45 protein-coding genes and 5 pseudogenes are annotated in these 51,407 nt (G+C 71.6%); 27 read left to right on the top strand and 23 right to left on the bottom strand.

The genetic code is table 11. The features are described from left to right. The coding region (locus ACFVWU_RS26990; RefSeq protein ID WP_387625676.1) for a hypothetical protein at nucleotides 1–324 on the top strand (324 nt) is incomplete at its 5' end. A gap of 103 nt (nucleotides 325–427) precedes the next feature. Here the strand turns inward: ACFVWU_RS26990 and ACFVWU_RS26985 are convergent. After that, nucleotides 428–1,306, bottom strand: coding sequence for an ABC transporter substrate-binding protein (locus tag ACFVWU_RS26985; protein ID WP_387625674.1), 879 nt, complete (start codon nucleotides 1,304–1,306; stop codon nucleotides 428–430). Between the two features lie 149 nt (nucleotides 1,307–1,455). Beyond that, nucleotides 1,456–2,181 (bottom strand): SDR family NAD(P)-dependent oxidoreductase, encoded by a 726-nt coding sequence (locus ACFVWU_RS26980; protein WP_387625672.1) that lies wholly within the window; start codon nucleotides 2,179–2,181, stop codon nucleotides 1,456–1,458. 514 nt (nucleotides 2,182–2,695) lie between these two features. On the opposite strand from ACFVWU_RS26980, the gene ACFVWU_RS26975 reads away from it, so the two are divergent. The 8 genes from ACFVWU_RS26975 to ACFVWU_RS26940 all read left to right on the top strand — a co-directional run bounded on the left by ACFVWU_RS26975 (nucleotide 2,696) and on the right by ACFVWU_RS26940 (nucleotide 11,648). Continuing rightward, on the top strand, nucleotides 2,696–3,100 hold the full coding sequence (locus tag ACFVWU_RS26975; protein ID WP_387625670.1) for a nuclear transport factor 2 family protein: 405 nt from the start codon (nucleotides 2,696–2,698) through the stop codon (nucleotides 3,098–3,100). Between the two features lie 101 nt (nucleotides 3,101–3,201). Beyond that, complete coding sequence (locus ACFVWU_RS26970) at nucleotides 3,202–4,125, top strand: NADP-dependent oxidoreductase (protein ID WP_387625668.1); 924 nt, start codon at nucleotides 3,202–3,204, stop codon at nucleotides 4,123–4,125. A 53-nt stretch (nucleotides 4,126–4,178) separates the two neighbouring features. Beyond that, complete coding sequence (locus ACFVWU_RS26965) at nucleotides 4,179–4,763, top strand: TetR/AcrR family transcriptional regulator (protein ID WP_387625666.1); 585 nt, start codon at nucleotides 4,179–4,181, stop codon at nucleotides 4,761–4,763. A 76-nt stretch (nucleotides 4,764–4,839) separates the two neighbouring features. Next, entirely contained in the window at nucleotides 4,840–6,060 is a 1,221-nt protein-coding gene (locus ACFVWU_RS26960; protein WP_387625664.1) for an MFS transporter, read from the top strand. A 49-nt stretch (nucleotides 6,061–6,109) separates the two neighbouring features. Further along, on the top strand, nucleotides 6,110–7,042 hold the full coding sequence (locus tag ACFVWU_RS26955; protein WP_387625662.1) for an MBL fold metallo-hydrolase: 933 nt from the start codon (nucleotides 6,110–6,112) through the stop codon (nucleotides 7,040–7,042). Nucleotides 7,043–7,180: 138 nt separating this feature from the next. Beyond that, nucleotides 7,181–7,390 carry a hypothetical protein gene (locus ACFVWU_RS26950; protein WP_380615336.1) on the top strand — a complete coding sequence of 70 codons (210 nt, stop codon included), beginning with the start codon at nucleotides 7,181–7,183 and terminating at the stop codon, nucleotides 7,388–7,390. Beyond that, complete coding sequence (locus ACFVWU_RS26945) at nucleotides 7,377–8,768, top strand: amidase (protein ID WP_387625660.1); 1,392 nt, start codon at nucleotides 7,377–7,379, stop codon at nucleotides 8,766–8,768. The genes ACFVWU_RS26950 and ACFVWU_RS26945 overlap by 14 nt, the downstream gene beginning before the upstream one ends. A 609-nt stretch (nucleotides 8,769–9,377) precedes the next feature. Then, on the top strand, nucleotides 9,378–11,648 hold the full coding sequence (locus ACFVWU_RS26940) for a hypothetical protein (protein WP_387625658.1): 2,271 nt from the start codon (nucleotides 9,378–9,380) through the stop codon (nucleotides 11,646–11,648). A 421-nt stretch (nucleotides 11,649–12,069) separates the two neighbouring features. Here the strand turns inward: ACFVWU_RS26940 and ACFVWU_RS26935 are convergent, their stop codons facing one another. From ACFVWU_RS26935 to ACFVWU_RS26920, 4 genes are all read right to left on the bottom strand, one after another. Then, nucleotides 12,070–12,792, bottom strand: a complete 723-nt coding sequence (locus ACFVWU_RS26935) for a DJ-1/PfpI family protein (protein WP_387625656.1) — start codon at nucleotides 12,790–12,792, stop codon at nucleotides 12,070–12,072. A 272-nt stretch (nucleotides 12,793–13,064) separates the two neighbouring features. Beyond that, on the bottom strand, nucleotides 13,065–13,982 hold the full coding sequence (locus tag ACFVWU_RS26930) for an NADP-dependent oxidoreductase (RefSeq protein WP_387625654.1): 918 nt from the start codon (nucleotides 13,980–13,982) through the stop codon (nucleotides 13,065–13,067). 537 nt (nucleotides 13,983–14,519) lie between these two features. Next, entirely contained in the window at nucleotides 14,520–15,692 is a 1,173-nt protein-coding gene (locus ACFVWU_RS26925; RefSeq protein WP_387625652.1) for an LCP family protein, read from the bottom strand. Nucleotides 15,693–15,747: 55 nt separating this feature from the next. Continuing rightward, entirely contained in the window at nucleotides 15,748–16,260 is a 513-nt protein-coding gene (locus ACFVWU_RS26920; RefSeq protein ID WP_387625678.1) for a SigE family RNA polymerase sigma factor, read from the bottom strand. A 453-nt stretch (nucleotides 16,261–16,713) separates the two neighbouring features. Here ACFVWU_RS26920 and ACFVWU_RS26915 point away from each other — a divergent pair. After that, a pseudogene (locus ACFVWU_RS26915) lies at nucleotides 16,714–16,973 on the top strand (helix-turn-helix domain-containing protein); the annotation flags it as partial. Nucleotides 16,974–17,036: 63 nt separating this feature from the next. Here the strand turns inward: ACFVWU_RS26915 and ACFVWU_RS26910 are convergent. Together ACFVWU_RS26910 and ACFVWU_RS26905 are read right to left on the bottom strand one after the other, a co-directional pair. After that, on the bottom strand, nucleotides 17,037–17,972 hold the full coding sequence (locus ACFVWU_RS26910; RefSeq protein ID WP_387625650.1) for a hypothetical protein: 936 nt from the start codon (nucleotides 17,970–17,972) through the stop codon (nucleotides 17,037–17,039). A gap of 159 nt (nucleotides 17,973–18,131) precedes the next feature. Further along, complete coding sequence (locus ACFVWU_RS26905; RefSeq protein WP_387625648.1) at nucleotides 18,132–18,347, bottom strand: hypothetical protein; 216 nt, start codon at nucleotides 18,345–18,347, stop codon at nucleotides 18,132–18,134. A gap of 72 nt (nucleotides 18,348–18,419) precedes the next feature. Here ACFVWU_RS26905 and ACFVWU_RS26900 point away from each other — a divergent pair, with 72 nt between their 5' ends. Beyond that, nucleotides 18,420–19,283 (top strand): LLM class flavin-dependent oxidoreductase, encoded by an 864-nt coding sequence (locus tag ACFVWU_RS26900; protein ID WP_387625646.1) that lies wholly within the window; start codon nucleotides 18,420–18,422, stop codon nucleotides 19,281–19,283. A gap of 466 nt (nucleotides 19,284–19,749) precedes the next feature. After that, nucleotides 19,750–20,523: a replication-relaxation family protein gene (locus tag ACFVWU_RS26895; protein ID WP_387625644.1), complete on the top strand. Its 774-nt coding sequence runs from the start codon at nucleotides 19,750–19,752 to the stop codon at nucleotides 20,521–20,523. A gap of 185 nt (nucleotides 20,524–20,708) precedes the next feature. Here the strand turns inward: ACFVWU_RS26895 and ACFVWU_RS26890 are convergent, their stop codons facing one another. The 4 genes and pseudogenes from ACFVWU_RS26890 to ACFVWU_RS26875 form a co-directional block, all read right to left on the bottom strand. After that, complete coding sequence (locus ACFVWU_RS26890; protein ID WP_387625642.1) at nucleotides 20,709–22,769, bottom strand: multicopper oxidase family protein; 2,061 nt, start codon at nucleotides 22,767–22,769, stop codon at nucleotides 20,709–20,711. 343 nt (nucleotides 22,770–23,112) lie between these two features. Continuing rightward, nucleotides 23,113–23,296 (bottom strand): annotated as a pseudogene (locus ACFVWU_RS26885) (hypothetical protein); the annotation flags it as partial. Between the two features lie 270 nt (nucleotides 23,297–23,566). After that, a complete protein-coding gene (locus ACFVWU_RS26880) occupies nucleotides 23,567–23,926 on the bottom strand; it encodes a LysE family translocator (protein ID WP_387625640.1) in 360 nt (119 codons plus the stop codon). Nucleotides 23,927–23,932: 6 nt separating this feature from the next. Then, entirely contained in the window at nucleotides 23,933–24,676 is a 744-nt protein-coding gene (locus ACFVWU_RS26875) for a metallophosphoesterase (protein WP_387625638.1), read from the bottom strand. 181 nt (nucleotides 24,677–24,857) lie between these two features. On the opposite strand from ACFVWU_RS26875, the gene ACFVWU_RS26870 reads away from it, so the two are divergent. Next, nucleotides 24,858–25,514, top strand: coding sequence for a CGNR zinc finger domain-containing protein (locus tag ACFVWU_RS26870; protein ID WP_387625636.1), 657 nt, complete (start codon nucleotides 24,858–24,860; stop codon nucleotides 25,512–25,514). Nucleotides 25,515–26,349: 835 nt separating this feature from the next. Here the strand turns inward: ACFVWU_RS26870 and ACFVWU_RS26865 are convergent. Beyond that, on the bottom strand, nucleotides 26,350–26,565 hold the full coding sequence (locus ACFVWU_RS26865; RefSeq protein WP_387625634.1) for a hypothetical protein: 216 nt from the start codon (nucleotides 26,563–26,565) through the stop codon (nucleotides 26,350–26,352). Nucleotides 26,566–27,360: 795 nt separating this feature from the next. Here ACFVWU_RS26865 and ACFVWU_RS26860 point away from each other — a divergent pair. Continuing rightward, nucleotides 27,361–27,807 (top strand): hypothetical protein, encoded by a 447-nt coding sequence (locus tag ACFVWU_RS26860; protein ID WP_387625632.1) that lies wholly within the window; start codon nucleotides 27,361–27,363, stop codon nucleotides 27,805–27,807. 1,005 nt (nucleotides 27,808–28,812) lie between these two features. Further along, complete coding sequence (locus ACFVWU_RS26855; RefSeq protein WP_387625630.1) at nucleotides 28,813–29,271, top strand: CAP domain-containing protein; 459 nt, start codon at nucleotides 28,813–28,815, stop codon at nucleotides 29,269–29,271. Between the two features lie 440 nt (nucleotides 29,272–29,711). Here the strand turns inward: ACFVWU_RS26855 and ACFVWU_RS26850 are convergent, their stop codons facing one another. Then, nucleotides 29,712–30,122, bottom strand: a complete 411-nt coding sequence (locus ACFVWU_RS26850; RefSeq protein WP_387625628.1) for a hypothetical protein — start codon at nucleotides 30,120–30,122, stop codon at nucleotides 29,712–29,714. A 344-nt stretch (nucleotides 30,123–30,466) separates the two neighbouring features. On the opposite strand from ACFVWU_RS26850, the gene ACFVWU_RS26845 reads away from it, so the two are divergent. Further along, complete coding sequence (locus ACFVWU_RS26845) at nucleotides 30,467–30,589, top strand: hypothetical protein (RefSeq protein WP_387625626.1); 123 nt, start codon at nucleotides 30,467–30,469, stop codon at nucleotides 30,587–30,589. Between the two features lie 748 nt (nucleotides 30,590–31,337). Here the strand turns inward: ACFVWU_RS26845 and ACFVWU_RS26840 are convergent. Continuing rightward, entirely contained in the window at nucleotides 31,338–32,255 is a 918-nt protein-coding gene (locus ACFVWU_RS26840) for a PIN domain-containing protein (protein ID WP_387625624.1), read from the bottom strand. Between ACFVWU_RS26840 and ACFVWU_RS26835 the strand changes: the two are divergent. Together ACFVWU_RS26835 and ACFVWU_RS26830 are read left to right on the top strand one after the other, a co-directional pair. Next, a pseudogene (locus ACFVWU_RS26835) lies at nucleotides 32,223–32,606 on the top strand (fatty acid desaturase family protein); the annotation flags it as partial. The gene ACFVWU_RS26840 and the pseudogene ACFVWU_RS26835 overlap by 33 nt on opposite strands. Nucleotides 32,607–32,675: 69 nt before the next feature. Beyond that, nucleotides 32,676–33,146 (top strand): DUF308 domain-containing protein, encoded by a 471-nt coding sequence (locus ACFVWU_RS26830; RefSeq protein WP_387625622.1) that lies wholly within the window; start codon nucleotides 32,676–32,678, stop codon nucleotides 33,144–33,146. A gap of 47 nt (nucleotides 33,147–33,193) precedes the next feature. On the opposite strand, the gene ACFVWU_RS26825 is transcribed toward ACFVWU_RS26830, so the two are convergent. Further along, nucleotides 33,194–33,589, bottom strand: coding sequence for a class II aldolase/adducin family protein (locus ACFVWU_RS26825; RefSeq protein WP_387625620.1), 396 nt, complete (start codon nucleotides 33,587–33,589; stop codon nucleotides 33,194–33,196). A gap of 9 nt (nucleotides 33,590–33,598) precedes the next feature. Between ACFVWU_RS26825 and ACFVWU_RS26820 the strand changes: the two genes are divergently transcribed. Both ACFVWU_RS26820 and ACFVWU_RS26815 read left to right on the top strand, forming a co-directional pair. Further along, the gene (locus ACFVWU_RS26820; protein ID WP_387625618.1) at nucleotides 33,599–34,039 is read left to right on the top strand and encodes a hypothetical protein; all 441 of its coding nucleotides are present in this window, start codon (nucleotides 33,599–33,601) and stop codon (nucleotides 34,037–34,039) included. 503 nt (nucleotides 34,040–34,542) lie between these two features. Further along, nucleotides 34,543–35,110: pseudogene (locus ACFVWU_RS26815) on the top strand (integrase core domain-containing protein). A 119-nt stretch (nucleotides 35,111–35,229) separates the two neighbouring features. Here the strand turns inward: ACFVWU_RS26815 and ACFVWU_RS26810 are convergent. Further along, nucleotides 35,230–35,961: a hypothetical protein gene (locus tag ACFVWU_RS26810; protein WP_387625617.1), complete on the bottom strand. Its 732-nt coding sequence runs from the start codon at nucleotides 35,959–35,961 to the stop codon at nucleotides 35,230–35,232. Between ACFVWU_RS26810 and ACFVWU_RS26805 the strand changes: the two genes are divergently transcribed. The 6 genes from ACFVWU_RS26805 to ACFVWU_RS26780 all read left to right on the top strand — a co-directional run bounded on the left by ACFVWU_RS26805 (nucleotide 35,903) and on the right by ACFVWU_RS26780 (nucleotide 44,103). Then, entirely contained in the window at nucleotides 35,903–39,235 is a 3,333-nt protein-coding gene (locus ACFVWU_RS26805) for a polymorphic toxin-type HINT domain-containing protein (protein WP_387625615.1), read from the top strand. The genes ACFVWU_RS26810 and ACFVWU_RS26805 overlap by 59 nt on opposite strands. Next, nucleotides 39,199–39,669 (top strand): Imm1 family immunity protein, encoded by a 471-nt coding sequence (locus tag ACFVWU_RS26800; protein ID WP_387625613.1) that lies wholly within the window; start codon nucleotides 39,199–39,201, stop codon nucleotides 39,667–39,669. Before ACFVWU_RS26805 ends, ACFVWU_RS26800 begins: the two co-directional genes overlap by 37 nt. A 101-nt stretch (nucleotides 39,670–39,770) precedes the next feature. Further along, nucleotides 39,771–40,112: a hypothetical protein gene (locus ACFVWU_RS26795; protein ID WP_387625611.1), complete on the top strand. Its 342-nt coding sequence runs from the start codon at nucleotides 39,771–39,773 to the stop codon at nucleotides 40,110–40,112. Nucleotides 40,113–40,830: 718 nt separating this feature from the next. Then, entirely contained in the window at nucleotides 40,831–41,745 is a 915-nt protein-coding gene (locus ACFVWU_RS26790) for an AraC family transcriptional regulator (RefSeq protein ID WP_387625609.1), read from the top strand. Between the two features lie 512 nt (nucleotides 41,746–42,257). Next, complete coding sequence (locus tag ACFVWU_RS26785; RefSeq protein ID WP_387625607.1) at nucleotides 42,258–42,818, top strand: SigE family RNA polymerase sigma factor; 561 nt, start codon at nucleotides 42,258–42,260, stop codon at nucleotides 42,816–42,818. Beyond that, nucleotides 42,808–44,103 carry a hypothetical protein gene (locus ACFVWU_RS26780; protein WP_387625605.1) on the top strand — a complete coding sequence of 432 codons (1,296 nt, stop codon included), beginning with the start codon at nucleotides 42,808–42,810 and terminating at the stop codon, nucleotides 44,101–44,103. Before ACFVWU_RS26785 ends, ACFVWU_RS26780 begins: the two co-directional genes overlap by 11 nt. A gap of 861 nt (nucleotides 44,104–44,964) precedes the next feature. On the opposite strand, the gene ACFVWU_RS26775 is transcribed toward ACFVWU_RS26780, so the two are convergent. Both ACFVWU_RS26775 and ACFVWU_RS26770 read right to left on the bottom strand, forming a co-directional pair. Beyond that, nucleotides 44,965–45,438, bottom strand: a complete 474-nt coding sequence (locus tag ACFVWU_RS26775) for a DIP1984 family protein (RefSeq protein WP_387625603.1) — start codon at nucleotides 45,436–45,438, stop codon at nucleotides 44,965–44,967. A 367-nt stretch (nucleotides 45,439–45,805) separates the two neighbouring features. Next, a complete protein-coding gene (locus ACFVWU_RS26770) occupies nucleotides 45,806–46,759 on the bottom strand; it encodes a MerR family transcriptional regulator (RefSeq protein WP_387625601.1) in 954 nt (317 codons plus the stop codon). Between the two features lie 95 nt (nucleotides 46,760–46,854). Between ACFVWU_RS26770 and ACFVWU_RS26765 the strand changes: the two genes are divergently transcribed. Further along, on the top strand, nucleotides 46,855–48,369 hold the full coding sequence (locus ACFVWU_RS26765; protein WP_387625599.1) for an alpha/beta hydrolase: 1,515 nt from the start codon (nucleotides 46,855–46,857) through the stop codon (nucleotides 48,367–48,369). A 260-nt stretch (nucleotides 48,370–48,629) separates the two neighbouring features. Here ACFVWU_RS26765 and ACFVWU_RS26760 read toward each other — a convergent pair whose 3' ends face one another. From ACFVWU_RS26760 to ACFVWU_RS26745, 4 genes and pseudogenes are all read right to left on the bottom strand, one after another. Then, nucleotides 48,630–48,782: a hypothetical protein gene (locus ACFVWU_RS26760; RefSeq protein ID WP_387625597.1), complete on the bottom strand. Its 153-nt coding sequence runs from the start codon at nucleotides 48,780–48,782 to the stop codon at nucleotides 48,630–48,632. 79 nt (nucleotides 48,783–48,861) lie between these two features. Further along, nucleotides 48,862–49,141 (bottom strand): annotated as a pseudogene (locus tag ACFVWU_RS26755) (hypothetical protein). 451 nt (nucleotides 49,142–49,592) lie between these two features. Further along, nucleotides 49,593–49,793: an EF-hand domain-containing protein gene (locus ACFVWU_RS26750; RefSeq protein WP_387625596.1), complete on the bottom strand. Its 201-nt coding sequence runs from the start codon at nucleotides 49,791–49,793 to the stop codon at nucleotides 49,593–49,595. Nucleotides 49,794–50,951: 1,158 nt separating this feature from the next. Next, nucleotides 50,952–51,167, bottom strand: a complete 216-nt coding sequence (locus ACFVWU_RS26745) for a hypothetical protein (protein ID WP_387625594.1) — start codon at nucleotides 51,165–51,167, stop codon at nucleotides 50,952–50,954. Nucleotides 51,168–51,407: the final 240 nt, after the last annotated feature.

Genomic DNA, 51,407 nt, shown 5'->3' with positions numbered 1-51,407 from the left:
CCCTGGAGCTACGTCTACATGCCGGTGTCGTCGGGCCAGCCCGACATCACCGCGTTCGCGCTGAACGCGACGATGACCGACACCACGTCGGACGGTCACCTGAGCGTCGCCCCCGACCCGAACACCCTGGCCCAGTACGCGCAGAACACCTTCGCGCCGCTGTCGCCGCCGTCGGCGTCCTCGCTGAACTGGACGGCCGGCGAATCGGTTCCGAACCTGGTCCAGGCGCCGACGGGTGCCAACGGCATCATCGATTTCTGGAACGGGGCCGACGGCACCAGCGACTTGATCGTCGACATGTCCGGCTTCTACCAGAACGACTGACAGCCGACCGGCCGAGGCCCCGCCGGCGCAGGGCGGGGTCTCGGCCGGCCGGCGGGGCGTCGTGGCCGTCTTCGCCGCACCCGATGCCGGCGTCGCCGGGCTCCTAGGGTGCGGCGGTCGCGGTGCGGTAGAACTCGGCTGCGGTGACGGTGGCGGGGACGCCGAGTTCGGTGGCGACCGCGCTGATCGCGGTGGCGCCGACGGCGGGGTCGGCCCGGCCGTCGGTGGTGAAGTACGGTGCGATGAACGTCTCGTAGTGGGCTCGGGCCTCGTCTGCGGTGTGTCGGCCGAGGAACGTCCGGATGTGCCGCACCGTGGTGTCGGGTTCGTGGTGGATCACCTGCAGGGCGCGCCGGTGGGCTCGTACGACGGCCTGGACCGCGGGGTCGTCCGGGTGGATGTGGGTGGGGTCGACGGCCACGCCCACGGTGGGGATCTGGAAGTGGTCGCCGATCCAGGCCAGCACCTGCCAGCCGTGCTCGGCGGCCACCGCCTCCGGTGCCATGGTGCTGCCGACCAGGGCGGCGTCGATGCCGCCGTCGTGCAGCCGGCGCAGGTCCATGCCGTAGTCGCCGGGCGTGCGGACGATGGTGTGGATGTCGCGGTCCGGGTCGAGGCCGGCCTGGCGCAGCACGATCCGGGCGAAGCACCCGGGTGCGGTGTGGGGGGCGTGTACCGCCAGCCGTCGGCCGGCCAGGTCGGCCAGGGAGGTCAGGCCGGGGCGGGCGAGGAACCAGAACAGCGGGCGGTGGGTGTTGACGGTGAGTGCGACCCAGGGGATGCCGTCGGCCAGTCGGGACAGCAGTGCCCGGCCGAGCCCGATGGTGGCGCCGTGGCGCAGCCGTTCCTCGTCCCAGGAGCAGCCGTCGCGCAGCGCGACGTGGACGCCCTCGTCGGCGTAGTAGTCCTGCTGGTCGGCGATGTAGGCGACCAGTTCCTCGTGCAGGCCCCGTCCGACGTAGGCGAGATCGATCGTGTGCATGAACGTCTTCCTTGGTCGTGTCACTGCCGTGCGCCCGCGCGTGCCCGGCTGCCGCGGCCCACGGTGCCGAGGTGACGGTGTGCCGGATGCGGTCCGGCCGTCGACCGGACCGGCACGGTCGGGCCCCGTGCGCGCGGGACGGCGGGGCGTCAGTACATGGACATGCCGCCGTTGACCGCGGCCGTGGTGCCGGTCATGAAGGCGTTGTCCTCGCTGGCGTAGAAGGCCACCGCCTGGGCGACATCGCCCGGGCGTGCCAGGCGGCCCAAGGGGGTGGCGGCCACCTGCCGCTGCTTGTGCTCCTCGTCGAACACCTTCGCCATGCGGGTGTCCTCCACCGGGCCGGGTTCGACGACGTTGACCGTGATGCCCCGCGGGCCCAGTTCCTGCGCGAGGTACCGGGCGAACTGTGCCAGCGCGGCCTTGGCCGTGCCCAGCGCGATCATGCCCTCCCGGGGCCGGCGGCTGAGGCCCGTACCGAGATAGACGATGCGACCCCAGCCCTGTTCGGTCATGGCGGGCAGAACGGCCCTGGTGACCGCGAACGCCGCACGCATCTCGTCGTCGAGCTTGCCGCCCAGTTCCTCCCACGTGATGTCCTGGAACGGCTTGATCACATACGGGGTGAGCGCGTTGTGCACGAGCACGTCGATGCCGCCCCAGGCCGCCCGGACCTGCTCGACCATGCCCTCGACCGCCACTGCCTCGCGCACGTCGGCCTGCACGGCCATGGCCCGGCCGCCTGCGGCCTCGATGCCGGCCACGACCTCCCCGGCCGCCGTGCCGCTGCGGAGGTAGTTGACCACCACGCGCATCCCCCGCGCGGCCAGAAGACGCGCGGTGGCCGCACCGATTCCGCTGCTGGCCCCTGTCACCAACGCCACCCTGCCGGCTGCCCCGGTCACGGACCCACCTCCTGCTCATCGTCGCGGGCCGTCGGCATGACCGCCCGAAGTCGTTCACCGTCGAGCCGCAGGCGATCCCACCCGGCAGCCCAGGCGGAGCCGACAGCGGTGCCCGTCGGTGCCCGTCCTGGAACAGCCCGACGTAGCCGCCGGTGGACCACCGCGTCCACACGATGCTCCCCGTACCGGCGCAGCATCGCATCGCTCCGCCCCGTTGCGGGCCGAGCCGCGCCGATCCGCCCGGGCCCACGCCGCTGCGAACCGTGACCACCGACGATCCCGTCGCCGGCCCGGGCGCCAGGGATTTCCACGCATCACGGGTTGTCCGATCCTGATCCGCGGTGTCCTGAAGCCGAGTCGCTGCCTTGGCGATCTACGCTGTCACCGTTGCCCGATACGTTCAACGGTCCGGCGCCCTGGGGGAAACCTCGAAGTGTTCCCAGGCCCCCGGATCGATCCGGCTGCCTGCAGAGGGGACAGCGCGATGGATGCCGACATCCGGACCAGGGCCGCGGTCGAGGAACACTGGCGGGCATCGGAAGAGGGGGACACCGAAGCCGAGCACGCCATCTACGCGGCGGACGCGATCCTCGACTACCCCCAGTCAGGTGAACGATTCCGGGGCCGCGCGACGATTTCGGCGCAACGTGGCGGACACCCTGCCAGTCGGCACTTCACTGTCCACCGGATCGTTGGCAGCGGGGATCTGTGGGTGAGCGAGTGCGTCATCACGTACGACGGGGTGCCCACCTACTCGGTGAGCATCATGGAATTCGCCCACGGGCATGTGGTGCACGAGACGCAGTACTTCGCGGACGCCTTCGGTTCGCCTGAATGGCGGACCGCACTCGCGGAGCCGATGCCGGGCAGGAATATCGCCAAGGCCTGACCCAGGGCCGGCTTCGATCGGCAGCAGGCGGGCCGCGGGAGTTCGTGGCAGCCTGTTCCCGATCGCTCGAAGGGGGCTCACCGCTGGAGAGAGGACCTGGCATGCAGGCCGTCGCCGTTCGGGACCGCGCCGCCGGTGTCGAGGGAATGTCGCTGACGGAGGTGCCCTACCCCCACGTCGCCGAGAACGACGTCATCGTGCGCGTGCATGCCGCCGGGTTCACCCCGGGGGAACTCACCTGGCCGGGAACGTGGACGGATCGCGCCGGGCGCGACCGGACGCCGAGCGTGCCCGGACACGAGCTGTCGGGCGTCGTTGCCGAACTCGGGTACGGCACCACCGGTCTCTCGGTGGGCCAGCGGGTGTTCGGGCTGGCCGACTGGGCCCGGGACGGCTCGCTGGCCGAGTACACCGCGGTGGAGGCTCGCAATCTGGCTCCGCTTCCGGCGGACGTCGACCACACGACGGCCGCCGCACTGCCGATCTCGGGGCTGACCGCCTGGCAGGCCCTGTTCGACCACGGCCGGCTTACCGCGGGGCAGACCGTCCTGGTCCACGGGGTCGCGGGCGGTGTGGGGTCGATCGCGGCGCAGCTCGCGCGTGAGGCGGGGGCGCGGGTGATCGGCACGGGCCGGGCCGGCGACCGGGACACCGCTGTCGGGCTGGGCGTGGATGCCTTCGTGGATCTGCAGGCCGACCGGCTGGAGGGCGTCGGGGAGGTCGATCTGGTCCTCGACGTGATCGGCGGCGAGGTCCAGGAGCGCTCGGCCCCGCTGGTGCGGGCCGGGGGCACGCTGGTCACCATCGCCTCGCCGCCCGAGTTCCGTCCGCGGGACGGCCGGGCCGTCTTCTTCGTCGTCGAGCCCGACCGTGTCCGGCTCACGGACCTGGTCCGGAGGCTCAGGGACGGACGGCTCAAGCCGATCGTCGGCGAGGTCAGGGCGCTGGCCGAGGCACCCGCCGCGTTCGCCCCCGGCCGTCACGTCCGTGGCAGGACCATCATCCGGATCATGGATGGCGGATAGCCGGCGGCAGAGACGTCCAGTCAGACGCAACTTCTTCGCATTAAGCTGTGTGCATGAGTGCCCGACCGACCACACGCCCCGGCGGGCGCAGCGCCCGCGTCCAGCAGTCCGTGCACCAGGCCGTCCGAGATCTCGAGGCGGAACTGGGGCGGGACGAGCTCACCGTGCCCCTGATCGCCGCTCGCGCGGGAGTCACGCCGTCCACCGTCTACCGGCGCTGGGGGGACCTGCGGGAACTGCTGTCCGACGTGGCCGTCGAGCGGTTGCGCCCCGACTCCCCGCCGGTTGACCACGGCAGCCTGCGGGCGGACCTGGAGGCGTGGACGGTGCAGTTCGCCGAGGAGATGTCCTCGACGGCGGGCCGCACGTACATCCGCGACGCCCTGCTGGGCGACCCCGAGCAGGGCAACGCGGCCCGATGCTCCGACTACGCCGCCGAGCAGTTGAAGGCCATCGGCGTGCGCGCGGCCGGGCGCGGGGAGGCCGTGCCCGACGTGGAGACCCTGCTGGACGTCGTCGTCGCCCCCCTGATGTATCGGATCCTGTTCCGCCCCTCGGACCTGTCTGCGGCCTACGTCGGCCATCTGGTGGCGGCGGTGCTCGGTCGCGGCGCACCCCTCCCACCACCTAAAAGCTAAATATTTGCGTTCCAGGGTGGCGAGAGCCTAGAGTGCTTAATGCAAAGCATTCGCCTTAAGGCTCAGAGGTGCTTCCATGACCAGCGTCACAGCCCCGCCGCCCCACCCCCGCCGCCTGCCCCTGCTGAGCCACCACGGTGCCTTCCGGCTCCACGCCTCGGTCCTGGTCGGCCTGCTGGCTGCCTCCAGCGCACCGACCCCGCTCTACGCGCTCTACCAAGCCGCATGGCACTTCTCGGCCATGACGCTGACCGTCGTGTTCAGCGCCTACGCGCTCGCCCTGCTGGTGGCACTGCTGACCGCGGGCACGCTCTCGGACCACCTGGGCCGGCGCCCGGTCCTCGCCGGGGCGCTGCTGGCGGAAAGCGCCGCGATGGCCGTCTTCGCCACCGCCCAGGGGGTGCCGGCGCTGATCGCCGCCCGGATCCTGCAAGGCCTGGCCACCGGCGTGGCCACCAGCGCCGCCGGAGCCGCCCTGCTCGACTTCGAGGACCCCGGCCGCCCGGGCCGGGCAGCGGCCGCCAACGGCATCACCTCCGTGGCCGGCATGGCGGTCGGCGTGCTGGCCGCCACCGCCCTCGTGCAGTACGCCCCCGCCCCCACCCGCACCGTCTACCTGCTGCTGCTCCTGTTCTTCACGGCGCAGGCCGCCGCGGTCCTGCGCACTCCCGAGACCGCCCGCCCCCACCCCGGCGCCTGGCGCTCACTGCGCCCCGCGATCACCGTCGCCCCCGCCTCCCGGCCGGCCATGGCGCTCGCCGCGCCCGGCGTCGTCGCCGCCTGGGCCCTGGGCGGCTTCTACTCCTCCCTCGGCCCCTCGCTCGCCCGGCTCATCGCCCCGCACGCCGCCCGCGCGACCGGCGGCCTGGTCTTCTTCACCCTGACGGCCGCGGCCGGCCTCACCGGCCACGCCGCCCGGGCACTGCCCGCCCGCACCGTGAGCCTGGCCGGCACCGCGCTCCTGATCCCGGGTGCCCTGCTGACCCTGAGCGGCCCCCACCTGCACAGCCTGCCAGCGCTGTTCGCCGGCACCGCCTTGGCGGGCGCGGGCTTCGGCGCCGTCGCCCAGGGCGCCCTGCGCCTGCTGCTGCCCCCGGCCGCCCCGGGCGAACGCGCCGGCACGCTCGCCGCCTACTACGTCCTCAGCTACCTGGCCATGAGCGTCCCCGCCGTCCTCGCCGGCCTGCTGACCAACCTGTACGGCCTGCAGACCGCCGTCTCGCTCTACGCCGTGACGGTCGTCCTGCTGACCCTGATCGGCCTCACCCGCGCCGTGCGGCAGCCGTGCACCGCCTGACCGAGTCCCGCCTTCCCACAGCGCCCCGCCCGCCCGAAAGGACCCACCGATGAGCACCGCCACGCCCCGTCAGGCCACCCCCTTCGCAAGTGCGGGATGGAGCCTCGGCGACATCGCCGTACGCCGCGTCGACGAGATCGAACTGCCTCGGCAGACCGGACCCTGGCTGCTGCCGGACGCCACCAAGGAGGTGCTGGACGAGGCGTCGTGGCTGCGCCCCGACTTCGCCGACGCCGACATCCCACGGCTGGCGAGCCACAGCTTCGCGGTGGAGGCGGGCGGGCTGCGGATCGTCGTCGACACCGGCATCGGCAACGCCAAGCCACGCGCCAACCCGGCCTGGAACGGTCTCGACACCGACTTCCTGGAGCGCCTCGCGGCGGCCGGCTTCCCGCCCGAGTCCGTGGACCTGGTGATCACCACGCACCTGCACACCGACCACGTCGGCTGGAACACGCGCCTCGTCGGCGAGGACTGGGTCCCCACCTTCCCCAACGCCCGCTACCTCACCGGCCGCACCGAATGGGACCACTGGGCCGCCACCGACCTGGACGAGGCCCGCCGCCAGATGTTCCGCGACTCCGTCACCCCCGTCCGCGACGCCGGACAGTACGACCTCGTGGACGTGCCCGAACAGGGGCACGAGGTGGCGCCGGGCGTCTTCCTGCTCCCCGCCCCGGGCCACACCCCGGGGCAGGTCGCCGTGGAACTGCGCGGCAGTGACCGCCGGGCGCTGATCACCGGCGACAGCATCCACCACCCCGTGCAGCTGTCCCACCCCCACGTGAACAGCTGCGTCGACATCGACGCCGCCCAGGCGGTCCGCACCCGCGGCCGGCTGCTCGACGCCCTGGCGGACACCGACACGCTGCTCCTGGGCACCCACTTCCCGCAGCCCACGGCCGGCACCGTCCGCCGGGAGAACGGCCGCTACCGGCTGCTCGCCGAGCCGGGCGTCGAGATCCCGGCCACCGCGGCCTGATCACGCGGCCGGTGCCGCCCGGCCGCCCCGCGGGGCCGCCGACCAGCTGCGGCGCCTGCAGCCACCTCAAGCACATCCCTGGCCTTTACGGCCTCGGTTACTCCGCCACGCCAACCTCGACCGAGAAGGAGAACATCCATGTCCACCGTCGAACTCACACCACCGGAGGCCGCCCGCTGGGCCGCCCGCGCCGGACTTGTGCTGCCCGCCGAGCGTCACGCCGCGGTCGCCGCGGTCGCCAACCACATCCACGGCGTCGTCGCGGTCCTGCGCGAGCTGGACTTCGCGGACGTCCCGCCCGCCGCCGCCTACCGCGCCGGAGAGGAGAAGCACGATGCAGCCGTATGAGCTGTCCCTCGCCGCCGCCGCGGACGCGATCCGTGCCCGGCGACTGTCCCCCGTCGAACTGGTCGACTCCGTCCTCGATCGCATCGAGAAAGTGGAACCGCACCTCGGCGCCTACGTCACGGTCACCGCGGAGCAGGCCCGCCGGGCGGCGAGCGAGGCCGAACACGAAGCGGCGCACGGCCGTTACCGGGGACCGCTGCACGGCATCCCGATGGGACTCAAGGACCTGATCGACGTCGGCGGGATGGCCACCACGGCCAGCTCCCGGGTGCGCGCCGACCATCGCGCGACGGCGGACAGCACGGTCGCCGCGCGCCTGAGCGCGGCCGGCGCCGTCCTGCTCGGCAAGACCCACACCCACGAATTCGCGTTCGGCCTGACCACCCCGCAGACCCGCAACGCCTGGGACCGGAGCCGGGTCGCCGGCGGCTCCAGCGGCGGCTCCGCGGTCGCCGTCGCATCGGGCACCGCGACCTTCGCCCTGGGCACCGACACCGGCGGGTCGATCCGGGTGCCCGCCGCGCTCAACGGGGTCGTCGGCCTCAAACCGACCTACGGTCTCGTCCCCCGTCACGGCGTCACCTCCCTGTCCTGGTCGCTGGACCACGTCGGTCCGCTCACCCGCACCGTCGAGGACGCCGCCCTGGTCCTGACCGCGCTGGTCGGACACGATCCGCGCGACCCCGCCTCGCTGTCCGTGCCCGCCACGGACTACCGGCCCGGTGCCGGCACGGACCTGACGGGGCTGCGCATCGGCCTGCCGCGCACCTACTACTTCGACCACGTCGACCCGCGCGTGGAGACCGCCGTCCGGCACGCCATCGGCCAGCTGGAAACCCTGGGCGCACGGCTCGTCGAGGTCGACATCCCGATGACCCGCTACATCCAGGCCACCCAGTGGGGCCTGATGGTGCCGGAGGCCGGCGCCTACCACGAAGGCAGCCTGCGCACGGCCCCCGAGCTGTACCAGGAGGACGTCCGCATCCTCCTGGAGGCAAGCGAGTTGATGAGCGCCGGCGACTACGTACGCGCTCAACGCTCCCGCACGCTCATGCGCGCCGAGTGGGCACGGATGCTGGAGGAGGTCGACGTGATCGCCGCCCCGAGCGTCCCGATGCCCGCGGTCGGGGCCGACGAGGAGACGGTCATCTGGCCCGACGGCACAGTCGAGGGCGTCTCCGACGCCTACGTGCGCCTCTGCGCCCCCGCCAACATCACCGGAGTGCCCGCCCTGACCGTTCCGGTCGGCCACGACTCGGCGGGCCTGCCGATCGGCATGCAACTGCTCGGCCGGCCCCTCGGCGAGCCCACGCTCCTGCGGGTCGGCCACGCCTACGAGCAGACGCAGCCCGCCCGGGCACTCGCCACAGCGGCCTGAGTGTGGCGTACGGGGGCATGCGATTGCGGTGCCGGCCCTCGACGGACGTGACCGTCTCGTCGAGCGGTGCCAGGCCCGTACGGGTGTGACCCACCCTGACGTCCTTGAACCCGATCGACATGCCGCGGTAGAGGATGAGCTCGAACAGAGCGGTCGGCCCGCCGGAACAGTCCCGGTTCGCGGCAGGAGCCCCGCGGCGCCGGGGCGGTTTCTGGGGTGCGGCGGTCGCGGTGCGGTAGAACTCGGCTGCGGTGACGGTGGCGGGGATGCCGAGTTCGGTGGCGACCGCGGTGATCGCGGTGGCGCCTTGGTCGCAGTGGCTCTGCCGGGCCGGTTGGAGGAGCTGATCGACTTCGTCGCGCAGCGGCCGGTCAAGCCGGCGACGGAGATCTTTTCGGGGTCCGTCGGTGTGGGTAGGGTGGCGGCGCTGGTCGCGTGCGACGGGGGGAACGGCTGATGAGTGGTGGGTTTCTGACGGGCCGATGGGGCAGACGGCGATCGACGGGATCGCCCGACCCCACGGTGTCCGCTGAATCCGCAGCGTCCCCGACGCCCTTGGAATCCGCGACGTCCTCGGAACCCCAGGACCTCGTGGAGCGCCCGGAGCCCGTGGAGCCGGGACCGTCGCCGGAGGACACGGTGTCGGCCGCCGCGGTGGATGAGGCGCTGCGCGCGTTCGGCGCGCAGCTGCGCGAGGCGACCGAAGGTGAACCGGGCGACGGGGTCGGGGACGCGCGGCCCGTCACCGAGGCCGACCTGATCGCCGCGGACTTCCTGGACCAGGCCCGGACGGCGTACCAGAACGCCCTGGACCGCGCCGCCACCGCGGATCTGCGCCGGGCGGCGGAACGCCAGGCCGTCCTCGCGGAACTGCACCCGGGCCGGCAGGCGCTGTGCCGGTTCGCCGAGCTGCGTCGGAAGGAGACGCGGCTGTGGGCCCCGATCGGCACGCTGCGCGAGGCGCTTGCCGCTTGCCGCCTGCCCGCCGCCGACCCCGTCGCCGAAGCGGCGCTCACCCGTGCCGAGACGGCGCTGGCGCGCGCTGTCGAGGCGGCGGCCGGGGGCGCGGGGGACCGCGCCCGGACGGTGGCCTCGGCGCTGGACACCGCGCGCACCGCGCTGGACGAGGTGAACCGGCGGCACACCGAGGAGCGGACCATGGCCGCGCTGATCGGCGCGCTGCGCGAACGGCTGGACCTGGCCCGCGCGGGCCTCCTCCCGGCGGAGCCCGAGGACGGCGTCGCGCTCCCGGAGCGGCTGCTCGACGCGATCCGCCAAGCCGAGGAGGCGCTGCACCGCGCCGCGGCGGCCGCGACCGCGACCGTGCCGGGCGAGCGGCTTCCCGCGGTGCGCGCCTCGATCAGGGGCGGCGAGGCCGGGCTGCGCACGCTGGAGGCGGGCCGGGAGAAGGCCGCCCGGCAGCTGGAGCGCGACCGGAGGGAGCGGCAGCGGGAACAGGCCAAGCTGGCCGACGAGGCGAAGCAGCTGTCCCGGAAGCTGAGCCGTGACATCGCCTCCTTCCGGCGCGATATGGCCCTGGCCCGGCCGTCCGAGGCGCAGTGCGCGGCCGACCCGGTGCTGGCGGCGGGTGTCGACCGCGTCGACGCCGCGCTCCAGGTCGCCGCAGCGGCCGCGCGCGGCGGCGAGCCGGACCGCAAGCAGCTGGTCGCCCAGGCGCTCCAGCAGGGCCGCAGCGCCCTCGGCGAGCTGGCCGGCATTCGCGCGGAGACGACCGAACTGGCCGACGCCGTCGTCGGCTTTCGCAGGCGGCTGGCCGAGACCGCTCCCCAGGAGGACAGGGCGACCGACACGGCCGAAGCCGCGGCGATCGCCGCGGAGCGGCAGGACGCGTGGCTCGCCCTGGCGGCGGCCGAAGCGGCGCTGCGCACCCCTGGCGGGCACCGCGCCCGCCGCGTGTGCGCGGCGCTCGGCGACGGACGCGCGGCGCTGGTGCGGCTGAGCGCACTGCGTCGGGGCGAGCCGGTCCCGCTGGAGCTGGCCACACCGGACGAGCTCGCCCGACCCGATTGGGAACGGCACCCGACCCGCTCCGCCGACCGGTTCCGCTTCCGCGGCACCGGGCCGGCCGAAGTGCTGGTGGACCGCCCCGAGCCCGGCCGCCCGGCTCTGGTGGAGTTCTCCGTGCGCCCGCCGACCGAGGACCTCTCGCTTCTCGGCGACCGTTCGCATCTTGCCTTCGTGAGCCGCACCGGGGCCGCGACCGAGAGCTTCGAGGGCAAGAAGCTCACCGGAACCGCCCAGGGCGTCTTCCTGCTGCCCATCGGGATCACCCACCTGAAGGTCGCCTGCGATCCCAAGGCCAAGTGGACGCTGCGGCTGGCGCCCACCACCGAGGCACCCGAGGTCACCGGCAGGCTGCGTGGGCAGGGCCCCGTGGTACTGCGCTGCACGGGACACGGTGCGCGGCTGCTGCGCGCGCAGGCGCTGACGAAGGACGACAACTCCTACATCGGGTACGTCGACGCCGCCGGCGAGCGGCGGTCGCCGCGCTTCGGCGGGTTCCTCGGCGGCCTCGCCGCGGATCTGGTCGCCAACGGGATCGGCGAGGCACGCGGCGAGCGCTGGGTCGAGGGACCCGGCCTGGTCGTGGTGGACAGCATCGGCCGCTGGGAGGTGGAGACCACCGCCGAGGGGTCCGTCCCCAAGGCCGCGCGGCCGAAGGCGCCCACGGCCGAACTGCACCGGGAACTGCGCGAGCTGGTACGCGCACGCGAGCCGCTCTGGGAGTTGATGGCGCTACGCCTCTACCAGGCCCACACCGGGGTCGGCCGGATGCACGGGACGCCGTACCTGCGGGCTGTGATCAACGAGGTGTACCTCGCCGCCGAGGCCGAGCGGGAGCAGGCGCGGCAGCTCTGAGCCCCTTCAGCGGCCAGTCTTCGGAGCCATGTCGCCCGGCGCGTAGCGGCGCAGATGCTCGGGGATCGCCAGGTACGCCTCCGCAGCGCCGCGCGCCGCTCCTCGCTCGGCCCGGCGTCTGCCGGCGTTCCGGGGCGGGAACGTCGCCGCGATCCACCGTGAGCTCGCTGCCCAGGTCGCCGGCGATCCCACCGCCTCCCGTTCCGTCGCTGCGGGCTCTGCAGCGAGCGGTGCGCAGGGATCTGTCGGTGGGGGAGCGGGGCGGCCTACGGGGCGGGGAAGCGGCCGGTGCTGTGGAGGAACGCGGGGACTGAGCCGCCCCGACCACCCTCGTCCTGACGGCCCGAAAGGCCGGCTCTTGACCACCGACACCACCACCGTCCGCCCGGCGCCCGGCTGCGCCGAGCCTTCGGGAGTTCGCTCAGTCGGTCAGGCGTTCCAGGAGCGCGGGATGGTCGGCGAGGGCCTGGCGAAGACGCTTCTGCCCCTGGGGGGCGTACTGGCCGGGGTTGGCGGCCTCCCAGTCGATCGAGCCGAATGGGGGATCGGGGTCGTACTCGATGAACAGCTGGACCTTGCGCGCGACGTCCGGACCGGCGAGCTCGCCGACCAGGCGGAGCGCCAGGTCGATGCCGGCCGACACCCCGGCGGAGGTGATGACGTTGTCGTCCCGGACCCAGCGTTCGGCCACCGGGATCGCCCCGAACCTGGCCAGCAGACTGCGGTACATCCAGTGCGAGTTGGCCCGGCGTCCTTCCAGGAGACCGGCGGCGGCGAGCAGCAGCGAGCCGGTGCACACCGAGCCGACGATCTCGGAGCGTGCGGCCGCGGTGCGCAGGTTGTCCAGCAGCTTCTCGTCGGCCATTGCGGCGAGGGTGGCGGCCGTGCCGCCGGGCACGATGAGCGCGTACGGATCGGGCATGGACTCGAAGGTGTGGCTGGGGACCAGGGACAGCGGGGTGTCGGTTGCCATCGGTTCGATCCGCTCGCCGACCACGACCGTGTCGTAACCGGGGACGAGATGGGACAGTTCGCTGAAGACCTGCAGGGGGCCGACGATGTCGAGCGGGGTGAGACCCGGGTACTGGACGAAGGCGATGATCTTCACCGGGGCTTCGTGCTGGGAGGCCGAGGAATCGGTCATGGGGATGCTCCTGGTCGCTGAGCCGACCTGCTGGGGCGGAAGAGCTGCCCTACCACCATGCGTGCTGGTGCGGACGGAGACAACAGGAGAAGCTGCGGAGTCCGAGTGAACCGCAGGCCAGGTGCCGTGGTGAGTGGCCGTCAAGGCAGAACTCACCACCCCGACAGCCCTTCCTTCCCCTTCCTGCCCTTGGCTTCGTGGGTGGTGGTTGGCTGGGACTGTCGGCGGCGTCGGCGACGGGCAGGGAATCCGCTGCGCCGCCGCCCGGGTCCTCACGGACGAACACGGATGATCGTCTTCCCCTGGCGTCGCTCGGACGGGTTGAGGGCGGTGACGGCATCGTCGAGGGTCGCGACGTTGCCGATGTTCGTGCGCAGTCGCCCGTCCCGCACCCGCTGGACGATCTCACCCAGTTGGGCACGATCGGACTCGACGACGAAGTCGATCGCCCGGCCGTGGGCGGGCCGCGCCTCGGGCGGCCCAACGACGGTTATCAGTGTTCCTCCAGCCCGGATGAGGCCTGTGGATCGCTTCTGGATGTCGCCACCGATGACGTCGAAGACCAGGTCGACTTCGCCGACGTCTTCCAGGGTGTCGTTGTCGAGGTCGACGAACTCCATTGCGCCAAAATCGAGTGCCTTCTGGCGGTCAGCGGCACGTCCGGTGCCGATGACGTAGGCGCCGGCCTCCCGGGCGAGCTGCGTCACCATCGTCCCGACTGCGCCGGCCGCGCCGTGCGCGAGGACGCTCCGCCCCGCCTGGAGGTGGCCGTGCTGGAACAGCCCCTGCCACGCGGTGAGGCCTGAGATCGGCAGGCTCGCGCCCACGGTGAAGTCGACGTCGCCCGGCAACGGCGCGAGGTTGCGTGCCTCGACGGCCGCGTACTCGGCGAGGGTGCCGTCGCGATGCCAGTCGGTGAGGCCGAACACGCGCTGTCCCACCGAGAGACCCGTCGTGCCGTAGCCGAGGGCGGTGACCACTCCGGCCAGCTCGTGTCCGGGGATCGACGGTGTTCGGTCGCGGTCGAGGCGATCGGTCCAGGTCGAGGGCCACGCCATCTCGGTCGGGACGAATCCCGACGCATGAACCTGAACGACGACATCGTTTATCGCCGGCTCCGGCTCGGGCCGCTCCGTCAGCGTCATCCCGGCCGTTCCTGCGGCCTGGTCCGTCACCACGATCGCTTTCATGTGGACACCTCTCCGTATCAGTCCTCGCCCGCACGGCGCCTACGGTTCACGAGTGTCAGTGGTGCCAGAGCGACCGGCATCCGGGGAAGGTTCGCTCCGGCTTCGTGAAGAAGGCCGGGCCCGGCACATACCGGGCCTGGCCAGGGAGGTCCACCGCCTGATCCTGGTAGGCCTCAGCGGCGTTGCGCGCCGCGGGGTTGCCGGCTGGTGCAGTCTCCTGGCCGGGATCGCGTGCATCAGCTGGTTCTCCTTTCCCTTGCCCCTGCCGGAGCAGACAGCTGTCGCTGGACGCAGCTCCTTCGCCCAGACCCGGGCCCAGTCGAGGCCGGTCTCGAAGCGGGCGTCGGAGACGGACCAGATCATCCCGAGCTGGTCGAGCATGTCCACCCGGTGTCGCGCCGATTCACCAGCAGCGGGCAGCTGCGCCGCATCGGCTGTGCCCTTCAGCCCGACGGCGTACTGTCCTGGACCGAGCGGCTGAGCTGCATCCGGGGCGACACCCACGCCGCCCGCCGCCCAGCTCACGGCGTCCCCTTCTCAGTCGACGCAGGGCACTCCGTTCCCGGTCGGGGCTCCGCCCGTACCCTCACTGGTCAGGATCTCCTTGGCCTTCCCCGGCTCCGCCACCAGCGCCGCCCCGTTCGCCTGCACCGGTAGCGTCGAGGCCGCCGCCTGCCCCCGTGCGAGCGCGGGCACCTGGCGGACGAAGTCCACCGGGCTCCACCCCTTGTCGACCACCAGGTCGTCCTTCAACGCGTCGTACAGCGCCCCCAGCTTCCCGGCGTCCCCCATCACCCCGCCGTCACGCAGCTTCTGCAGCACCCCTGCGAGGAACGCCTGCGCGCGCCGGGTCCGCCCCAGGTCCGATCCGTCGCCCACCCCGTGCCGTTGCCGGACGAAGGCCAGCGCCTGCGCGGGCCCGAGCTCCGAGCGCCCGGCGGGCAGCTTGGCTCCGCTCCACGGGTCGTCCACCGCGTGGTTCAGGCAGACCGGCACCCCGCCGACCGCCTGTGCGACCCGGTAGAACCCGGTCATCGAAACCTCCGCGAAGTGGTCCACCGGCACCCCCGTCAGGTCCTGGACCGCCCGGATCAGTGCGGTCCGCCCGGCCTCCCGTCCCTGCCAGCGCAGTTCGGCTCCGGAGACCCCCTGGCGCGTCAGCCGAGTCTGCTCCGTGGTCTCGGCCTGCGTGTAGACCTGGTTGATACTCATCTGCTTGCCGCCGCCCGCGTCGACCAGCACGTCCCGGGGAATCGACAGCTGACGCACCGCCCCCCCACCGGCCGGGATGTGCACCAGAACCATGGTGTCCGCGACGTCCACGTCGCCGGCCCCGGCGTGGAGTTCCCCGCGGCGCAGGTCGGCGGGCGCCGGCCGCCCCTGGGCGTCGGTCGTCGAACTCAGCCCGATCAGGAGAATGGTCACCCCGTGGTCGAGCGGCGCCGGCGCGCCGGCCGAGGCGGCGGCCAGCGCCCCCGAGGTCCGCCCCGGCACTGCGGACGGGACGGTCAGCGCGCTCGCCCCCGCCGCGACGGCCAGCGTCAGCCCGCCCGCCAGCAGCACCGTGCGCCGCCGTCCCCGCCTGCGCCGTCGTCCGCTCTCAAGTCCACCGTCCACCATCCGGGCAGCCCCGTCCGCTTGGAGGTCGGCGCCGGCCCGTCCGAACGCCGCGCTCAACCGCATCTCGAACTCCTCGTCCCCGCCGGTCACTTCACCACTCCACTCACCGAAGATCCGTCCATGACATCCGACTCGTCTCGCTCGCTCATGGCGCCACCAACTCCGCCAGGTCCGCCCCCAGCAGGGACCGCAGCCGGGCCAGCGCCCGGGTGCACCTGGTCCGGACCGCCGACGAACTGTCCTTGAGGATCACCGCGGTCTCCTCCACGCTGCGGTCCTCCCAGTACCGGAGCACCACCACCGCCCTGTCCCGCGGCGGCAGCTGGGCCAGCGCATCGACCAGCGCCATCCGCAGCGCCGCGTCCCGCTCGTGCGCCGACACCTCCGGCAGCACCTGGCTGGGCCGCTCGGTACTGCTGCGCCTGCGCCGGTGCGTCAGGAACGCCCGGACCAGCACCGTCTGCGCGTACCCCGCCGCGTTGTCGATCCGGCCGGCCCAACTCGGCCGGTACAGCCGGTGCCACTGCGCGTACATCTGGCCCAGGGTCTCCTGCACCAGGTCCTCGGCCAAGTGTGCGTCGCCTCCGGTCAGGAAGTACGCCGACCGGTAGAGCGGTCCGGAGCGGGCCGTCGCGAACGCGACGAACTCCTCCTCCATGGCCGCCCGCCGTCGAGCTTTGCCCACTGCCCTCTCCCGTCCCCTCGCGATATCCGCCCTATGACGTCCTGAGGGCACCGGGATGTTTCAAAGAATTTTCGACCGACCGTGAAGTCCCCCTGACCGGCGCCCCGGGCGTGCCGGAACAGCAGCCGGCCAGAAGCTCAGCGGCGAAGCCCCGTCGGCCGGCGGGTGGAAGCGGTGCGGGAGGCGAGGACGTGGGCCGCCCGCGCGGCGGCCCGGTCCGCGGCGGCGGTCGCCGCCGTCGGCGCCGTTCGGCCGCGCAGACCGTTCCCGCGCTCGCTGCTCCGGTCCGTGCCGCCGGTCCCGGTCCGGCCCGGGGGCGGGTGCTGCCGGACCTGGTCGACCGAGGCCGAGTTCGTGCTGCCCGGCGGGAAGCGCGAGGTGCGCCCGGACGGCCTCCTCGCTCAGCCCCCGCAGGGCGGCCTCCGGATCGCCGCCCACACCCACGCCGGGAACGGCAGTTGACCCGGATCCTCAAGACCGGGCTCGGCGTCACCCCGAGCGCCTACGTCGAGTCGGCCCGCGTCGAACGGGCCCGCAACCGGCTGGAGACCACCGACGAGACGCTCGAACGCATCGCGTCCACCTGCGGGTTCGGGACCACCGACACGCCCGTGCGGGCGTTCCGCCGCCAGCTCGGCACGACGCCGACGGAGTACCGGCGCCGGTTCCGGACCGTCCGGGGGTGAACGGACGACGGACGCCCGCGGTCCGGGGACCGCGGGCGTCCTGGGTACCTCAGCGGTGCCGCGTCAGCGGCGGGCGCCCCGACGGCGGGCGATCACCAGCGCGCCCCCGCCGACGGCGAGCAGCGCGGCCCCACCAGCGCCGTAGACGATCATCTGGCTGCTGTTGCCACCCGTGCTGGCCAGGGTGCTGGCCGGCGTGGTCGAGACCGGATTGGCGGTCGGCTTGCCGACCGGGCCGGTCGTGTCCGCCGGTGCGGACGGCGCCGGCACGGCCGGGGCGGTCGACGGGGTGCCGCCGGACGGCGTCCCGGTGGTGGCCGGCGCCGACGGCTTGGCGGTGGTGGAGGGCGAGGCGGTGGCCGTCGCGGTGGCGGTGGCCGAAGGCGTCGTCGTGGCGGTGGGCGTCCCGGTCGGGTGCGGGGTCGCGGTGGCCGTGGGCGACGCCGAGGAGGTCGGAACCGGGACGGTCGGCGTGCCGGTCGGGGTCGGCGCGCAGGCCTTGCCGCCGTTCCAGGCCGAGATCAGGTTGTCCGGGAAGACGCCGTCCGGGTACCTCGGCGCGGGGTTGGCGACGCCGTCGAACTTCTTGTCGCCGTTGTACAGGTCGATCTGGCCGTAGCACTTCGGCAGGTGGGCGGAGACGTCCAGGGTCGCCTCGCGGTTCCCGCTGCGCAGCGTCGTGGTCGCCCAGCCGAGGAAGGTCTGCTTGCCCGAGGTGGCCCAGGTCGGCCCCTCGGTGTCGTAGGAGGCCAGCGAGACCCGGTAGTCGCAGCCGTCCACGACGTCGCCGACCAGGCGGACCTGGATGACGCCGTGCGGCTGGGACATCCGGCCGTCGGAGATCCAGCCCTTGCCGCCGTCGACGGAGAACTGGACGCCGACGGCGCCGCACCCGTGCTCGGCCTGGGCCTGGGCGGTGCCGGCGGTGAGCAGCGGAGCGCCGACGGCTATGCCGAGGGCGGCGAGGGCCGGAAGGCTCCGGCGCAGGAGTTGGTGCACGAAGAAGCTCCCTAGGGGTTGTACACGGTTCGGGTGGGACTCACAGCTCCCCCGGCGGCGATCCGGACGGACCGTCACCGGAATTGAGCGGACGTGAAACCGTGACCGTACCTGATGGCCCGGAAGCCCCGGCCCCCAGGGCGTGAACGTGGCAGCGAGTCAGCCGAGCCGCTCAATATCCACCGAACCGGGATCCCCGACGTCCAGGCGCGGGACTCCGGCCTCGTCGCATGTCCAGATTCCCCGCTCAGGGGCGGTGAAGTAGTCGTCGTCGCCGTGCGGCACGCTTGCCGGACCTTGCACGGCAGACGACACGAGCGCATGGGCTGACGTCGTCCTGCCCGCACCTGCACCACCGGTCAGTGTCAGCAGCACGGCGACCTACCGTGAAGCCGTCTGGATCCGAATTCGATTGCCGCTTCACGGCCGGCTGCGCATCCTGCTGGGATGCGCTTCTCCATCAACATCCCCAACTTCGGCGACTTCGCCGACCCCCGTAACGTCGCAACGGTGGCGGCTGCCGCCGAACAGGCCGGCTGGGACGGGCTCTTTGTCTGGGACCACGTACTGCACCGACAGCATCAGGGGCGTCCCTTCGGGGACCCCTGGATGCTGCTGACCGCCGCCGCGCTGGCGACCTCGCGGATCCGACTGGGCACCTTACTGACACCGGTCCCTCGTTACCGTCCGCAGCAGCTCGCCCGCCAGGTGGCCACCCTGGACCATCTCAGCGGCGGCCGGGTGATCTTCGCCGCGGGCCTGGGCGGCCCGCTTGAGGACGAATACCGAAGCTTCGGCGACGCCGCCGAGCCGCGCATCCTCGCCGAGCGGCTGGACGAGGGACTGGGGTTGTTGGGGCGCTTCTGGTCCGGCGAGCCGGTGAACCACCACGGCCGGCACTACGAGGTCCGGGACGTGACGCTGGTGCCCGCCACCGTGCAGCGGCCTGGTCCGCCGGTGTGGATCGGCGGGTTCTGGCCGCGTCGTGCGCCCATGCGGCGGGCAGCGCGGTGGGACGGCGCGGTGCCGCTGTTCGAGACGGCCCGGCATGGTCACGTGCCGGATGTGATGGAGGTACGGGAGCTGGTCGGCTACGTGCGCAAGCAGCGCCCGGCCGTGGCTGGGCGCCTCTTCGAGTTCGTGCTCGGCGGTGCCACGCCCCCGCACCCGGCCAAGGCCAAGGACGTGATCGGTCCGCTGCACGATGCCGGCGCCACCTGGTGGGACGAGCGGCAGGTCCAGACCGGCCCCGACCTGGATCGTCTGCCCCCGGTGCTACGCCGCATTGAGGCCGGGCCGCCAGTCATCTAATGAGCCGCTCGCCGGTAGGGGTGGTGGCGGGGGCCGGATCCGGGGTGGGTGGAGAGGGTGCGGCGCGCGGGCCGGGAACGGGCTTGGCCGCTGTCAGGAGCGCCGGATGCCCCGGAGAAGCAGCAGCCGACCACGACCCACCGGGAGAGGCCCGTGAGCACCCGCCAGAGCCCAGCCCAGCCCGACGACAACGACGACCAGGCCGACGGCATCGAACCACCACAGCCGTCCCGGCCTGGCCGGATCGCGTACCGGCGCGCGCGGACAACCCCCACGGCTCGACCACCGCGTTGCGCGCGGACGTCCTCGCCGCCCCCGGCGTCCTCAAGATCGCCACCGCCGACCAGCTCCGGCGACTGCCGCGCCCCGGCGCGGCGTCGAACAAGGCGATCCGACAGACGCTTGGTGGCCTCGCCCTGCACGGCCTGGTCGCCCCCGACGGGAACACCGCCGCCCGGCACAAGACGTGGCGGCTGGAGGGCACGGCCGGACTGGAGGCGGCCGGGCACGTCCTCGGCCTGCCCGGGGCGCCGGGCGCTCCGGTGCCCAGCACGCGATGGCGGTCAACGAGACCGTGCTCGCCTTCGTCCTCGGCGGCACCGCGCCGGACGCCCCGTGCGGGGTGGGCGCCGTGACCGACTGGTCGACCGAGGTCGAGTTCCCGCTGCCGGGCGGCAAGCGCAAGGTGCGCCCGGACGCCGTGTGGCGGGCGGCGGAGATCGGGGTGCCGGTCCTGATGGTCGAGGTCGACCGCTCCACCATGGCCATCGAGCGGGTGGCCGCGAAGTTCACCGCCTACCGTGAGCTGTTGCGCGTCAAGGTCCGTGACAACGACCCGGCCCTCGCCGACGAGGAGCCGGCCGACCGGACGGTGCGCTGGTGGCGCCGCACCTGGCCCGGCCAGACCCGCGCCGGGTACCCGCCCGTCGCCCTGGTCGTCACCGACGCCGGACCGGTCGCGCCGGCCAACCGGCAGGAGGCGGTGGCCGAGCTGTCGGCCGAGGTCTGGGGCGGGCGATGGTGCACGGTGCACCGGGACGACGATGACGGGGACGGCTGGCGGGTCTACGACGACGCCGTGTCCATCATCGCGACCACTCCGGAACTCCTGGCCGAGCACGGTCCGCTCGGGCGGGCCGGTGTGGTGGCGCTTCGGCCGCGACGGACGGCACTCCCTGATCGAGGCGCTGGACAGCCCGGACAACCGCACCGCCTACGACCTGCGCCAGAAGGCCCGTGAGAAGAAGGCCCGCCAGGCCCACCGCGAGCTGATGCAGACCCTGGCCTGTGCCGACTGCGGCGACATCTCCGAGCAGGAGAGCACCTACGAGACGGGTGCTGGATGCGGACATCGATCGGCAGGGGCACGGTCGCGGACTCCCGCTTTCTTCGTCCCGCCGCCGAGTGATCACCGCTGAGAAGGCCTCAATGGCTGCGCTGATCGAGGACCTGCAACGGCCGCATCATTCCATTGTCCTCGTGGTCCATGATGTGACAGTGCCAGACGTACCGTCCCGCAATGCCGAAGCGAACCTTGACGCGGGTGATGTAACTTGGCAATGCGATCACGGTGTCCTTATATCCGCCTTCCCCCGGTTGCGGGGGTGACGATGCGCCGCCCGTGATTTCTTGGCGGCCGAGGACCTGGAATCCGATCTGGTGGATGTGGATAGGGTGCGCGTCGGGGGTGAAGTTGTACAGTTCCCAGATTTCGGTGTCGTCCTTCACCGGCGTCTCGGTGACCGGGTCCGACCACAGGAGCGGGGTGGCTGAGCCACTTGGCGTAACTGTGCCAAGTGTGTCCATCGTGGGCGCGCCGGTGAAGTACGCGGAGTCCTCTTCGTTGAGTGATAGCTTCCGGACCGTCCGACTCTCGGGAAGCGCCGGGATCGGGGGAAGCACGATCTGTGACGGCGGGACGCTGGTGTCGGTAGAGGCAAGGGAAACGACGGTGAATTTCATGACCTGCCCCGTGGTCGTGATATCCGCCGGCGTAAAGTCGGTGACCGGTGCGCCGCCGTCGTACGCCTGGTCCGGGCCTTCATTGATCAAGTAGAACCCGGTGCCGACTGGGGTGCCGGTGAAGTCGACCACCACGTCGGCGCGCTCTGCGGGGGCCAGGAGGAGTTGATCCAACTGGACCGGGGCCGGCAGGAATCCCTGGTCGTTTCCGATCTGCCAGAAGGGCAATGCGGGGCTGACGGGGCGGGGGGCCGTGGCGTCAGCCGCGATCTTCAGGATGAGAGTACGGGCGTTGCTTGCGTTGAGGACGCGCAGGCGGTACCGCCGCGGTTCGACGTTGAGTACCGGCCAGGTGTTCCCGTTGACGACCATCGCGGTGCCGAAGAACTCCGGGTTCCAGATGGGCGGAACATCGGTGTGGGGGATCCATGGACCGTCCGGCGGGGTGTCCCCGAAGTCTCCGCGACTGCTGGGGAAGATCAGCGACCCGTCCGCTTTGAAGGACTTGTCCTGAACCACCAGGGGGATTTCGTAGGGGTGGGCGCCGTGGACACCGCCTCGCCCCGGCCCAGGAAGGACTCCCGAGGGGAGATCCGCGGGTCCGCCCCGCAGCAGGTAGAAACCGGCAAGGCCCGCGTAGACGTTCACCCGAGTCATGCCCAGAGCGTGATCGTGGTACCAGAGAGTCGTGGGACGCTGATCGTTGCCGTACGCGAACGTCGCCGACCCGGGGCGCCAGCGGACGCCGTAACGGTCACGGAACTGCTCGGCGAACCGATCGTAATAGGTACCCACGCGAGCATAGTCACGGGGAATATCACGGGATGCCGGCAGGTACCAGGCTTCGGGGTATCCGTCACTCTCTTCTCGGCTGTACCCACCGTGCAGATGGGTCACGATGGGCACAGGCCCTGTGTACGGTCCGGGAGTGGTTGAGAACGTCGGCCGAGAATCACGTCCGGCTGTTCCGCCAGGAGGGTTCGCCCAATGCAACGTGGGATCCACAGCACATAGATGGGGCAGATAGAGGCCGCGCGAGGTGACGAGGTCGTTGACCCATGTCACGGAGATCGGCCGATCCACACGGGCTTCGATGGTCAGGCCTGGCGTATGAAACGACTGCGGGTGGCCCACGGCTCCGTAACCCCAGACCGTGGTGGCCGGCATCCCGATTGGCAGCATTTGCTGTCGGAACTGACGGACCGCGATGCGGTAGGAGTCCCGGCCCTCGCTGGGCATTTTATCCAGAAGAAACAGCGGCGTCCTGTACTTGGGTACGGATGACGGATCGAGCGCGTCTCCCGATGGCCGTGAAGGATGCGGGTGGTGCCGACCGTGTCGAGGAGCCCCCGACCTGGATGGAGAATCGACGGCGTAGGCATGACCGTCCGAAAGTGCGCCGGCGAAACCTGCGGCACCGACTGCCGCAACCGTGGTTCTGAGCAGCTCGCGTCGACTCGGCAGAGAACCCTCGGCGATATCAGCGGCCTGTGAATTCTTCAGAGGATCGGCATCCTTGATCACGCTCGAACGATAAGTGCACGACGCGGAGTGCGGCGTTATTTCCGCCAGTCGACATGCCGCACCCCTTAAAGTCGGCTCATTAGACTATTGCTACAACGGCAGATCTTCCGTCCAGTGATCGAAGCCGACCGCCCCGCTTCGTGGAGCGATCGGCACGGCCACCAGAAGGGCCGGGCCGGATCCAGCGCCGACGTCACCCTGCTGCTCGGTGGAACGACGTCGAGGTCGCGCCGCACGATGCTGATGCGGGTCCCCCAAGTCGCGCACGCCGCCTGAAGGCCCTGTTCGTCGTACTCGATGTCGAATTCGCTGTCGCCGAACGCGTCGGTGTAGCGGTCGCACTCGCCGATGTTGTAGATCCCCGCTGCCGGGGACGCCCCGTGGTCGCGGCTGACGACGGACACACCGGCCGGCGGCTGGTACGGCCCGCCGACCTGGTAGTCGAACCCGGCGTGCACCGGAGGCACCGTCACGGCGGGCGGGCCCGTCGCCGATGCCGATGTTCCCCCGGACGTGGAAGGCGGGATCGTCACCGCCGGTTCCGCGGTTCCGCGGTTCCGCTGGAGGAACTGCACGAAGAGACTGCGAGTGGTCGCTGGAGGAAGGCCCCGCCGGCGGCCCCGCCCGGCAAACGATGCTGGGCTGGGGCGCCGGAAACCACGACCGCCAGGGCGATCCCGACACCCCCGACGCCGACCTGCTGCTCACAGTGAACCGGGACAGCGCCGACGGCTGGTCGTACTGCTGGGACAACGAGTCCTTCTCCGACGGCTCCGGCTCACAGGCGCCGCTGGACGTCACCGTCGTGGCCGCCGGGAGGTTGCCCGGCCGGGCCGGCCGGCACCCGGACTGGCCTGGGCGGACCGCCAGGTCCACACGCCGAGGCCGATGAGACAGGCGGCGCCGCCGAGCCGGACGGCGGTGAAGGCTCGGCCGGAGCGCATGGCTGCGGTGGCCGGTCCGGCGATGGCGAGGGTGGCGTGCACGTACAGGCCGCCGACGGTGCCGAGGATGACGGGCAGCGCGTGGCGGCGGCCCTGTTCGGTGACCTGCCGGATCAGCAGGGCCAGGCTGGCGCCGGGGGTGGCGATCAGCGGGAAGACCGACGCCAGGAACCCGGCGACGGCATACGGGTGCACCACGGTGTCTGCGGCCACGGGGAGTCAGAGCACGGCGCGGAAGTGCGTGGTGAGGCGGCCCGCGTCGTCCAGGACGTGGAAGGCGAGCGCGGGCGGTTGGTCGCGGTCGGCGGGCCGGTCGCCCTCCCACGGCATCCGCAGGGTCCAGGTGACGGCCGGTCCGACGATCAGTGGGCGGCCCGCGAAGGTGGACGCGGCGGCGGTGTGCGCGTGCCCGGTGATCACCGCGACGACCTGCGGATGCGAGTCGAGCAGGGCCCCGAGGCGTTCCGGCTGCCGGAGCATGCCGGAGTCGGGCAGCGGGTGGTGGAGCGCGACCGGCGGCTGGTGGAAGGCGATCAACGCCGGCGTGGTCGACGGCAGGCCGGCGAGAGTGGTGTCGATCCAGTCGAGCGTCTGCCGGTCCAACAGCCCTTCGTCCCGGCCAGGGATGGTGGAGTCGCACATCAGCACCGCCGCTCCGGCGACGTGGTGGAGCCGGTTGATCGGCTGCTCGCCGGGCGCCTCGCCGAGCAGGGCCTCGCGGTAGGCCGGACGCACGTCGTGGTTGCCGGGGCAGGTCAGCACGGGGAACGGCGCGGACAGCAGCCGGGCCGCCTCCTCGTACTCGCTCGGCGCGCCGTGGTCGGCGATGTCGCCGGTGACCAGCAGGGCGTCGACCGGGCGCGGCAGGTTGCGCAGGTGGTCCATGACCCGCGCGGCCCGCTCGGTCGCCTGTTCGCTGCCGTCCAGGTGCAGGTCGCTGATCTGGGCGAGCAGGACCGTCATCGATCTGTCTCCTTCGCTTGCGTGGTCACCCTTCCGCGCGGGACACGGCAAGGTCCGACCAGGGAAACTAATGGTTGGTCATCGCTTTGGCGTTAGCGACCTTAGGGTAGGGGCGTGGAGGTGATCAAGAGGATGTGATCAAGTAGGGCTCGACCGGCTCGTGGAGAGGAGAAGCGGCAACATGCAACGCTGTCTGGCGCTGGAGTTGGTGAGCACCATTCGCCATGACGGGAACGGAGGCGTCCTCGACGACCTGGCCACGATCGAACAGGCGGCCGCCTGGCTGACGGAGCACCGCGAACCACCGGCCGACGCGACGGCGCGGCTCATTGTGGACGAGCAGCTGCACGGCGAGATCATCGCGCTGCGCCGGGCCGCCCGGACCCTGTTCGCCCGGGCAGTCAGCCCGGCTCCGCCGAGCCCGGCGGATGCGCACCGGCTCATGCCGGCCGCCGAGGCGCTCGAGCTGCTGAACGCGTTGGCCGCAGTTGAGCCGGTCCTCCCGCAGCTGGACTGGCCGGGCGACGGCGAGCCCAGCGTCCGACTGGTCTCGTCGGTGGTCGACACGCGGACCGGGGTGGTCGCGGCGTTGGCGCGGGCCGTGATCGACTTCCTGGCCGGCCCGGACCGGGCGCAGCTGCGGGCGTGCAAGGCGCCTCGATGCGTCCGGTACTTCCTCAAGACCCATGGACGGCAGGAATGGTGCAAACCCTCCTGCGGCAACCGGGCCCGGGTCGCCCGCCACTACGGCCGGCAGCGTGCGGCTGCTGGTGCTGTGACCGACAACCTTCGCCGGGTCCGGACAAGCGGACGGACGAACGCCTCCGCTGATGGGTAGCGTCGGCTTCACCGTTCGAAGGGGGAGGAGGACCATGGACATAGCAGAACGTGCCGTTCCGCCGCGTGTGGCAGTCGCAGAGAGGGCCGCCGCCGAAGCTGCATTCAAGAAGAGCTGCATCCCTCAAGTGGGCAGGTTGCTCAGCCTGGCCGCGGCTGCGAAGCCCGGCGGAATCATTGCGGAAAGCGGCACCGGAGCGGGAGTTTCCGTCGCCTGCTCGCCTACCTCGCCGCCGGCGGCACCCTGGACGGCCCGGCGAACCGCACCGGCGGCGAAGCGGACCCGGCGTTCCGGCCCGGCACCTGGCTGCGCAAGCAGGACAGGGCCCGCACCGACGGGAAGCTGACCGACCAGCAGACCGCGCTCCTGGATCCACGGACACACCGCCGAGACCGTCGCCGGCTGACTCCGAAACCGTCTCGCGGCCGGGCGTCCGGCCCGAGACGCCTGTCCGTCAGCAGAAGGGGAGCACGATGTTCAGCAGCAGTCTGGTGGCCGAGGACCTGGTGGCCGCCGGCCGTGATCCGCAGTACGCCTGACGGTGTGTTCGGTCACCCGGTTGGCTGTGCGGCCCCTCACCATTGACCTGGCCGCGGTCCGTGCCACGAACTCCTGGCACCCCCTGGCACCCCCTGGAACTCGCCGGGCAGTTCGCCCCGTTCTGCCGCCGCGCGATCCTTCGCCGGCGTGGCACGACGATTGCGTGGTTCCGGGCCGACCCGGACCTGGCGTGCCCGACGGGTCGGCACAGTCCCTGCGACTCTCCCGGCTACGCTCGCTCGGGAGCGCCCCGCGGCGCGTGGCCGCGGGGCGCCTTGTGGGGTGCCTTGTGGGGTTAGTCGACCGGCTGCCCGTCGTACGTACCGCCCACGCAGGGGTTGCCCGGCAAGTCGATCCGGGGCGTTCCGCCGCCCTTCTCGCACTGAGAAGGGGTCACGTAGGACGGGGCACCCTGTGCGGTGGCGGCGGTGGCGGTGGCGGCGCCTGTGAGGCCGAGTCCGGCCAGGGCTGCCGTGGCAGTGACGGCGGCGAGTATTCGTCGAATGCGCATGTGGTTCCCCTTTCACGGATTACCTCGATTGGGGCACTAATTCAGTATGTGGGTGGCACGTCATGTTGCGCCATTCGGGTGACGGTGCTGTCGGGGGGCGGGGTCGGTGACGCGACCCGTCGGACAGTCGATATGTAGGGCGTTTTGTCAAGCGGTGCAGGGGTGACCTGCCTCCGGCGTGGTGTGCCGGGGGCTGGCGGGGTCCGGGTTGGGTGCGTGTCGCGCGACGACGCGCGGTCGGCATGATGTGCGCGGGTTGGTTACCGCATGACCGGTTGTGCGTCGGGAGCGGGCCGCTCGTCCAGCGATCGGGCGTGGCCCGGTGGTGGGCCGGGCTGCCCATAGTGCCTTCGCGGGTCGTTCCTCGCGCTGCACCCGTGGTCGGGCTCCCGCCGGCCGGTTTGTGGGGCGGCGGCTCAGGGGCCCAGGATGGCCAGGCTCCAGCACCAGTCGGACAGTTCCCGTGCGACGGGCCACCACGGTGATGGTGGACTGCTTGTGGCGCGCCTGGAGCGTGGTCCGGCGTCGGTGCAGGCCGCGGTTGCCCTGATCGGCGCGTTGCCGGATGGGGACGGAACCTGGTCCAGCCGCGCGCGCAGGGCGACGTCGGGGTGGCGGTAGGGCGTGCGGTGGTGCCAGGCCGCCTCGACGAGCAGGCGTCTGGCACGGGTGTTGCCGGTCTTGGCGATCCTGCCCTGCGACGTCGGTAACCCGAGGAGTCCTCGCGGGGGACGAGCCTACGACCGACGCCAGGCCGCCCGCGAGGACGAGCAGCGCAGGGCCCACCAGGAGCTGATGGACTCCCTGACCCGCATCGACTGCGGCGACGTTCCCGAGGAGGAGACCTCCTGGGTGTACGGCAGCCGCCAGTGGACCCGCCGCCCCGGCGGCCGCTGCTGGTCCTGCCACCAGGGCCGAAAGGAACGGCTGGAACGGGAGGCCGAAGAGCAGCTGGAAGCCGCCCGCACGGCGAACGCCGCGCCGCGCCCGTGCTGGACGTGCCGGGGCTCGATCGGCGGGGAGGAGGGCTCGAAGCTGGAGCTGCGGGAGAAGGCCGACCCCGACCGGCTGGAGTGCCCCACGTGCGTGCACGCCCGCGCCGCACAGGACTTGGGCCCGCTGGTGCTGCCGGTCCCGACGAAGCGGGAGCTGGTGGCCGCGCTGGTGTCGGCTCCGGACGATCCGTGCTGGGAGACGCGGGTGCTCCACGCGAAGCTCTACCCGCCGAAGGACAGGGTGTGACCTGTTGTCGTGGGTTGTGGGCGTGAAATGGCCTCTCGCGCCAGATTGTCCGGACCTTTGGTCGGACCTGTCGGTGGCCGGGTTGGTGACGGTGTGTGGTGGTGGGTGGGGGGCTCGGTGTTGTGGGCCTGTATTCGGTGGTGAATTTAGCCGTGAATTCCGTCCGGTTGTTTTGGTGGGTTGGTTGCCGGTGGTTTTCTGGATTCGGGTTGGAATCGTGGTTGGTGGGGTGGTGGCGGGGGTCGGTGTTCGGTTTGTCGGGGCCGGGCTGCGCCCTTGCCGCGTGCCCGGCCTCCGTCTGCCCGGTCCGGTGCTGCGCCGCCGTCCTGGCCGGGTTGGCCGGGGGTTGCTGCTGGGTGGCCGTCAGGCTGCCCTGGTGGTGGTCCGGGAGGCCGTTGCGGGGTTGTGCTGGTGGTGGGTGGGTGCTGTCGCGTTGCCTGTCGCGCCTCGCCGGGCCGACGGCGGAGCACATCTCGGCAGTGTGCTGATTTGACCAACTCTTGATCCGGAAAAGGTGACTTGTAGATATGCGGGCACCTGAATGAGGTCGACGCGGGCCGGGCGCGCGGAGGCGCTCCGGTGCCGGACGCGGCGTGAAACGGCCGGAGGTGCCGGAGTCCGATTTCCCGGGAACTCCTGACTTGAAGCCGCGACGAATTCGCAGAAATCGCCGTCCGGGAAAGTCAGTTGGCCAGGGCGGCGGGATTCGAGGCTACGAAGCGCAGAGCCTCGATCACCGGCTGCACAAAGAAATCTCAGCGGCTTCTTCAGTCGCCGGGAAGACGTACGCTGGTGCTATTGACGGCGGTCATGTGGCCGTCGGACAGAGCGATTTGTTGCCGATGGCATCCTGGCCATCGCATGAGCCAGGCGTGCGGCCCGCTTCCGTGACGGCCGTGGTCCGCGCCGGCACGTGCTGCTGCTTTCTGTGCGACCAGGGGGGTCGCAATGAGAAATCCAACTCGGGTACACCATCGCGCCGCGAACATCTTCGCAACGGCGCTGATGACCGGAGGCATGATGCTGGCGACGGTTGCCACCGCGACCGTCTCCCATGCGGCGGAGTTCCCCGCCCAGATCAGCCCCGGCGACCAACAGACCATCCTCTCCGAGACCAACAGCGTTCGCGCCCAGGCCGGCCAGTCAGGTCTGACCTGGGACGGCGGGCTTGCCTCCGCGGCACAGTCCTGGGCTGACAACCCGGCATCCACTGCGGGCGGCTCGTTGCACCACGCGTCAATAAGCAACGCCGCCGAGAACATGTCGAGCGCCGGGCCGAGCCAGGCCACGGGGCAGTGGGCCGGCGAGAAGAGCGCCTACGACTCCGATCCCAACCATGACCCGCACGCCAACCAGGCGGGGTACTACCGCTGGGGTCACTACTACAACATGATCAACCCTAGCTACAGCAAGATGGGCTGCGGAGCGAAGAGCGGCGTCACGGTGTGCCGGTACGCGCCCTGAGCCACCCGGCACCTCCGGACGCGGACCGCATCGTCGTCGCCGACTCCGCCGTCGCCCGATCGCTGCTGGCCCGGGCAGCGAGCCCGGGCCAGCCCTCCCCTCGCAGGCTGCGCCCCGCGAGAGGCTCGGCTGCGGCGACTCGCAGACTCGGCCGGGGCCCCGCGGCCGTCGCCGTGCCGGACGAAAGCCGTAAGGGCCGCCAGGGGGCCGCGGAAGGCCGTGTGCTGCACTTCGGCTCACCGCGTCGACGCCCGCGCCCTCGCCAAGGCCCTGGCATCCGCTCGGGCCTGGAGGACCGCCCAGTAGCCCGTCGCCATCGACCCCGAGCAGCCGGCGCAGGGCGTGTGCGCCAAGATGCAGGCCGAGGTGCGCCCCGAGGAGACCGGGATCGACCCGCTCAAGGCGGCCGGCGGGCGCATGCGGGTGATCGCCGGCGACGCCTACGGCGATTTCGAGTTCTTCGACGCTTCCCGACGCGGTCCGGAGCGCCGCGAGTTCGCCGTCGCCCTCGGCCGGTTCCAAGGGCTCGCGCCCAAGCGGGTGCCCGTGTGGTCGACACCGGGCTCGCCCCCATCGTCGCCGCCCGCGCGATCCGTCGCATTGCCGCGATTGAGGAGCAGCACCAAGACCAGGCCGACGCTGAGCTCCTGGTCGACGTCGAGGCCGGGCCGGCTGCGCTGGTCACCGGCTGCGAGGAGCTCCTCGCCGAGCGCGGCCCGCTCGGGCCGGTGTGGTGGCGGTTCGGCCGCCCCGGACGGCACTCCCTGGCCGAGGCGCTGGAGAACCCGAACAACCGTGCCGCCTACGACCGGCGCCAGGCCGCCCGGGAGGGCGAGCAGCGCAAGGCCCACCGGGAGCTGATGGACTCCCTGGCCTGCGTCGACTGCGGCGATGTTCCCGAGGGGGAGAGCACCTGGGAGTACGGCCTCCACGGCAGACAGAAGTGGACCCGCCGCCCCGGTGGCCGCTGCTGGCCTTGCCACCAGGAACGCAAGGGACGGCTGGAACGGGAGGCCGAGGGCAGCTGGAAGCCGCCCGCACGGCGAACGTGGCGCTGCGCCCGTGTTGGACGTGCCGGGGCTCGATCGGGGGGAAGAATGGCTCAAAGCTGGAGCTGCGGGAGAAGGCCGGCCCGGACCGGCTGGAGTGCCCCAAGTGTGTGCAGGCCCGCGCGGCAAAGGACTTGGGCCCGCTGGTGCCGCCCGCCCCGACCAAGCGGGAGCCGGTGGCCGCGCTGGTCTCCGCTCCGGACGATCCGTGGTGGGAGGACCGCGTGCTCCACGCGAAGCTCTACCCGGCGCGGGACCGCAAGGCGTGACCAGGCCGGCGGGCGCCAGCGGAAGGCTCACCCTGACCGGCCCGCCGATCCGGACTATCAACGCTCCGGTCCATCTCTACGTGTCTGCCGGCTCTCCTGCCTGTTTGTGGTGGGGAATCGGCTCGAACCTGGGCGGAACCGGCGGAGCCCAGACCTGGTCATGGGAGGACCGCTGGTCAGGGAGGACGCGAGACAGAAGACCGCTGACCGCCCTGACAACGTCAGCGGGCAGCCTGGCTTCCTCGTTGAGTGCGACAGAGGGCAGATGGGGCACGTCCTCCGGAGCGATGGGCTGTAGACGTTCCGCTCGAAGGACGGTGACGTCCCTTTCGGGCGCGGTGGGGCTCAGCAACACGCGCGTCTCCCACGCACAGCCCAGGGTCCACGCAGAGAATGCGTCGGCGTAGCCGGCGACCAGCCAGCGCACTGTCGCGGTGCACCAAGTGTGACCGCCGATCTCATGCGCACGGACGTCCCTCACTTCACTGAGCTCGGCGGAAGCCACCGACAAGCCTCGGTCGGTGGTGACCGTTCGAAGCCATCCGGGCTCGGCGAACGCGGCGGCAGTGAAGGCCCGCCGCTCTATAGCGCATGGCCTCTTCAGCGATCCTGCTCCGTGTTTCCTCAGTTGCAAGAAGAGCCTGCACCTCTCCTTCGTCGGCAGTGACCCCTGTCGCGAACTTGGTGACGACGTCGTCCAGGGAGGTGAAGAGCACGAAACGATGCTCCATGCCTTCGAGGTCTTCGTTCATGGGGTGCGGGAAGGAAGAGCCGTCACAAAGTCGCGCGTGTTGTTGCTGACGAAGTACACGGTCTCGTCGGGGCTCTGTCTGGCGAAATTCACGGCGGTCAGCCAGATCGTGGCACCACGGGCGCCGGTCTTGTCCTTGCCGCTGTTCACCGACTTGCAAGGGGCGAGAAGGTTCGCCTCACGGAACATCGCCTCCTGGTAGGCCTGCACACTGGTTTCAAGAGTGGCAGCGACCTCCGAGTACCGCTCGCGCCAGTGCTCCCGCACGCGCTCTGGATCGGCCCTCACCGAGCGGAGCACCGAACCCCATGAGGTCGCCTTGGCCAAGTCCTCCACGGCGCTAAGGGCGGCCTGGTACTTCTCCTCGTACCGCAGCGCTTGCTGAGCTGCCAGCTCCTCCACGGCGATCCAGGGGGCAGTGACGCTCTCAACGCCGGAGGCTCGGATCGTTCGAAGCAGCTCTGCGACCGGGCCTCGAAGTGAGATGCCCTTGAGTATGTTCGCGTCCAGGATGATTGTGGCGGGTCGGTGATCGGCTGAGGAGCCTTGTTTTCGGGCTGGGGGTTGGTGGGTTGGTTGAGAAGGGCCGGGTTGTGGTGGGAGTTGTTTTCGGGGTGGGGCCGGTTCTGCGGGGGTGTTGTGGCTGGGTGTCAGGGTGGTGTGACCTGCTGGTTTTGGTGGTTGGTTGAGAACTTGCAGGTCGCGTGAGAAGTGGTGGGGATTTCCGCAGTTCTGGTTGAGAGCCCTGTATGTGCCGGGTCGGGTCGGGGGTGGCTGGCGCCCGGCAGCGGCGCAAGGGGTCGGATCGTCCGGTGCGCATCGACTCGGCGGTCTGGGCGGTGCTGCTCCGCTGCGGCGGGTTGTGCGAGAACCCGCGGTGTACCAGGCAAGGCGGCGGCCTTCCTCGCCGTGCACCAGGCGCTGCTCGGTGTCTACCCGGGCTGCGTCTTCGCCCCGAACCACAAGGGCATGCTGATGGCGACCCCGGAGCTGCGGCTCGACTTCCTGCGCCGCCAGGTGCCCACCTCGCGCAACGTTCGCGGTGGGTTGGTCGTCGACGCCGTGATGGGCGGCCTCAACGACCAGGTGGAGTACCACCTCTTCCCCAGCAGGCCGACGCCCGCGCTCGGACGGGCAGCGCGGATCACCCGCGCGTTCTGCGCGGAGAAGGGCATCCCGTACTACGAGGTCAGCCTGTTCCGCTCGTACCGCGAGATCCTCGCCCACCTGCACCGTACTGGGGAGCCGATCCGCTCGGGGGAGTGAGACGGACAGGGGTCGACGGTGACGCTTCCTCAGATGCGCCCGACCTGCCAAGATCCGCTGGTGAAACACGTGACTTACCGTCTCCATCCGGCACAGATACGCCGCCAGTGGATCTTCTCGACGCTCTACCTGGCCGGTGGTGCCTACCTTCTGTACCGCGGTTCGCTCTTCCCGATGAACGTCCGGACTGCCGCCGTCATGGCTTTCGGCGTTCTCCTGATCATCGGTGGACTCCTCCAGGTGAGGGGCGCCTTCAGCAGCGTGAGCTTCGACGAGCGCGAGATCTGGTGGACCGGGGCGCTGGGCTCCCGCAAGCGGTTCGCCTGGGCGGACATCACCAACGTCGAGGTCGGGAAGAACCGCAACCGCCCCGATTCCGGGGACGTCGTGCGGGTCACCCACCGGGAGCACGGCGACTTCAAGCTGCCGGCGGTGATCGGCATGCCGGGCGCCTGGCGCGACCCGGACTTCGAGACCAAGGCGGCCGACGTCATCGCCACCTGGCGTACGGCGACGGCGACGTCCGAGCCCGCGGCGTAGTCGGGCATATGTGGCCCCTCGTTCGCCTTTGGACGAGGGGCCGCTGCTCAGAACCGCGTCGCGCGCCGTACCCAGTAGTGCCAGCCGGCCTCGATCTGGCTGGGCTTCCAGGCGAGCGCGTCCTTCTCCAGGGACTCCTTGTGGTCGGTCCAGTGCCGCACGAGACCGGCCGCCCGGGCGGTCAGCTGGACGGCGCACGCCCGTTCCAGCCGGACGGCGTACGTGACGGCGTGCGCGATGTCCCGGCCCGCCGTGAGCAGGCCGTGTTGCGGCATCAGGCAGGCCCGGGCGGGGCCGAGGTCGGCGGCGAGGGCCTTGCCGAGTTCCTGGGTGTGGAGGGGGTTGGCGGTGGCGCCGAAGCTCGGGAGGCCGTGCTCGGCGAAAACCACCGCGTCGTGGCTGAGCGGGCGCAGCGGGACCCCGAGGGCGCTGAACGCGTTCACGGTGGCCGAGTGGGTGTGCAGCCCGATGACGTCAAAGCCGCCGACGAGCCGCTCCTGGACCTGGACAACCGGGACCTGCCGATGGATCGCCCCTGGGAGGAGGAACATGACCTCGCACGGCTCCTGCTCGGCGCGGCCTGGTACCAGGTCGCTGCCCGCAACCCCTTCGGCTTCACCTACACCCCGCTGTTCCTGGCCGCCGTCGACGCCCCCAAGACCTTCGCCCTCGATCGCCTCCTCCGCCTGTCCCACCGCGACCTGGTCGACGACGTCAGCGCCCAGCTCGACCACGCCGCCACCGGCGCCCTCCAGGCACTGCGGGCCACCACCGACCCCGCCCACTGCGCGGGCGGCGTGATGTTCGTCGGCATCGACATCACCACCGACGCCGACCTCCTCGTCGGCGGCACCCTGATCGAGACCTGCGATGGGCTGTCGGCACACTCCTGACCGCGGCGACGAACCCACACCTCGACCCCCTCAGCCACACCACGACGATCTACCCGATGGCCGCCGACCGCGCCGCCGCCAAAGCCCTGCCCGCCCTCCTCCTCCCGCCCCTCGACCACCTCCGGACAGACACGACGAGCATCAACGAGGCCCTCAACGCCCTCGCGACCAGTCGCTTCGACGAAGTCCGCACAGCGCTGATCGCGGGCTGCGCCCCTGTCTGGGCCGCCGCATGCTCGCACGCGCCGTGCCGGGAGGCGCCTGCGGGCGGCACGGCCCGCTCTGGGACGCCCTGCAGGCCGGTATCGGCGAGTGCCGCGTCGGCCCGTGGGACCGGAACACCCAGCGCCGAACCGTGAGCCGGCTCCCCGGACCCCACACCGACACTGCGGGTGCCGATAAATCATCTGCCCAGGTCGCAGTCTTGATCGCCGCTCTGCGGCCATGCTCGTGCTCGCGCAGGGCCTTCGTCTACACGGGCATCAGCGGCATGATGATCCGTTGTGCTGCTGCGCCTGGCCTACCTCGCCATGACCAACACCTTCGCGCCGCTGCGGCTGCTGCCGATGGGCAGCCGGGAGAAGGACATCGAGATCCTGGCGCTGCGGCACCAATTGCTGGTTTTGCAGCGCCAGGCCGCGAAGCCGGTGTTCACTGACACGGACCGCGCGGTCCTCGCGGGGCTGCTCCACCACCTCCCCGCCGACAGGCTGCGGCGTCTTGTGTTGCTGGTCCGCCCGGACACGGTCCTGCGGTGGCACCGCGACCTGCTCAAGCGGCGCCATGCCGCAACCTGCACACCTAAGCTCCCTGATGGAGCGCTGGATACAGGCCTGCCGCAGGGAGCTCCTGGACCGCACCTTGATCTGGAGCCAGCGTCACCTCCTCCACGCGCTCCGTGAGTTCGAGGCCCACTACAACGGGCACCGGCCACACCGAGCGCTGATGCAGGCCGCGCTCCCGCGCTTGCTACCTGAACCGATCAACCCGCCAGGGCACGTCACACAGCTGGAGGTCCTCCGACGAGACCGACTCGGCGGCACACTCCACGAGTACCAACATGCCGCATGACCAGCGCGGATGACTATTCGGCACTCGCAGAGCCGGTGGGCCACGTCGTGGCTTGCGGCACGGTGCGTCCTGGGGGCGGGGGCGGTTGCCGCCCCCGCCCCCAGGTACTGCGTTGTCAATCAGCTGGTGGGCAGGGTGGTGCCGGGCAGGGTGTCCAGGGGGGTCCAGCCGGTCATGCCGGGCTTGTAGGAGGTGTGGTTCACGGCGCCGTTGGTGCCGGCGGTGAAGAGGTCCACGGTGTTGGAGGAGGGGCTGAACAGCGCGGCGGGGATCCGGCCGGCGGCGAACTTCGTGCTGCCGAGGGCTTCCCAGGCGCTCCACGGCTTGCCGTTGTTGAACCAGTAGGCGTGGTAGAGGGAGGTGTCGCGGCCGGTGGCGAAGAGTTCGATGGCGTCGGTGGCCGGGTTGTAGACGGCGCTGGGGGCGCTGGCGAACCGGTAGTCGCCGTTGATAGCCGACCAGTCGCTCCAGCCGGTCATGCCCGGGGTGTAGTAGGTGTGGGCGACCGGGCCGTCGGTGGTGGTGGCGAAGACCTCGGCGGTCTTCGTGGACGGGTTGTAGACCAGGCTCGGGCTGCTGCCGGTGAAGGTGGCCCCGCCCAGGGGCAGCCAGTCGCTCCAGGGCTTGCCATCGTTGAACCAGTAGGCGTGATACATGGTGCCGTTGCGCTCGACCGCGAACAGCTCGATCGCGCCGGTGGCTGGGTTGTGGACGGCACCGGGGGTGGCGTTGAACTGCCGGCCGCCGATGTTCGCCCAGTCGCTCCAGCCGGTCATGCCCGGGGTGTAGTAGGTGTCGGCGACCGGGCCGTCGGTGGTGGTGGCGAAGACCTCGGCGAACAACGCCGCCACGGCGGCGGAGCGGGCCGGGGAGGCCGCGCAGACCGCGATCAGCGCGGCGCGGTCGGCCAACGCCTCCGCTCGGGCCGCAGCCTACGCGGCGTCGAACGCTGCGGCCGCCGCGCAGCGGGCCGCCGCCAACGCCCGAACGGCGGCTGCCGCTGCCGCGGGTGATGCCAGCAAGGCGCACGAGGCGCGGGTCGCGGCCGATGCTGCTGACGCGGCGGCGAAGATCGCCTCGGATGCGCAGGCCACCCTGGTGGAGGCGAACAAGGCCGCCGCGAGCAGCAAGGAGGCCGCCGGAGCCGCGCTCAGTGCCAGGGGCAACGCGGACGCCGCGGCAGGTTCGGCCGACCAGGCCGGCGCGTATGCCGACAGCGCGGGCGGGCAGTCCGCGAAGGCCAAGCGCGCGGCGGAGGCGACGCGTCGTCAGGCCGCCGAGGCCGGGCGCGCAGCGACGGCTTCGCAGAAGCTGGCCGAGGAGGCCGCCGGTCAGGCCGATGCCGCGAAGGCGCTGCTGGCCTCCGCGGCCGAGCACGCGAGCGCGGCGGCGCAGGCCGCCCGGGACGCGGCCGACCACGCCGGGCAGAGCGCCAACGCCGCGCAGGAGTCCACCGACCACGCCAACGCCGCCTCAGGCTTCGCCACCGATGCGCAGACCGCCGTCGACAAGGCCAACGCCGTCCAGGACCTGGCCCGCCGCACCGAGGCGGAGGACCTGACCAACCGCACAGCGGCCGCCGTCGAGACCGCGCGCAAGGCCCGCGCCGAGGAAACCGACAAGCAGGCCGAAACCGAGCAGGCCCGCCAGGAGGTCCAGAAGGCCCGCAGCGAGGCCGACCGCCTGGCCCAGGCCGTCAACCAGCCCGGCGCCACCCCCCAGCAGGTCGCCACCGACGGCCGCAAACTCGCTCTCCTCTCCCGCAAGATCTCCGGATCCTGGGGAGAAGCAGCTGCCGAAGCCGCCCTGACCGGTGACGACCTCGCAGTCTTCTCCTACCTCAAGACCGGGCGCCAGGCCGCCGAGGAGCACGACGCGCGTGAGCGCGCCACGCAGATCTACACGGACGTGGAGAACCAGGCCGTCCGGGCCGCCGCCTACACCGCCCTCCAGGGCGATGCGGCGAAGGTCGGCGCGTTCCTGAGCAGCGGTCAGTACGAGGCCGCGGCGCCGGACAACCGGCTGACGATCACCCGCCTCCTCGACAAGGCCGGCCCCGCCGTCAAGGCCGCCGGCGACACCGCGCTGCGCACCAACACCCCCGAGGCGCTGCGGGACTTCCTCGACAAGGGCCTCACCGACGCGCAGGCCGCGGACGACCGGCTCACCGCAACCCGGCTGGCCGATGCCGCCGACACCGAGCCCGAGCTCAAGGCCGCCGCACGGATCGCCCTCGAAGGCCCCATCCTCAAGCTGCGCGCCTTCGTCGCCGAGGGCCAGTTCACCGCCCAGCAGAAGGACCGGCTGACCGCCGTCCACGTCGCGGACGTCACCGGCCTCATCGTCCAGGCCACTGCGGCCGCGGCCACCGCCCAGAAGAACGCCGCCGAGGCCCAGCGCGTCGCCGCCCTCGCCCGCGGCGCCGCCAACGAGGCCGCAGGCTACGCGGGCAATGCCCAGCAGTCCGCCAACACCGCCGCCGACCAGGTCACCAAGGCTCAGGCCGCCGCCGACGCCGCCCAGGCCAGCGCCATCAAGGCCGCCCAGTCCGCCAAGAGCGCCAACGCCGCCGCAAGCTCGGCCAAGCACGACGCGGCCTCGGCGACGTACTCCGCCAAGCGGGCGTCGCAGTCCGCAGGACTGGCCAGGTGGGCCGCGTCCAACGCCGCCGAGTACGCGAACGCCGCCCGAGCCTCCGCAGTAGCAGCGGGCCAGGACGCCACTGCCGCCCAGGCCGCCGCCGACGACGCCCACACCGACTACGAGACCAAGCTGGCCGCCGAGGAACAGGCCAGGCTCGCCAAGCTCGAAGAGGACCGCAAGAAGGCGGAAGAGCTCCGCAAGCTGCACGATGCGACGCAACAGGCCGCAGACGAACAGGCAGCCAAGCAGAAGCAGGATGCGGTCGCGGCGATCGAGGAGGAGATCAAGAAGCAGAAGGAGGACAGCGACACCGTCAACGCCCTCTACCACCTCTTCTCCGAGAGCGTCCACCTCACCCTCGACATCATCGGAGGCGCCGGCGGGGTCATCGCCCCCGGCCTCGCCGACATCGCCGACCTGGTCAACTGCGCCTACTACGCCGTCGAAGGCCGCACCGCAGAGGCCGTCACCTCCTGCATCGGCGCGATCCCCTTCATCGGTGACGGCGCGGCCGTCGCCAAGCTCGCCCAGTGGGCCAAGAAGTTCGGCTCCTGGGGCGAGAAGGCCGCCGAGTTCATCAAGAAGCTGGTCACTCGGATCCCTCCGACGTGCCCCCTGCCCAACAGCTTCCCGGCCGGCACCCCGGTCCTCATGGGCGACGGCAGTCACAAGCCCATCGAGACCATCAGGGTCGGTGACGAGGTCCTCGCCACTGACCCGCTCACAGGGCAGAGCGCGGGCCAAAAGGTCGACGCCGTCATCTACACGCCTGACGACGTCGACTTCACCGACCTGGACATCGAGGGCGACAACGGTAGCGGGAACCTGACCGCAACCGATCACCACCCGTTCTGGTCCGGGAAGCAGCGCCAGTGGGTCGACGCCGGCGATCTCACCGTCGGCGACCAGCTGCGCACCCCGAACGGGTCCGCCGCGACGGTCACCGGTGTCGAGCACCGGAAGGACCTCCAGGCTGCCTACAACCTGACGGTCCGCAACGTCCACACGTACTACGTGCTGGCGGGCTCCAATGCTGTGCTCGTCCACAACAAGACGTGCCGCGATCCGGACATGGAAGCGGCCAAGTCGGCTCTTTCGTCGTTCGACTCGAAGGTCGGCACTCTCGGTGTCGGCAAGTCGGATACCGGCCTGAAGTTCGAGCTCGTCAGTGGCGACACCGTGAAGGACGCCGAGCTGATCGACTGGGTCAACAAGCAACTCCGGGAGGCCGGCCGGCTGCCGGGAACCTCGACTTCCTGGCGGGCGAGCGACGTCGAGCAGAAATTCGCCGCCCTCATGCACACCAAGGGAATCGACAGGGCCGAACTGGTAATCAACTACCCGGGCGGCCCGTGCCCCAACAAGCTCGGCTGCCAGGATGTAATGAACCTACTGGTTGGGCCGAACAAGAGGCTTGAGGTACATTGGCCGGACAAGGACGGAAATTGGCAGATGACGCCATTCGGAGGGTTGCCGGGATGACAGCTCGGGCTCGGGCTCAAGCCCAGTACACGCGGGAGCACAGCGAGCAGCCGGTGGCCATGACGTCCGCTGAAGACGTCGATCACCTTGTCGACGAGCTGCTGGCCGGCCCCGAGGACCACAACCTCGCCGAGATCCACTCGTTGGAACGAGAGCTCACCTGGGCGGGTTATCCCGACCACCAGTTCCTCGTCGGCGTGAACAGGGACCTCGGCGTCGGAGTCGTGTCCTTCATGGACGAGAGCGGGAATTACGCGAGCACTGGATCTCCTGACGCCAGGCCCGAACCCGATTACTACTCGATGATGCAGAAGACGGTGTTTCCGGACGGATCGGAAATTCCCGTCGACCTTGTGCGCTCGGCCGTCAAGGAGTTCGTCCTCTCCGGAGGGCAGCGACCCTCCTGCATCGAGTGGTCGAAATTCAGCTGGTGAGTCCACCGACAATTGCATAGCCGACTGCCGCCTCGGAAGTTCCCGAGGCGGCAGTCTCGTTTTCGGGGCGGGCCGCACGGGAGCGGTTACGACCGCAGGCCGTGGATCGCTTCCAGGTCGGGCAGAAGAACGCGGAGGTCGCTGCCTCGCTGCGGGTGAGCGAGCGGTCGGTGGAGCGGTGGCGTCGGGCCCGGGGCGAGTGCGGCCAGGCCGGGGTGCTATCGAAGGGCTCTCCGGGGCGGTCCCGGCTCGGCGAGAGCCAGGTCGCCAGGCTGGAGCGGGAGTTGGAACGCGGTCCGCTGGCCCACGGGTGGGCCGATCAACGATGGACGCTCGCGCGGATCAAGACACTGATCGGTCGGCTGTTCCACGTCTCCTACACGGTCGAGGACGTGGCGATTGCTGAAGCGGCAACTGTTCCGCGCCTTGGCCCTGCCAGGTGAGCCCCCGCACGGCCGATCGAGTTCGACACCGTCCTCAAAGACGCCCTCGCCCGCTCCTTCCACGTCCTGGTCTGCGACGAGGCCCAGTGGCCCTCCCGGGAACGGTGTGGGTTGCGGGATTCGGGTTCCGGTGGCGCTGCCGTTCCTTCGGCGGCTCGCTGATCCGTCTGGTGATGGTCGGTTTTCAGGTGACACCTGAACCGGCGACCGGGGAGTAGGGGGTCCAGACTGTGGTGGTGCGTCATCCGCCGTTGGCGGACAGTGGCTTGGCGGGGACGGACCCGTCTGCGGCAGGTCCTGCTTCGCAGACCGCCCGCCCGGTGTGGGAGATCGGACCGGACGAGGCGGACGCGATGGGCCGTGCCCTGGTCGCGGCGGGCCGCGCGCCGGGGACCCGCCGCGCGTACGTTCAGGCGCTGCGATCGTTCCCGGAACTCCTGCGCGAGCGCCGGCAGGACCGGCTGGACACCCGACACCGACTCTGCGGACGGTGGCCGGGCCTGGACCGCCCGTGTCGTGTCCGAACTCCCACTTGGCCAGGTCACCATGAGAACCTCATGATGTCGTCGGGGAGGCCTCGCCGGTTCGGCAAGGAATCGGACACGGAGGGGCGGAGATGTCCATGGGGACGGAGGGCGCGCTGCACGCCGATGGTATGCCCGCGGAGGGCGGATTCGATTACTGGCGGGAGGCGATCACAAGGACGCGGGACTGCGAGATGAGCAGCGCTCACGCCGGCAACTTCGCCGCACAGATGCAGCGTTCGGAGCTGGGGCCGGTGGTCCTGCTGGGGACGTCGTTCCCGTCCGCACGGTTCCGGCGGACCGAGCGCATGGTACGGCAGTCGGATCCGGAGTTGGTCCACCTGACATTGATGCTCAGCGGCACCATGGCGATGAGGCACTGCACCGACCGGACCGAGGTCTACGGGCCCGGCGACATATTCCTGGCCGACAGCTCACATCCGTATGAAGCCCGCGCCACCAGCGCCCGCGCCACCGGCCCGGCGGAACCCCGGGTCGAAGGCGTGGGCATCGACGTCCCGGCGGCGATGCTGTCGATTCCCCGGCGTCAGGTGCGCGGTCTGCTGGGCCAGGGGCTTCTCGGGCGCAATGGCGCCGGTGCACTGCTCCTGGAGTTCCTGCGCGGCCTGCACCGACAGGCCGCTGTGCTGCGGCCCGCCGAGGCATCCCGGATCGGGGTGGTCCTGGTCGACCTGGTGGCGGCGTGGATGGCCCGCGAGCTCGACGCCGAGCACACACTGTCGCCGGATGCCCGGCGGCGGGCCCTGGTGGAGAACGTCCGGTCGTTTATCCGGCACAACCTCCACGACATTGGTCTGACCCCGTCCGAGGTCGCCGCCGCCCACCACATCTCCGTCAGCTACCTGCACCGCCTCTTCACCCAGGAGTCGCAGGGGGAGACCGTCGCCGCCTGGATCCGCGGCCAACGACTGAAGAAGGCTCACCGCGAGCTGGCCGACCCCGCGCTGTGCGCCGTGCCGGTCCACGTCGTCGCCGCCCGCTGTGGCATTCCCCGGGCCCCGGAGTTCTGCCGCGCCTTCAAGTCCGCGTACGGGCTCTCCCCCAGCGAGCACCGGCACCGGGCACTGTCCGGAACCTCGCAGGAGTAGCCGCCGGTCCTGCGGATCGGCGCGGTGGGGGCCCCGGCCGCGGGCCGGGGGCCCCCCGCGGCGGCCCCACGGCGTGGCGGCCTGCGCACAGGACGGGCTCACCCTGGCGACCGGCGGCGCGGGCCACGGTCGGCACCCCCGCTGTTGTCGCCGCCGGCCCTGCGGAGGGGCGGGGGGGGCGCCCGGGCCTCGGCCGGGCCCCCACCGGTCTCCGAGCGGTCAGCCGGTGGTGGTGGTGGTGATGGCCTTGGCTGGTGACACCACGGCGGAGGCGGCGCCGTCCCGGTCGTGCGGGCAGGAACGCCTGCACGACCTGCTCCTTCGGGAGGCAGAGGACAGGCCGCTGCGTACGGACCTGCTCGCCGCGCTCCGTCGTCTCGGCCCGTCTCGTTCGGCCGCGGGGACTTGTGGGCTCGCATGTTGATGTGTCGCGTATTCGCCAGGGCGGTATCGACGGCATGGCGTTTCCGAACCACTGCCACAAGATCGCAGGCCGGTCGCGTTAGAAGGGCATGGAGCAAACATCGAGGGCGGGGATACCGGCGCCCGAGCCGGGGCCGCCCGACTTCCCGGCCTTCCCGGCCTTCGTGGCCTCCCGCGGGCGGCACCTGCTGCGCACCGCCTTCCTCCTCACCGGAGGTGACGCGTACCTTGCCGAGGATCTCGTGCAGGAGGCGCTCGGCAGGGTCTTCGTGAAGTGGCGGAAGATTTCGCGGCTCGACAACCCGAGCGGCTACGCGCAGACCGTCCTGGTCAACACCTTCCTCTCGCACCGCCGCCGGCGCAGCAGCACCGAGCGGGTCACCGACGTGCTGCCGGACGTCGCCGTCGACGACCCCGACCCGGCGCTGCGGCTGACGCTGCTGCGCGCGCTCGGGGAGCTGCCGGCGCAGGACCGGGCGGTGCTGGTGCTGCGGTTCTGGGAGGACCGAAGCGTGGAGGAGACGGCGGCCGTGATGCGGCTGAGCAGTACTGCCGTGCGCTCGCGGAGCAGCCGGGCGCTGGCCCGGATGCGGGACAAGTTCGAGACCGGAACGGCCGAGGAGAAGGCGGTGCTGCGCCATGGCAACTGACGGCGACTTCGAGGGCGAGTTCGCGCGGGCTCTGCGCGGCGCGGCCGCCCTTGCGCCCGAGGCGGTGCTGTCCACGCTGGCGGCCGGCTCCGAGCGGGCCGGGCGCCGGCGGCGGAACCGGCGGCGGGCCGTGATGGCCGGGAGCGTGGCGGCGGCAGTGCTGGTGGCCGGGGGCGCGGGGGTACTCGCGGGCGGTACGGGGGCGGACGCCTCCGGGCCGGCGGGCTGGGAGCTGGTGCGGCCGATGACCGCCGAGGAGGTGGTGCGGCTGGTGACCGGGCTGCTGCCGCCCGGCTCGGTGAAGGTACAGGTCGCGGAAACGCCCGGCGTCCCGGGACCGCCGGGGAACAAGCACGAGACCTTCGGTGTGCTGCTCTACGACGACGGCAAGGGGCAGAGTCTCATCTCGTACCGCGTGGAGCGCGGCTCGCAGAAGCCCGACGCGGCCGCGGTCTGCATGGATCCGTTCAACACGCCGCAGGACTCCTGCGACCGCACCGTCCGTTCGGACGGTTCCGTGCTGGTGATCGACAAGTTGCGGGACAGGAACGTCGCCGACCAGCGTGAGTGGCGGGCGACCTCCGCGGCGCCGGACGGCACCGTGGTTCAGGTCATCGAGCACAACGGCCAGCCGGCCACCCCCAACCGGCCGACGCCGCCGCTGGACGCCGGGCAGCTGGGCGCGCTGGTGACCTCGCCCGCGTGGGAGCGGGTCGTCGACGCGCTGCCGGCGAACCCGAACGCACCGGCGAACCCGAAGGCACCGGCGAACCCGAAGGCACCGGGGAAGCCGGAGGGGAACGGACCGGAGCCGGTCACCGCCACCCCGTCGCCCGCCGCCTCCACCCCGGCGCCGACGGACCTGGTCGCGGCACTGGCCGCATTGCTTCCCCCGGGTGCCGAACCGTCCGGGCAGGACGGGCAGCACGGCAGCCTGACGGTCGCGTTCGAGGGCCGCACCAGCATGCTCTCGCTCCGCGTCGAACCGGCCGGCCCGCGTGGGCTTGAGGACAAGAAGTACGCCGAACAGAGCCCCAAGGCCCCTCTGGAGGCGCGGGAGGAGCTGGCCGACGGCACGCTCGTCGTCGTCAACAGCTTCGGCAACGGCAAGACCGCCGTGAACCCGGTCCTGCACTGGATGGCCGCGGTCTACTACCCGGACGGCCGTAGTGTCACGCTCAACGAATGGAACGGCGAGAACGGATACACGTTCCGGCCGGGGACGCCGGCGCTCTCCTTGGAGCAGCTCAAGGCCATCGTCACGGCCGCCGCCTTGAGGAACTGACGCCAACGGCGGCCCGGGCGGGACGTCGACCGGGATGCCGTGGCCCGCGGTCGCGGACGTCGGCATCGCGCGGGCGATGGACGGCGCCGCCATGAACCCGCTCGTCGGGAGCGGGACTGTGATTGGGCGCCGAGCTGCCACCAGGGTTGACCGGCCCTTCCCTCGACGGGGCCGGTCGACCGGGTGGTCCGGATGCCTGGCGGATCAGGCGGCGGGCGGCGGCGGTTCGCGCAGCCGGCTGACGGGGGAGAAGGCCGGCGGGCCGAGCCGACGGCGATCGTGGCGGGCCCTCGCGCGAGACGCGTGCCCAGTTCCGTGGTGTTGCACCGGGGTGCGACGCGGGGCCGATCAGGCGCTATGTGGCCCGGAGGGGCCCGGCTGGGCGTGTTGCACCGGCCGCTGCTCGGTCCGCCGGCCTCGTGCTCGCTGACCGCCTGTCCTGTGCCACCGGACCTTGACCGTGTGCCACTGAACCTTGACCACTGCGCGGTTTGTGTCGCTGAAGATCGACCGCCCAGGTCGGCGCCCTGGAGCGCCGTCCGGCGCAAGAGCGCCACGACGGCTCCGGATGACGCTTCTTGAGTGGCCCTGGGATGGAGTGGATGCGAGGGCCGTGGTGGTGTGCACGGCCCTCGCACCGGGTGTGGGGCGCCCCGTTCCCGCCCTCGTCGTCCGGATCTGCACGTGGTGGTGAGCTGTGTGGTGTGCTCTGTCACCTGTACGCGATGCTGAGCTGCACTGTTGGTGAGGAATCGAACCCCTGCGTTGCTCTTCACGCGCCAGGGGCCGGATAAACCGCCGACCCGCGGTGTGTGCACGCCTCCGTGACGACTACCTGCTTCCCGCACCCAGCTTGTGGGGTCAGTCCTCGATCAGGTCGATCTCCCAGTTGGTGCGCTGGATCAGGGTGTCCACCTCGCGGATTTCCTTGGCCAGGAGGTCCGCCTGGGCGTGGAGCTCGGCGACCGGGAGGGCGGAGAGGATCCTGAGCTCGGACCGCAACTGCCGTACGGATCCGCGCTGGTCGCGTCCGGAGGCGGCGTCGGCTGCCGCGGTGGTCACCGAGTGGCGCAGCCGCAGGACGTCCCGGCGGGCGAGGGCGTCGGTAAGGGTGCCGCCGCCCTCGATGAGCGCGGTGGAGTTGGTCCGGTTGATCTGACGGATCAGCCGCTCCAACTCGTCCAGCACTTCTCCGGCCTGGGCCAGGACCTCCGCCGCGTTCTCGGCCGGTTCCTCGCCCTCCTGGTAGCGGGCGCTGCCGACGACGCGCGCCCGCAACTGCTCCACCCGCCGCACCGCAGCCGCGCGCTGGGCGAGCGCTTCAGCCAGTTTCACCGCGTCATCACCTCTACGTCCTACTGATCGTCCGGTAAGTATGCACGTCGGTGCCTGACAGCGCGGCTCGCGGGGTGGGGTCGGCCGGACCGACCCGGCGGGCGCCGGGCGGGTTCATGGAACGACCATCACGGGTCCGGTGAGACCAGCAGGATCAGATGGGACTCAATCCACCCTGAAAGGTTCGTCACCTTCACAGCGGACGGGGTGGCGGTGCCCGCGGCGGCGCTCACCCTGGTGCTGATGCGCGGTCCGGCCAAGCCCGCCGAAGCCCCGGCCGACGAGCCCGAGTTGGCGCCGATGGTCGGCTGATTTCCCAACTCCCGTACGGCCCTGGCTGCTTCGCGCGGCCGGGGCCTTGCGCGTTTCAGGCCGCCGCCGCCAACTGCCCGTTCAACGCGGTCCGTAGCCACTCGTGCGCACTGCCGAGGGTGGGCTCGTCGTCCGCCGTGAGCTCGCCGGCGAGCTCCCAGTAGCGGGCGATCACCGGATCGTCGGTGACGGTGAGCATGATCCGCAGCCGCCGGCGGAACGCCGGGGTGTCCCGGGTGGAGCGGGACGCGGCGTGGGCGGCGACGAAGCTGTCGAGCGCGGCGCTGTCGTACGGGTCCCGCCCGGCGCGCAGCTCCGTCGAGGCGAGGTCGTACGCCTCGGCGAGGCCCTGGTAGAGCACGGTGGGCCGGTACTCGCTGTCGGTGCGGGCGAGTTCGTTCGGGCAGGCGGTCTTGCCGGTGGGGGAGTGGCTGCCGCCGGAGCAGCCGCGGCCGGCGAGCGCGTGCAGCCGGGCGAAGGCCAGCACCTGGGCGGGCGCCGGGTCGGCCGGCGGCTGCGGGACGGCGGCGTCGACGATCGCGGCGACCAGTTTGGCGGACATCCGGGGCGGCAGCGCGCGGCGCCAGAACCGGGCCAGCGCGGTGGTGTCGGGCGGGGTGGACAACCCGCCGATCAGGGTGAGCCGGTCGGCGCGCTCCTCGGGCGGGCAGTCGTGCAGCAGCCGCAGGGCGGCCTCGCGCCAGCGCAGGGCGGTGAGCTGGGAGCCGAGGTCGCTCAACTGCCGGGCCACCGCGTCCTTCAGGGCGTCCCCGAGCACCTCGTCCTGCTCCAGCAGCCGGCCGACCTCCGGGACGGGCAGGTCGAGCGTGCGCAGGGACCGGATCAGTCGCAGCCGGTCGAGCGCCTCGGGCCCGTACCGGCGGTGGCCGCCGGAGCTGCGGCCGACTTCGGGCAGCAGGCCGCGGTCGGAGTAGAAGCGGACGGTCTTGACGGTGACGCCCGCGTGCTCCGCGAGCTCACCGATGCTCAGCAGAACGGCTGGTGGCACGGCTTGAACCTCCCTCAGGGGGAGTTCCTACGGTACCCGTGTGCCCGGCCGGACGGGGGTCGGGCGGGCGATCACACATGTCGTAGGAGGCAATCATGACTGCATTTGTGCTGGTATCAGGTCACTTCACCCGCGCCTGGATCTGGCGGGACGTGAGTGCCCGCCTCCGGGAGACGGGCGCCGAGGTGTACGAGGCGAACCTCGCCGCCGAGGCCGGAGCCGGGCTGGAGACGCACATCGAGGACGTCCTCCGCCTGATCGACGCGGCGAACGACCCCGAGCTCGTCCTGGTCGGCCACGACTACGGCATCCACCCGGTGCTCGGCGCCGCCGACCGGCGGGCAGAGCGGATCACCCGGATCGTCTACCTGGACGCCGGCCTGGTGAAGGACGGCGACCGGGCCGTCCAGCTGGTGCCGGACCAGACGGCCCGCGAGCTCCTGCTCGACCCGGCCCGCACCCCCGCGGACGGCCTTCTCCCGGCCCCCGGCCGCGGCGACTGGCACCGCTGGGGCAGCATCGTGGGCCTCTCTGCCGGGGCGCTGGACCGGCTGACCGCCGAGGCCACCCCGCAGCCCGTCGCCACCCTCACCGAGCCGCTGCGGCTCACCGGGGCGTACACCGCCGTGCCGACCTCCGGGATCTTCTGCACCGCCGGCGGCATCAGCATCGCCGGCGTGGAGGCCATGGTCGGCTCGGGCCTGCCGCAGTTCGAGCCGCTGACCGACCCCCGGGTGGGCTTCTTCGACCTCGACACCGGCCACTGGCCGATGCTCTCCCGCCCGGCGGACCTGGCCGGCATCCTGATCCGGGCCGCCGCCGGCGAGGGACACCGGATCGCCCCGCTGCCCGCTGCCGAGGAGCCCCCCTTCGCGCGGCCGCACGTCCTGGACCTGCCCGAGCGCCCGCTGCCGGACTGCCCGCGCGAGCGGATCGACAACCTCGACCTCTACTTCCCGGGAGACTCCGCGGAGGCCTTCGCGGACCCGCTGCCGGCGATCCTGTTCGTCCACGGCGGTCCGGTCTCCGAAGACGTCCGGCCCACCCCGCGCGACTGGCCGACATACATCGGCTACGGCAAGTACGCGGCGGGCCTCGGCGTCATCGGCGCGACCGTCGAGCACCGGCTGTACGGCCTGCACGCCTACCCGCAGGCCGCCGAGGAGATCGCCGCGGCCGTCGACGCACTGCGCGCCCACCCCCGGGTGGACGGCGACCGGATCGCGCTCTGGTTCTTCTCCGGTGGCGGCCTGCTGACCACCGACTGGCTGGCCAACCCGCCCGCGTGGCTGCGCTGCCTGGCCGCGAGCTATCCGATACTCGCGCCGCTGCCCGGCTGGGAGGCCGTCGACGAGCGCTTCCACCCGGTCGAGGCGGTCGCCGGGGCGGGCCGGCTGCCGATCGTGCTGACCCGGGCCGGGCTGGAGGCGGAGGCCATCGCGGCGGCCGTTGCGGAGTTCGTGGCGGCGGCGGAGGAGCACAAGGCGGAGCTGGAGCTGATCGACGTCCCGAACGGGCGCCACGGCTTCGAGGTGCTCGACCACGTCGACGAGGTCCGCGACGCCATCGCCCGGGCCTGCGCCTCGGTCCTGCGGCACCTGCGGGCGTAGCGTTCGGGGGCGCGGCTTCCGAGTACGTCCCTGAGCACGCCCCCGACCTCGACCCTGCCACGCTGGGCCAGGTCATGAGTTGGCTGGAGCGCATCCGCACCGCGGCACTCGCGTTGCGCGGCACCGAACAGATCCCGCCCTCAAGGCCGGCGGCGCGCCGCCGGCGGATCGGAGCCCGGTCAGCCGGCCCGCCGTACGGAAAGGCCGGCCCACCTCGCGGTGGCGTCGGCTGTGACCTACGCGGCCAACCGTACGCGCGGCTACTTCTTGACGCCCTTCCTGGCGTAAAGGTTGCCCTCGGCGGTGAGGTCTTTGGTCACGCGGAGGCCGTTGGCGCCGACCGTGGTGAACTTCGTGGTACCGCCGTCGCTGACGTTGATGTCCTTGTTGGCATGCAGCGCGCCGTGCGCCACGAGGTCTCCCTCGACGCTGAGTCGCGACTCGGGCGGGTGTGAGGCTCCCCGGTTCCCACGGTGGACCGGGGAGCGGGGGTCAGCCGGGGATGAGGCCGTCGTCGCTGAGCATGTCGCGGACCTCGTCCATGGTCGCGTCGGGCCCGGGCAGGATCGGCTCGGAGGGTTCCAGGGCCGTCGTCGGGGAGGGGCTCGCCCAGGCGGCGGACGGCGTCCAGGAGGGCGCCGAGGCTCCTCCTGAAGCCTTCTTCGTCGCCGGCCTCCATCTCTGCCAGCAGCTCTTCGTCGAGCTTGTTCAGCGCGGCGAAGTGGGAATCGGCCGGCTTGATCCGGCCCTCGCCCATGATGCGAACGATCACGGTGGTCTCCCGTCCTTGAAGGGGTGCTCCGGACCCAGCGGTCGGAGCGCTCTCCCCTCATCCCACCGCTCTTCCAGGAGGTGGTGGCCGGGGCGGTGGGGATGAGGGCGGTCAGACCGCGCAGGCGGCTCACCACGGCATTCTCTCTGGGATGGGGCAGGCGTGGTGGGCGCACGAGGTCGCCCCAGCCGGGCCGGTGCCCGACGACCCCGCTCACCCCCGTGCCAGCGGCGCTGCATGCTGCACCTCGCCGCTGTACGGCGTGACGTCCTCCCCGAGCCCAACGGAGAAAGCGTCAGAGCGTACGGCGACACCGGCTCAGGTGTTGCCCGGTGTGCTGCGGTGGTCGGCATCGCGGCCGCCGGCGCGACCACAGCGGCAACCGGTGGTACGTAGCAGCGCGAAGGGCAGCCACGGTCCGATGAGACCGGGGCCGCCCTCGTGTGCCGACTCAGCGGGCGAACTTGGCGTACTCGTCGAAGTCGATCTTCTGGTCGCCGTTCTCGTCGGCCATCCGCACGATCATCTGGGCGTTCTCGTCCGAGACCTTCCCGCTGGCGCTCTGGAGAGATGCCTTGAATTCGTCGGCGGTGATGAATCCGTCTCCATCGGTGTCGATCTTGTCGAAGGCTGCGCGCTTGTCGGCACTCATCTGGGGGTCTCCCTCGGGTCATGGATACTGACTGTGGGTTAATGATCGACCGCGCGTGACAGGCGCGGGCGGCCGGAGCGGCGTTCGGGTGATCGGTGACGGCTGATCAACGGGCCTGGATCCAGGATCCGAGGGGCGCCGTGTCAATGAAGTCGACGTTGGGGGCGGCGAGGGGCTGGCCGGCAGCCGGGTCCCCTCCGCGGAGGATCTCCTCGGCCCGGCGGTAGAACAGCCGGGCCTGACCGGCTGCTGGGCGGCGTCCATGGTTCGGGACTGCCTACCAGGCCCGCCAGACCACCGACGCCGCCCACCGCCGCCTCGCCGGCGCCGCCGCCCAGCCGCTCTACACCGCCCTCGACCGCGCTGGCCTCCACGCGCTGACCGACGACGACCACCAGGCCGTCCGCGACCTCACCCACCACCTCGACCCCGCCACGCTGCGCCAGGTCATGAGCTAGCTAGCTGGTGATGCCAACGACCAGACCGCCATCACGCCATCACTATCTACGACCAGTGCGCTGGGATCGCCCGCAGGCACGAGTACGACAACCTCGGCAGGATCCAAATCCTTGAAGATCAGTTGCTCCGCGACGCGGCCGAAGTGGTCTTCGAGGCGCACGGGCGATGGTGCGCAACGATGGCAGATGCGTTGGGAAAGCACACACCGCATCCTCCGGGGGCTGTTCTCAGCAGCGCCATAGAGGCCTACTTCATGCGAGCGCGCTTGGTGATAGCGGCCGGGTGAGCGGCGGCTGCCCCTGGTGACGTACCGACCGGCGCACCGAGGCCACGGCGCGGCTGGGCGATTACTACCTCGTCGCCACCAATGAGGCTGCCCGTCTCGCCAAGCTGCCGTTCGCCACCAGCAGGGAGGCCCGTGAGGCCGAGCAGGCCGTGATCAAGGCGCTTCGTCCGCAAGGCCGGCGGAAGAAGGAGGGTTTCCTGACGCCCGCGCAGATGCCCGCCGGCGGCTGGACCGAGACCTTCGACACCACCGGCCTCACTGCTGCTGTCGATGGCCCAGAGCCAGGGCGATCCTTCGATCGCTGCGTGATGCCCGGTGAAAGCGGTGCGTTTCGCACTGTACCCACCGGTGCACGTTGGGGTGTACGCCGACACCTGCCACAGAACAAGCCCAGCTGGCCGGCCGGGGCACACTCAGAGCACGATGGACAGCAACCTGGGGCGGGGCCGCCTGGGGTCGGTCTGCTCGCTGCCGTCCTGGCCGTGACAGGCGGGGCAGATGGCATCGCCCAGGGCGGCGGCGGTTGCCCGGGCCAGGGCTGAGTCATTGGCGGCGAGGTCCCGGGTCCCGTCCGCAAGTTGCTGTTCCGCGTCGTGGACGACCCGCTCAATGGCCGTGGACATGATCATCTCAGCAGCCTATCGGCGATCTGCCTGGCGGGGACCGCGTTGTCGGCCAGGCAACGGCGGTGTGACCTGTGTTCGACCCCGAGGGCAACGAGTTCTGCGTCGAGCGCGGCCACGCCCGAGGCTTCGCCTGATGCGCCGCGAGGGTGGGGGGGCGGGGCGGGGGCGCCCCGCGCGGACCCCCCCCCCGCGGCGCGGAGGGGGGGGGGGGGGGGTGGGCGGGGGGGGCGGGGGGGAGGATTG

The sequence above is a fragment of the Kitasatospora sp. NPDC058190 genome (assembly GCF_042883685.1).
Classification (GTDB): Bacteria; Actinomycetota; Actinomycetes; order Streptomycetales; family Streptomycetaceae; genus Kitasatospora.
This window is presented reverse-complemented; position numbering and strand designations above follow the sequence as displayed.

Bases quoted from the DNA above. Each gene is read 5' to 3' on its own strand.
- ACFVWU_RS26985 (WP_387625674.1), bottom strand. From the start codon at position 1,306: ATGCACACGATCGATCTCGCCTACGTCGGACGGGGCCTGCACGAGGAA.
- ACFVWU_RS26975 (WP_387625670.1), top strand. From the start codon at position 2,696: ATGGATGCCGACATCCGGACCAGGGCCGCGGTCGAGGAACACTGGCGG.
- ACFVWU_RS26970 (WP_387625668.1), top strand. From the start codon at position 3,202: ATGCAGGCCGTCGCCGTTCGGGACCGCGCCGCCGGTGTCGAGGGAATG.
- ACFVWU_RS26965 (WP_387625666.1), top strand. From the start codon at position 4,179: ATGAGTGCCCGACCGACCACACGCCCCGGCGGGCGCAGCGCCCGCGTC.
- ACFVWU_RS26960 (WP_387625664.1), top strand. From the start codon at position 4,840: ATGACCAGCGTCACAGCCCCGCCGCCCCACCCCCGCCGCCTGCCCCTG.
- ACFVWU_RS26955 (WP_387625662.1), top strand. From the start codon at position 6,110: ATGAGCACCGCCACGCCCCGTCAGGCCACCCCCTTCGCAAGTGCGGGA.
- ACFVWU_RS26950 (WP_380615336.1), top strand. From the start codon at position 7,181: ATGTCCACCGTCGAACTCACACCACCGGAGGCCGCCCGCTGGGCCGCC.
- ACFVWU_RS26945 (WP_387625660.1), top strand. From the start codon at position 7,377: ATGCAGCCGTATGAGCTGTCCCTCGCCGCCGCCGCGGACGCGATCCGT.
- ACFVWU_RS26935 (WP_387625656.1), bottom strand. From the start codon at position 12,792: ATGACCGATTCCTCGGCCTCCCAGCACGAAGCCCCGGTGAAGATCATC.
- ACFVWU_RS26930 (WP_387625654.1), bottom strand. From the start codon at position 13,982: ATGAAAGCGATCGTGGTGACGGACCAGGCCGCAGGAACGGCCGGGATG.
- ACFVWU_RS26920 (WP_387625678.1), bottom strand. From the start codon at position 16,260: ATGGAGGAGGAGTTCGTCGCGTTCGCGACGGCCCGCTCCGGACCGCTC.
- ACFVWU_RS26900 (WP_387625646.1), top strand. From the start codon at position 18,420: ATGCGCTTCTCCATCAACATCCCCAACTTCGGCGACTTCGCCGACCCC.
- ACFVWU_RS26875 (WP_387625638.1), bottom strand. From the start codon at position 24,676: ATGACGGTCCTGCTCGCCCAGATCAGCGACCTGCACCTGGACGGCAGC.
- ACFVWU_RS26870 (WP_387625636.1), top strand. From the start codon at position 24,858: ATGCAACGCTGTCTGGCGCTGGAGTTGGTGAGCACCATTCGCCATGAC.
- ACFVWU_RS26865 (WP_387625634.1), bottom strand. From the start codon at position 26,565: ATGCGCATTCGACGAATACTCGCCGCCGTCACTGCCACGGCAGCCCTG.
- ACFVWU_RS26860 (WP_387625632.1), top strand. From the start codon at position 27,361: ATGGACTCCCTGACCCGCATCGACTGCGGCGACGTTCCCGAGGAGGAG.
- ACFVWU_RS26855 (WP_387625630.1), top strand. From the start codon at position 28,813: ATGACCGGAGGCATGATGCTGGCGACGGTTGCCACCGCGACCGTCTCC.
- ACFVWU_RS26790 (WP_387625609.1), top strand. From the start codon at position 40,831: ATGAGCAGCGCTCACGCCGGCAACTTCGCCGCACAGATGCAGCGTTCG.
- ACFVWU_RS26785 (WP_387625607.1), top strand. From the start codon at position 42,258: ATGGAGCAAACATCGAGGGCGGGGATACCGGCGCCCGAGCCGGGGCCG.
- ACFVWU_RS26780 (WP_387625605.1), top strand. From the start codon at position 42,808: ATGGCAACTGACGGCGACTTCGAGGGCGAGTTCGCGCGGGCTCTGCGC.
- ACFVWU_RS26765 (WP_387625599.1), top strand. From the start codon at position 46,855: ATGACTGCATTTGTGCTGGTATCAGGTCACTTCACCCGCGCCTGGATC.
- ACFVWU_RS26750 (WP_387625596.1), bottom strand. From the start codon at position 49,793: ATGAGTGCCGACAAGCGCGCAGCCTTCGACAAGATCGACACCGATGGA.
- ACFVWU_RS26745 (WP_387625594.1), bottom strand. From the start codon at position 51,167: ATGATCATGTCCACGGCCATTGAGCGGGTCGTCCACGACGCGGAACAG.